The 57671-nt window shown below is 68.8% G+C and carries 44 protein-coding genes and 1 tRNA gene (2 of these 45 only partly in view); 29 read left to right on the forward strand and 16 right to left on the reverse strand.

The features are described 5' to 3' along the window. The 9 genes in view from WA670_RS15935 to WA670_RS15975 are tightly spaced (at most 25 nt apart) and all read left to right on the forward strand, a layout consistent with a single transcriptional unit that may run on beyond the window. A protein-coding gene (locus WA670_RS15935; protein ID WP_336158136.1) for a phytoene desaturase family protein crosses the window boundary here: on the forward strand, positions 1 to 113 show its 3' portion. The gene continues 1564 nt to the left of window position 1, outside the view; the window shows 113 of its 1677 coding nt (coding positions 1565–1677); its start codon lies beyond the left edge, outside the window; the stop codon is at positions 111 to 113. 25 nt (positions 114 to 138) lie between these two features. Beyond that, positions 139 to 417, forward strand: coding sequence for an acyl carrier protein (locus tag WA670_RS15940; protein ID WP_134663258.1), 279 nt, complete (start codon positions 139 to 141; stop codon positions 415 to 417). After that, a complete protein-coding gene (locus WA670_RS15945) occupies positions 410 to 979 on the forward strand; it encodes a DUF2786 domain-containing protein (protein ID WP_336158137.1) in 570 nt (189 codons plus the stop codon). Before WA670_RS15940 ends, WA670_RS15945 begins: the two co-directional genes overlap by 8 nt. Further along, complete coding sequence (locus WA670_RS15950; RefSeq protein WP_336158138.1) at positions 976 to 2184, forward strand: acyl-CoA dehydrogenase family protein; 1209 nt, start codon at positions 976 to 978, stop codon at positions 2182 to 2184. Before WA670_RS15945 ends, WA670_RS15950 begins: the two co-directional genes overlap by 4 nt. Continuing rightward, a complete protein-coding gene (gene sbnA, locus WA670_RS15955) occupies positions 2175 to 3155 on the forward strand; it encodes a 2,3-diaminopropionate biosynthesis protein SbnA (protein WP_051728886.1) in 981 nt (326 codons plus the stop codon). Before WA670_RS15950 ends, sbnA (WA670_RS15955) begins: the two co-directional genes overlap by 10 nt. Then, a complete protein-coding gene (locus WA670_RS15960; protein ID WP_336158139.1) occupies positions 3152 to 12832 on the forward strand; it encodes an amino acid adenylation domain-containing protein in 9681 nt (3226 codons plus the stop codon). Before sbnA (WA670_RS15955) ends, WA670_RS15960 begins: the two co-directional genes overlap by 4 nt. A gap of 5 nt (positions 12833 to 12837) precedes the next feature. Next, positions 12838 to 13641 (forward strand): ABC transporter permease, encoded by an 804-nt coding sequence (locus WA670_RS15965; protein WP_043839323.1) that lies wholly within the window; start codon positions 12838 to 12840, stop codon positions 13639 to 13641. Positions 13642 to 13658: 17 nt separating this feature from the next. Next, positions 13659 to 13862, forward strand: coding sequence for an MbtH family protein (locus WA670_RS15970; RefSeq protein WP_037812019.1), 204 nt, complete (start codon positions 13659 to 13661; stop codon positions 13860 to 13862). 1 nt (position 13863) lies between these two features. Beyond that, positions 13864 to 14820, forward strand: a complete 957-nt coding sequence (locus WA670_RS15975) for a daunorubicin resistance protein DrrA family ABC transporter ATP-binding protein (RefSeq protein ID WP_037812017.1) — start codon at positions 13864 to 13866, stop codon at positions 14818 to 14820. A 9-nt stretch (positions 14821 to 14829) separates the two neighbouring features. On the opposite strand, the gene WA670_RS15980 is transcribed toward WA670_RS15975, so the two are convergent. The 10 genes from WA670_RS15980 to WA670_RS16025 all read right to left on the reverse strand — a co-directional run bounded on the left by WA670_RS15980 (position 14830) and on the right by WA670_RS16025 (position 25718). Further along, positions 14830 to 16116, reverse strand: a complete 1287-nt coding sequence (locus WA670_RS15980) for an MMPL family transporter (protein ID WP_336158140.1) — start codon at positions 16114 to 16116, stop codon at positions 14830 to 14832. A 119-nt stretch (positions 16117 to 16235) separates the two neighbouring features. After that, positions 16236 to 17213, reverse strand: coding sequence for a 2,3-diaminopropionate biosynthesis protein SbnA (gene sbnA, locus WA670_RS15985; RefSeq protein ID WP_336158141.1), 978 nt, complete (start codon positions 17211 to 17213; stop codon positions 16236 to 16238). Continuing rightward, complete coding sequence (sbnB, locus tag WA670_RS15990) at positions 17213 to 18250, reverse strand: 2,3-diaminopropionate biosynthesis protein SbnB (RefSeq protein ID WP_336158142.1); 1038 nt, start codon at positions 18248 to 18250, stop codon at positions 17213 to 17215. The genes sbnA (WA670_RS15985) and sbnB overlap by 1 nt, the downstream gene beginning before the upstream one ends. A gap of 106 nt (positions 18251 to 18356) precedes the next feature. Beyond that, positions 18357 to 19727, reverse strand: coding sequence for an ATP-grasp domain-containing protein (locus tag WA670_RS15995; protein WP_238608016.1), 1371 nt, complete (start codon positions 19725 to 19727; stop codon positions 18357 to 18359). Positions 19728 to 19796: 69 nt separating this feature from the next. Continuing rightward, complete coding sequence (gene fabG, locus WA670_RS16000; RefSeq protein WP_134732696.1) at positions 19797 to 20531, reverse strand: 3-oxoacyl-[acyl-carrier-protein] reductase; 735 nt, start codon at positions 20529 to 20531, stop codon at positions 19797 to 19799. Continuing rightward, positions 20528 to 21604 (reverse strand): beta-ketoacyl synthase N-terminal-like domain-containing protein, encoded by a 1077-nt coding sequence (locus WA670_RS16005; protein ID WP_336158143.1) that lies wholly within the window; start codon positions 21602 to 21604, stop codon positions 20528 to 20530. Before WA670_RS16005 ends, fabG begins: the two co-directional genes overlap by 4 nt. Next, on the reverse strand, positions 21601 to 22854 hold the full coding sequence (locus WA670_RS16010) for a beta-ketoacyl-[acyl-carrier-protein] synthase family protein (RefSeq protein WP_037812008.1): 1254 nt from the start codon (positions 22852 to 22854) through the stop codon (positions 21601 to 21603). Before WA670_RS16010 ends, WA670_RS16005 begins: the two co-directional genes overlap by 4 nt. A gap of 5 nt (positions 22855 to 22859) precedes the next feature. After that, positions 22860 to 23111 (reverse strand): acyl carrier protein, encoded by a 252-nt coding sequence (locus WA670_RS16015; RefSeq protein ID WP_037812007.1) that lies wholly within the window; start codon positions 23109 to 23111, stop codon positions 22860 to 22862. A gap of 173 nt (positions 23112 to 23284) precedes the next feature. Then, on the reverse strand, positions 23285 to 23965 hold the full coding sequence (locus WA670_RS16020; RefSeq protein WP_235147136.1) for an AfsR/SARP family transcriptional regulator: 681 nt from the start codon (positions 23963 to 23965) through the stop codon (positions 23285 to 23287). A 1680-nt stretch (positions 23966 to 25645) separates the two neighbouring features. Next, positions 25646 to 25718: transfer RNA gene (locus WA670_RS16025), tRNA-Ala, on the reverse strand. A gap of 910 nt (positions 25719 to 26628) precedes the next feature. On the opposite strand from WA670_RS16025, the gene WA670_RS16030 reads away from it, so the two are divergent. From WA670_RS16030 to WA670_RS16040, 3 genes are all read left to right on the forward strand, one after another. After that, positions 26629 to 28236 carry a coagulation factor 5/8 type domain-containing protein gene (locus tag WA670_RS16030; protein WP_205669943.1) on the forward strand — a complete coding sequence of 536 codons (1608 nt, stop codon included), beginning with the start codon at positions 26629 to 26631 and terminating at the stop codon, positions 28234 to 28236. A 108-nt stretch (positions 28237 to 28344) separates the two neighbouring features. Continuing rightward, positions 28345 to 29997: an FAD-dependent oxidoreductase gene (locus tag WA670_RS16035; protein ID WP_037812004.1), complete on the forward strand. Its 1653-nt coding sequence runs from the start codon at positions 28345 to 28347 to the stop codon at positions 29995 to 29997. Next, a complete protein-coding gene (locus WA670_RS16040) occupies positions 29994 to 31421 on the forward strand; it encodes an ATP-binding protein (RefSeq protein ID WP_037812003.1) in 1428 nt (475 codons plus the stop codon). The genes WA670_RS16035 and WA670_RS16040 overlap by 4 nt, the downstream gene beginning before the upstream one ends. A 300-nt stretch (positions 31422 to 31721) precedes the next feature. Here WA670_RS16040 and WA670_RS16045 read toward each other — a convergent pair whose 3' ends face one another. Continuing rightward, positions 31722 to 33035 carry a hypothetical protein gene (locus WA670_RS16045; protein WP_336158144.1) on the reverse strand — a complete coding sequence of 438 codons (1314 nt, stop codon included), beginning with the start codon at positions 33033 to 33035 and terminating at the stop codon, positions 31722 to 31724. 224 nt (positions 33036 to 33259) lie between these two features. Here WA670_RS16045 and WA670_RS16050 point away from each other — a divergent pair, with 224 nt between their 5' ends. From WA670_RS16050 to WA670_RS16060, 3 genes are read left to right on the forward strand one after another with little or no spacing between them, the layout of a single operon-like run. After that, positions 33260 to 33883 carry a pentapeptide repeat-containing protein gene (locus WA670_RS16050; RefSeq protein ID WP_134663246.1) on the forward strand — a complete coding sequence of 208 codons (624 nt, stop codon included), beginning with the start codon at positions 33260 to 33262 and terminating at the stop codon, positions 33881 to 33883. A 48-nt stretch (positions 33884 to 33931) separates the two neighbouring features. Beyond that, positions 33932 to 34531, forward strand: coding sequence for a sulfite oxidase-like oxidoreductase (locus tag WA670_RS16055; RefSeq protein ID WP_043839302.1), 600 nt, complete (start codon positions 33932 to 33934; stop codon positions 34529 to 34531). Then, positions 34501 to 35244, forward strand: a complete 744-nt coding sequence (locus tag WA670_RS16060) for a ferredoxin reductase (RefSeq protein WP_037811995.1) — start codon at positions 34501 to 34503, stop codon at positions 35242 to 35244. Before WA670_RS16055 ends, WA670_RS16060 begins: the two co-directional genes overlap by 31 nt. A 13-nt stretch (positions 35245 to 35257) precedes the next feature. Here WA670_RS16060 and WA670_RS16065 read toward each other — a convergent pair whose 3' ends face one another. Then, positions 35258 to 37915 (reverse strand): helix-turn-helix transcriptional regulator, encoded by a 2658-nt coding sequence (locus WA670_RS16065; protein ID WP_336158145.1) that lies wholly within the window; start codon positions 37913 to 37915, stop codon positions 35258 to 35260. Beyond that, positions 37912 to 39054 (reverse strand): molecular chaperone DnaK, encoded by a 1143-nt coding sequence (locus WA670_RS16070; RefSeq protein ID WP_336158146.1) that lies wholly within the window; start codon positions 39052 to 39054, stop codon positions 37912 to 37914. The genes WA670_RS16065 and WA670_RS16070 overlap by 4 nt, the downstream gene beginning before the upstream one ends. Positions 39055 to 39358: 304 nt before the next feature. Here WA670_RS16070 and WA670_RS16075 point away from each other — a divergent pair, with 304 nt between their 5' ends. From WA670_RS16075 to WA670_RS16085, 3 genes are all read left to right on the forward strand, one after another. Then, positions 39359 to 40732, forward strand: coding sequence for an IniB N-terminal domain-containing protein (locus tag WA670_RS16075; RefSeq protein ID WP_336158147.1), 1374 nt, complete (start codon positions 39359 to 39361; stop codon positions 40730 to 40732). 97 nt (positions 40733 to 40829) lie between these two features. Beyond that, complete coding sequence (locus WA670_RS16080; protein WP_336158148.1) at positions 40830 to 42602, forward strand: dynamin family protein; 1773 nt, start codon at positions 40830 to 40832, stop codon at positions 42600 to 42602. Between the two features lie 714 nt (positions 42603 to 43316). Further along, complete coding sequence (locus WA670_RS16085; RefSeq protein WP_336158149.1) at positions 43317 to 44516, forward strand: GTPase; 1200 nt, start codon at positions 43317 to 43319, stop codon at positions 44514 to 44516. Between the two features lie 422 nt (positions 44517 to 44938). Here the strand turns inward: WA670_RS16085 and WA670_RS16090 are convergent, their stop codons facing one another. After that, positions 44939 to 45325, reverse strand: coding sequence for a pyridoxamine 5'-phosphate oxidase family protein (locus tag WA670_RS16090; RefSeq protein WP_336158150.1), 387 nt, complete (start codon positions 45323 to 45325; stop codon positions 44939 to 44941). Positions 45326 to 45424: 99 nt separating this feature from the next. Between WA670_RS16090 and WA670_RS16095 the strand changes: the two genes are divergently transcribed. The 5 genes from WA670_RS16095 to WA670_RS16115 all read left to right on the forward strand — a co-directional run bounded on the left by WA670_RS16095 (position 45425) and on the right by WA670_RS16115 (position 50619). Further along, positions 45425 to 46372, forward strand: coding sequence for an ABC transporter substrate-binding protein (locus WA670_RS16095; protein ID WP_336158151.1), 948 nt, complete (start codon positions 45425 to 45427; stop codon positions 46370 to 46372). Further along, positions 46359 to 47252: an amino acid ABC transporter permease gene (locus WA670_RS16100; RefSeq protein WP_336158152.1), complete on the forward strand. Its 894-nt coding sequence runs from the start codon at positions 46359 to 46361 to the stop codon at positions 47250 to 47252. Before WA670_RS16095 ends, WA670_RS16100 begins: the two co-directional genes overlap by 14 nt. After that, a complete protein-coding gene (locus tag WA670_RS16105; RefSeq protein ID WP_134663238.1) occupies positions 47245 to 48012 on the forward strand; it encodes an amino acid ABC transporter ATP-binding protein in 768 nt (255 codons plus the stop codon). Before WA670_RS16100 ends, WA670_RS16105 begins: the two co-directional genes overlap by 8 nt. Next, positions 48009 to 49733 carry an aminotransferase class V-fold PLP-dependent enzyme gene (locus tag WA670_RS16110; protein ID WP_275292115.1) on the forward strand — a complete coding sequence of 575 codons (1725 nt, stop codon included), beginning with the start codon at positions 48009 to 48011 and terminating at the stop codon, positions 49731 to 49733. Before WA670_RS16105 ends, WA670_RS16110 begins: the two co-directional genes overlap by 4 nt. A gap of 118 nt (positions 49734 to 49851) precedes the next feature. Continuing rightward, positions 49852 to 50619 (forward strand): aminoglycoside phosphotransferase family protein, encoded by a 768-nt coding sequence (locus tag WA670_RS16115; RefSeq protein WP_336158153.1) that lies wholly within the window; start codon positions 49852 to 49854, stop codon positions 50617 to 50619. On the opposite strand, the gene WA670_RS16120 is transcribed toward WA670_RS16115, so the two are convergent. After that, positions 50579 to 51745, reverse strand: a complete 1167-nt coding sequence (locus WA670_RS16120) for a macrolide family glycosyltransferase (protein ID WP_336158154.1) — start codon at positions 51743 to 51745, stop codon at positions 50579 to 50581. The genes WA670_RS16115 and WA670_RS16120 overlap by 41 nt on opposite strands. Positions 51746 to 51921: 176 nt before the next feature. Continuing rightward, entirely contained in the window at positions 51922 to 52815 is an 894-nt protein-coding gene (locus WA670_RS16125; RefSeq protein WP_336158155.1) for a hypothetical protein, read from the reverse strand. A 479-nt stretch (positions 52816 to 53294) separates the two neighbouring features. On the opposite strand from WA670_RS16125, the gene WA670_RS16130 reads away from it, so the two are divergent. The 6 genes from WA670_RS16130 to WA670_RS16155 all read left to right on the forward strand — a co-directional run. Then, positions 53295 to 54197: an ABC transporter ATP-binding protein gene (locus WA670_RS16130; protein WP_336158156.1), complete on the forward strand. Its 903-nt coding sequence runs from the start codon at positions 53295 to 53297 to the stop codon at positions 54195 to 54197. After that, positions 54194 to 54928, forward strand: a complete 735-nt coding sequence (locus WA670_RS16135) for an ABC transporter permease (RefSeq protein ID WP_336158157.1) — start codon at positions 54194 to 54196, stop codon at positions 54926 to 54928. The genes WA670_RS16130 and WA670_RS16135 overlap by 4 nt, the downstream gene beginning before the upstream one ends. A gap of 54 nt (positions 54929 to 54982) precedes the next feature. Beyond that, complete coding sequence (locus WA670_RS16140; RefSeq protein ID WP_037811976.1) at positions 54983 to 55630, forward strand: hypothetical protein; 648 nt, start codon at positions 54983 to 54985, stop codon at positions 55628 to 55630. Next, positions 55623 to 55928, forward strand: coding sequence for a transcriptional regulator (locus WA670_RS16145; RefSeq protein WP_037811975.1), 306 nt, complete (start codon positions 55623 to 55625; stop codon positions 55926 to 55928). Before WA670_RS16140 ends, WA670_RS16145 begins: the two co-directional genes overlap by 8 nt. Before the next feature lies 1 nt (position 55929). Then, positions 55930 to 57249 carry a DNA polymerase IV gene (locus tag WA670_RS16150; RefSeq protein WP_336158158.1) on the forward strand — a complete coding sequence of 440 codons (1320 nt, stop codon included), beginning with the start codon at positions 55930 to 55932 and terminating at the stop codon, positions 57247 to 57249. A gap of 79 nt (positions 57250 to 57328) precedes the next feature. Beyond that, positions 57329 to 57671 carry the 5' portion of a CapA family protein gene (locus WA670_RS16155; RefSeq protein ID WP_374204444.1) on the forward strand. It continues 779 nt past the right edge of the window, so only the first 343 of its 1122 coding nucleotides appear in the window; its start codon is at positions 57329 to 57331; the stop codon falls past the right edge of the window.

A 57671-nucleotide genomic window follows, 5' to 3' on the forward strand; every position in this document is an offset into this window, starting at 1 on the left:
TCTTCGCCGACCGCGCCCTGTTGCCCGAACGCGGCCACGACTGGGATCCGCTGCGGATTTCCCGCGGCCAGGCCCGCCGCGACGCCCGCGGATTCGCTCCGACGGCGCGCTGAACCCTGTGTAAGGAGAAGGAGAGCCATGACTGAGACAACCCAGACCACGCAGACCTTGACCGAGGACCGGGTCGTCGAGGGCATCACCGGCGCGCTGGGCGCGGTGCTCGAACGCGACGTCGCCGACCTGTCCGAGGACACCCGGCTGTCCGACGCGGGCCTCGACTCGACCGGCGTGCTGGAGCTGCTGATGCAGCTCGAGGACACGTTCGGCATCGAGTTCGACACCGAGAACCTGGAGATGCAGCACTTCGAATCGGTGCGTTCGCTCGCCGCGTTCGTCATCGCGGAAATCCGTGCCTGACCAGGCGTCGTGGCAGGAGTGCCGGCGCGTCGCCCGGGAGCAGGGCGTCGCGCCCGCGCTCAAGCTGCTGCGGACGGGGCCCCGGAACACCGCGATCGCGGCCGTCCCGGCGGGAGAACTGCCCGCCGGGACGGAGATCCTGCGGGAAGCCGAGCTGCCCGGCGGCGCGGTCGCGTTCGCCCGGGGACTGCCGGGCGCGCCCGCGGGGCCGGACCTGGTGTGGGTGCGGCTGGGGCTTTCCCAGGCCCTGCTCGACGAGTGCGTCCGGTACTTGGGCGAGCGGCGTTCGGGGGAAGAGTCGTTGCTGCGCAAGCAGATGATCCAGGACTGCCTCGCCACGGCGCTCAACGGCCAGCTCGCGGTCGAAGCTGATCTGCTGGCCGCGGGCGGCACGCTGGCTCCCGCGCGGGTGCGGTATCTGCACCACTTGCTGTCCGATGTGGACCGGAAACTGCTCGGCTTGCTGGGGGCGAAGGGTTTCCTGGCCGGTGGACCGGGTGAGGTCGCCGACGTCTCGGAACTGCTCGCGAGCGTCCACGAAATGGCCGAGGGGACGACGTGACGGGCACTGTGCTGACCGAACCCTTGCTGGCGCTGCGAGATCTCGCCGCCGAGTGGGCGACCGGCCTGCGTGCCGCCGGTGCGGTGCTCGACCGCGATCCCGAGGCAGTCGACCAGTTCGCTGACCTGCCCGCGGTGCGGTGCATGGCGCAGCTGCTGGTCCCGGGGGAGTACGGCTCGGAGGGCATCAACGTCGCCGGGCACCGGTTCCACGGGATGAGCGCGCTGGAACGGACGGTGCTGCTGGAGGAGTTCGCCCGGGGCGACGCGGGCGCGACGCTCGCGGCACCGGGCGCGTCCATGTCCGGCGTGCTGCTCGACGTGCTCGGCGACGACGAGCAGAAAGCCTGGTTCTACGGCCGGCTCGTCGACCGTCCAACGTGGACTTTCTTCGCGCTCACCGAACCGGACGCCGGTTCCGACGCGAACGCGCTGACCACGAGCCTGACTCCGGGACCGGACGGCGACTTCGTGCTGAACGGCCGGAAACGGTATGTCGGCAACGCTTCCCGCGCAGGCATGGGCGTCGTCTTCGCCCGCACCGCGCCCGGCCCGCTCGGCGTGCGGGCGGTCCTCGTGGACACCGCTTCCCCCGGCTTCCACGCCGAACCGCTGGGCATGCTCGGATTGCGCGGCGCACGATTCTGCGCCCTCGAGTTCGACAACGTGCGGATTCCCGCGAACCGGGTCCTGGGCCGCCATCTTTCCCCGGCCAGGCGCGGGATGTGGGCCGCCACGCTGACGTTCAACCGCCTCCGTCCCGGCGTCGCGGCGATCGCGATCGGCATCGCGCGAGCGGCGCACGAGTACGTCCGGGCCGAAGGCGGCCTGCTCACCGGCGGCGCGGCAGCCGAATGGGACCAGCTGGGCTACCGGATCGAGAGCGTCCGGAACCTGGTGCACCTCGCGGCGATGGAGGTGGACGCGGGCGGCAGCCGCGGCGGGCACCTCGCCTCGTCCGCCAAAGCCGAAGCGAGCAGGCTCGCCGAGGACGCGACCAGGGCGGCCTGCCGGTTCTTCGGGCCGGGCGCGCGCTGGACGCATCCGTTGCTGGACAAGCTGATTCGCGACGCACGCGGCGTCGAATTCATGGAAGGCGCCGCGAACATCCAGAAACTCATCGTCTTCACCGGGCTGCTCGCCGGCAAAGTCGGCCAGGGCGAGTCGTTCCCGGCGCTGAACCGCGGAGGTTTGCCGTGCGGGTGATATCCGCCCCTCAGGAGTTCACCGTCCCGGATCTGTACGTCGACCTGCGCCGGTTCGTCGGCCGCGACCTGTTCGTCAAGTGCGAGGGGTTCAACTTCGCCGGGTCGATCAAGCTCAAGGCGGCGCTGGAGATCGTCGAGCGCGCCGAACGCGACGGCAGGCTGCGCCCCGGGCAGACGATCGTCGAGAGCTCGTCCGGGAACATCGGCGTCGCGCTCGCGATGGTCGCGGCCAGCCGCGGCTACCGGTTCATCTGCGTCACCGACGACCACTGCACGCTGTCCGCGCGGCAGCTGATGCAGAACTACGGCGCCGAGGTCCGCGTGCTGACCGAACCGCATCCGGTCGACGGGCTGGTCGGCGCGCGGCAGCGGCTGGTGGAGAGCCTCTGCGCGGAGCACGAGGACTACGTCTGGCTCGACCAGCACACCAACCCGGGCAACTGGACCGCGCACTACCGGACCACCGGCCCGGAGATCCTGCGCATGTTCCCCGGCCTCGACGTGCTGTTCGTCGGCACCGGCACGGCCGGGACGCTGATGGGCTGCGCCCGGTACCTGCGCGAGGCGCGCCGGTCGATCCGGGTGGTCGCGGTGGACAGCGTCGGCTCGGTGAGCTTCGGCGGCCCGCCCGGGCCGCGGCAGATTCCCGGGCTCGGCTCCGCGATCCGCCCGGCGCTGCTCGACGAGTCCTTGGTGGACGACGTGGTGCACGTCGAGGAAACCGAAACCGTGGAGATGTGCCGGACGCTGGTGGGGCACGGGTTCCTGTTCGGCGGCTCGACCGGCACCGTCGTCGCCGGAGCGCTGTCCTGGCTCGCCCGCGAGGACCGCGACCTGACCGCCGTGGCCATTTCCCCGGATCTGGGCGACCACTACCTGGACACGGTCTACCGGGACCACTGGGCCGCCGACGCGCTCGGCCGCGTGCCCGGGCAGACCACCGACCGACTTTCCGAGGTGCCGCGATGACCGCTGTCGAGACCAGCCTGCCCCTGTCCACGGCCCAGACCGACGTCTGGTTCGACGAGCAGCTGTCCGGAGGCGGTCTCGCCTACGCGATGGCCGACTACCTGGACATCTCCGGCGACCTGGACGTGCCGGTGTTCGTCGAGGCGTTCCGCCTGCTCACCGACGAGGCCGAATGCTTCCGCGCGCGCTTCTTCGAGGTCGACGGCGAACCGCGCCAGGTGGTCGAGCCGCTGACCGAGTTGCCGGTCAGCTTCCTGGACCTGTCCGGCGAACCGGACCCCGAGGCGGCCGCGCTCGCGTGGATGCACGAGGACCTGGCCCGGCCGTTCTCGGTCAGCGATTTCCCGCTGTTCCGCGCCGCGCTGCTCACGCTCGGCCCGCGCCGGCGGTTCTGGTATCTCACCACCCACCACCTGGTGGGCGACGGGTTCAGCGCCGCGATCTGCCACCGCCGGATGGGCGAGCTGTACACGGCGGTGCTGACCGGCAAGGAGCCCGAGGGCCGTCCGCTGCCGCCGTTCCGGGACCTGCTGGAATCCGAACTCGCCTACCAGAACTCGACGCACCTCGGCCGTGACCGCGAGTTCTGGAGCAGCCACTTCAGCACGGTCCCGGACCTGATCAGCCTGTCCGGCAAGGAACCCGCGCCGGCCCGCGGATTCCTTCGCCGCACGCTCGCCCTGCCCGCCGACGCGGCCGCCGCGGCGCGCAAGGCGGTGGCACAGGCCGGGGTGACCCTGCCGACCTTCCTGCTCGCCGCGATGGCCGCCTACACCGAGCGTCTTTCCGGGATCCAGGACCTGATGCTGACCGTCCCGGTCGCTGCCCGCGCGGGGGTCCGGACGCGGACGATTCCGGGGATGATGGCGAACTACCTGCCGTTGAAAATGCAGGTCACGCCGGCGATGACGCCGCAACTGCTGCTGAAGCAAGCCTCGCGGGAGCTCGCCCGCACGCTGAAGCACCAGCGGTATCACGTCAACCAGATCCGCCGCGACATCGGCGTGCGCAGCGACGAGCGGCGGCCGTTCGGCGGACCCTTCGTCAACGTGCTGCCCGCGGACCCCGGGTTGCGGCTGGGCGACTGCGTGACCCGGGTGCGGAATCTGTCGACCGGGATCACGAACGACCTGTCGATCACCGTCCTCGACGAGCCCGGCGGCGGGATCGAACTCCACCTCAACGGAAACCCGGACCTCTACGACGAGTCCGGAGTGGACACTCACCTGCACCGGTTCGCCGGATTCCTGGACCGCTTCGCACGCGCCGATCCGGACGCGCCGCTCGCCCGTATCGATGTCGCCGACGCGCAGGAGCGCGAGGAGCTGCTCGTCGCCGGGCTGGGTGCTAGCGGCCCGGTGGGGGCGGGCGTGGTGGAGCGGGTGCGCGCGCAGGCTCCGGACGCGGTGGCGGTGGTCGATGCTGCCGGTGCGGTGAGTTATGCGGACTTGGTCGGGATGGCCTCGGCGTTGTCGCGGCGGTTGCCTGCCGGACGCGTGGTCGGCGTGCTCGCTGGACCGGGGAGTGGCTTCATCTCGGCGGTTCTCGGCGTGCTCGGTGCCGGTGGTGCTTACGTGCCGCTGGATCCGACGCTTCCGTTGGCGCGGTTGCGCGACCTGGTGGCGGACAGCGGCGCGGCCTGCGTGCTCGCGGCCCCGGAGTTCCAGGAGCTTGCGGCAGAGCTGCCGGTGGACGTTGTGGAGCTCGACGGGACGGTCGACCCCGAGTTGGCGGCGGTGGTCGGCGCGGACGACGACGTCGCGTACGTGATCTTCACGTCGGGTTCGACCGGTCGTCCGAAGGGCGCGATGGTTTCGCGGCTCGGGATGATGAACCACCTGCTGGCGAAGGTCGAAGACCTCAGGCTGGGCGCGTCGGACGTGGTCGTGCAGAACGCGCCGCTGACGTTCGACGTGTCGGTGTGGCAGATGCTCGCGCCGCTGGTGGTCGGCGGTCAGGTCCGCGTGGTGGACCGGCAGATCGCGGCGGATCCGGAGACGCTGTTCGGCTTGGGCATGTCGGTGCTGGAAGTCGTGCCGTCGTTGCTGCGGGCGGCGTTGGACTTCTGGGACGCCGGTGGTCCGCCGGAGCTGGATGGTTTGCGGTGGCTGGTGGTGACGGGCGAGGCGTTGCCGCCGGACCTGTGCGTGCGGTGGTTCGGGTACTTCCCGGAGATTCCGCTGGTGAACGCCTACGGTCCGACGGAGTGTTCGGACGACGTGACGCACGCAGTTCTGTCCAGTGTGGACGATGTACGCGGGCTGCGGACGCCGATCGGTCTTCCGGTGCGGAACACCCGGCTGTACGTGCTGAGCGACGAGCTGCGTCCGGTTCCGACCGGTGCGGCTGGCGAACTGTACGTCGGCGGCCTGGTAGTAGGCCGCGGTTACGTGGGCGATCCGGGCAAGACAGGTTCGGTGTTCGTCGCGGATCCGTTCGGCGAGCCGGGCACGCGGATGTACCGGACCGGCGACCGCGTGGTGCGCCGCGCGGACGGGGCGCTGGAGTTTATCGAGCGCCGCGACTTCCAGGTCAAGATCCGCGGTCACCGCATCGAACTCGGCGAGATCGAGGCGACCCTGCGCGAGCTGCCCGAGATCGCGGACGCGGTCGTGGTGGTGCGCGACGACGCCGGGACCAAACGGCTCGCCGCGTACCTGGTCGGCACGGAGCCGGTCGACGTCCCGTCCGTGCGCAGCGAACTGCAGCAGCGGCTGCCGGACTACCTGGTGCCGCCCGCGATGGTCGTGCTCGACGCGATGCCGCTGACCGTCCACGGCAAGGTCGACCGGGACGCGCTGCCCGAGCCGGATTTCGCCGCCGAAGCGGTCGGCCGGTCGCCGCGCAACGCCGTCGAGGCCATCCTGTGCGACGTGCTGGCCGAGGTGCTGACGGTGCCGAAGGTCTACATCGACGACAACTTCTTCGCGCTCGGCGGCGACAGCGTCAGCTCGATCCAGGTGGTCAGCCGCGCGCGCAAGGCTGGGCTGGTCATCACCCCGCGCGACCTGCTGGAAGCCCGCACGCCGGCGGCGATCGCGGAGAACGCGGTCCCGATCGGGGACGACGTCGCTCCGGAGCCCGCCGCCGCGCTGGTCGAACTCGAGCCGGGCGAACTTGACGAGCTGCGAGCCGGTCCGGTCGAGGAAGTGCTTCCGCTCGCGCCGTTGCAGCAGGGCATGCTTTTCCACACCGAACTCGATGCCGAGGGCGTCGATTTCTATGCCGTGCAAGCGATCGCCGACCTCGAAGGGCCCTTGGACACCGCCGCCGTCCGAGACGCCTGCGCCACGCTGCTGACCCGACACACCGCCCTGCGCGGATATTTCCGGCGACGCCGCAACGGGGAACCGGTGCAGCTGGTCGCCGAATCGGTCGAGCTGCCGTGGACCGAAATCGACCTCACCGTCCTGCCGGAGGAGGACCGCGAGGCGGAACTGCAGCGACTGGTCGACCAGGACCGGTTGCAGCGCTTCGATTTGGCGCACCCGCCGCTGGTCCGCTTCACGCTGATCCGGGTCGCCGCCGAGCGCTACCGGTTCCTGTGGAGCGCACACCACATCGCCACCGACGGCTGGTCGGTCCCCATCCTCATCGACGAACTGGCCCAGCTCTACGCGGGCGGCGCGACGACCGCGCTGCCCGAGGTGCCGCAGATGCGCGACTATCTCGCCTGGCTGTCCCGCCAGGACGAGGAGGCCGGGCGGAAAGCCTGGCAGGACCTGCTCGACGGCCTGCCCGGACCGACTCGCGTCGCACCAGACCTGCCCGCCGCCGCGAACCTGCCCGCGACTGTCGAGTTAGCACTGTCCGAAAGCGACACTGCACACCTTTACGCCTGGGCACGGGAGCATGAGCTGACCGTCAGCACGATCGTGCAAGCCTGCTGGGCGATTCTGGTCGGCCGCTTGGCCGGGCAGCAGGACGTGGTCTTCGGCGCGGTGGCCTCCGGACGTCCCGCGGAACTGCCGGGCGTCGAAACGATGGTCGGCATGTTCGTGAACACCGTGCCGGTCCGGGCCCGTCTCGACCCGGCCCGCCCGGTCCGCGACCTGCTCGCCGAACTGGGCCGGCAACAAGCCGCCATGGTGTCCTACCAGCACATCGGGCAAGCGCAGTTGAGCGGAGCCATCCCGGACAGCGGCGAACTCTTCGACACCGCAGTGGTGTTCGAGAACGTCCCCGCCGGCGACGGCGGCCCGCTGGTGATGCTCGGCGAGGACGTCCGCGTAGTCGACGCGGTCACGCTCGACTCCCGGCACTACCCGCTCAGCCTCGTCGTGGAACCGCACGCCTCGCTCGTCTTCCGCTTCGACTACCTCCGCGAGGCCTTCGGCGACGACCGCGTCCGCGATTTGGCGCAGCAGTTCCGGGCGCTGCTCGACACGGTGCTCGGCGATCCCGACCGCCTGCTCGGCCGGATCGACGTGGTGGCCGAACCGGCGCAGACCTTCCTGCTCGGCGCGACCGGCCCGGTCGGTGCGGGCGTGGTCGAACGGGTGCGTGCGCAGAAGCCAGACGCGGTCGCGGTGGTCGACGACTCCGGTTCGGTGACCTACGCGGACCTGGTCGGCCTGGCGTCGGCTCTTTCTCGCCGGGTGCCGCCGGGACGGGTAGCGGGCGTGCTCGCCGGTCCCGGGATCGGCTTCATCTCGGCGGTTCTCGGCGTCCTGGGCGCGGGCGGTGCTTACGTGCCGCTGGATCCGACCGTGCCGCTCGCCCGGCTGCAAGGCCTGGTGGAGGACAGCGGCGCGGCGTGCGTGATCGCAGCCCCGGAATTCCGGGAGCTCGCAGCGAACCTGCCGGTGGAGGTCATCGAGCTGGACGGCGTCATCGACACCGAGCCGACCCCGGTCGTCGGTGCGGACGACGACGTCGCGTACCTAATCTTCACCTCCGGCTCCACCGGCCGCCCCAAGGGCGCGATGGTGTCTCGCCGCGGAATGGTCAACCACCTGCTGGCCAAGGTCGAAGACCTGGCGTTGAAGCCCTCGGACGTGCTGGTGCAGAACGCGCCGCTGACGTTCGACGTCTCGGTGTGGCAGATGCTCGCCCCGCTGATGGTCGGCGCTCAAGTCCGAGCCGTCAGCCGCGAGACCGCGGCGGATCCGGACGCATTGTTCGGCTTGGGCATGTCGGTGCTGGAAGTCGTGCCGTCGCTGTTGCGAGCCGCGTTGGACTTCTGGGACGCGGGCAGCCCGCCGGACCTGACCGGTCTGCGGTGGCTGGTCGTGACCGGTGAAGCGTTGCCGCCGGATCTGTGCGTGCGGTGGTTCGGGTACTTCCCGAATATCCCGATGGTGAACGCCTACGGCCCGACCGAGTGCTCGGACGACGTCACGCACGCAGTTCTGTCCAGTGTGGACGATGCGCAGGGCCTGCGGGTGCCGATCGGTCTTCCGGTGCGGAACACCCGGCTGTACGTGCTGGGCGACGAGCTGCGTCCGGTCCCGCCCGGCGCCGCAGGCGAGCTGTACGTCGGCGGCCTGGTCGTCGGCCGCGGTTACGTGGGCGATCCGGTCAAGACGGGCTCCGTGTTCGTCGCCGACCCCTTCGGCGAACCCGGCACCCGGATGTACCGGACCGGCGACCGCGTGGTCTGCCGGGCCGATGGCGCGCTGGAGTTCGTGGAACGCCGCGACTTCCAGGTCAAGATCCGCGGACACCGCATCGAACTGGGCGAGATCGAAGCCGGTCTGCTGGCGCAAGAATCCGTCACCGACGCGGTAGTCGTCGTGCAGGGCTCCGACGCGGCCAACCGGCACCTGGTCGGCTACGTCGCGGGAACCGCCCGTCCCGAGGACCTGCAAGCTCAGCTGGCTGAGCTGCTGCCCGCGTACATGGTGCCCAGCGCGATCGTCGTACTCGACCGGCTCCCGCTCACCGCGCACGGCAAGGTCGACCGCAAAGCGCTGCCCGCCCCGGAAAACCTCACCGGCCAAGAGAAACGCGGCCCGCGCACGCCGGTCGAGGAACAGCTGACCCGGCTCTACGCCGAGGTGCTCGGGTTGCCCGAAGCCGGTATCGACGACGACTTCTTCGAACTCGGCGGCCATTCCCTCCTCGCCACTGCGCTGGTCAGCCGGATCCGGTCGGAACTGAACGTCGAACTGCCGCTGCGGGATCTGTTCGAAGCGCGCACCGTCGCCGCACTGGCCGGACGGCTCGCGTCGGCAGGCCAGGCACGTGCGGCGTTCCGCAAGCTGGACCGTCCCGATCCGCTGCCGTTGTCGTACGCGCAACAGCGCATGTGGTTCCTGAACCGGCTCGAAGGCGACCACGGCGGATACACCATCCCTCTCGCCGTCCGGCTTTCCGGCGAGCTGGACCGCTCGGCGCTCGCCGCAGCCCTCGACGATCTGACCGCACGGCACGAAATCCTGCGCACCGTCTTCCCCGACACCGACGGCGTCCCGTTCCAGCGCGTCCTGGACGCGGGGGAGTCGCTGCGCACCGCACCGATGCCCGAGGACCTCGCCGCCGCGTTGGCCGAGGAGGTCGCCCGCGGCTTCGACCTGGCCGTCGACCTTCCATTGCGCAGCAAACTGTTCGGCCCCGACCAGAACGGCGACCACGTCCTCCTGCTGGTGCTGCACCACATCGCCGGAGACGCCTGGTCCGTCGACGTGCTCGCCCGCGACCTCGCCACCGCCTACGAAGCACGGCTGTCCGGAACCAGTCCACAGTGGACCGTGCTGCCCGCCCAGTACGCGGACTACTCGGTCTGGCAGCACTCCCTGCTGGACGACACCAAGGACGGCGAATCCGCCCGCCTGCTGAAGCACTGGCGGGAAGCACTCGCCGGACTTCCCGGAGAACTGGCGTTGCCGGTCGACCTGCCGCGCCGCGCCTCCGCCGGCTATCACGGCGGAACCATCGAGTTCGAGCTGTCCTCGACCGTGCACCGCAGCCTTGCGCGGCTCGCGCACGATCAAGGGGCGAGCCTGTTCATGGTCGTCCAGGCCGCACTGGCCACGCTGCTCACCCGCCTGGGCGCGGGAACCGACATTCCGCTCGGCAGTCTGGTCGCCGGACGTCCGGACGAAGCCGTGCACGACCTCGTCGGCTTCTTCGTCAACACGCTCGTCCTGCGCACCGACACCAGCGGCGACCCGCGCTTCACTGAACTGGTCGCGCGAGTCCGCGACGCCGACCTCGCCGCCTACGCTCACCAGGACCTGCCGTTCGAACGGTTGCTGGAGGCGACGCAACCGGCAAGGTCGATGTCGCGACAGCCGTTGTTCGGGGTGCTGCTGTCCTTCTACGACGTCCCGCCGTCCGAAGTCAGCCTCGGCAGCCTGACCGCGCGACCCGAAATGCTCGCCCCGACGCACAAGAAGTTCAAGTTCGACCTGACCTTCCAGCTGGGCCAGCACAAGGGCGAGCGCGGTCTGGAAGGCACGCTCGAATACAACGCCGACGCGTTCACTGCGGAAACCGCACAGCTGCTCGTCGACCGTCTGACGCTCCTCCTGACGGCCGCCGCCGAAGACCCCGGGCAGCCGCTGAGCCGGATCGACCTGCGCACTCCAGCCGAGCGAGTCACCCCAGCCGTGCCGGCTCTCGAGGTGCCTGACGGCTTGCTGGTGCCGGGGGACATCGGTCTGCGCGAGCAAACCAACCGCTTGGCCCGGGCTTTGCAGGCACAGGGCGTGGGTCCGGGGGAGACGGTGACCGTCGACCTGCCGCCAGGCCGCGACCGCTGGGCAGCGATCTTCGCCGTCCTCGCCATTGGCGCAGCCTGGACGACGAGCGGGCCGTCTCGGTACACCATCCCCGCGGACGTGTCCGGATTCGCCGACACCGACCTGGAGGTGTCGCTGTCCGGAGCGGAGCTGGCGTATCGCGGCGACGCGGTCTTCAGCCGAGATGCCCTGGCCGCGACCATCGCCGCTCTGCTGAAGGAATTGCCGCTCACCGCCGGCGACCGTCTCCTGGCACCGGACACCGAGTTCGCGCTGCCGGTCGTGCTCGCCGCGTTGCACGTCGGCGCGGTGGTGACCGTCGCTCCCGCCGCGGAGATCGCGGAACTCGCCTCGTCGGTGGACCCGAGCGTCGTGGTCCTGACCCCGAGCATCGCGAAAATGCTGGCGCTGCGACCGGGTACCCGGGTGGTGAACTTCGGCGAGAGCTTCCTTGATGGAGCGCTCAACTGCGAAGGCACCGCGGCCTCCGGTTGGCTCTCGCTGGTCAACGGACGCCCGTTCGCGCACCGTCACGCCAACGTCCTCGACCAGAGTCGGCAGCCAGTGCCTCGCGGTGGCCGAGGAGAGCTGTACTTGGCTGACGCACCCACCGGTCTCCCCGCCCGCATCCGCTTGGACGGAACCGTCGAAGTGATTCGCGAGGCCCAAGTGCGTGGCTTCGCGGTCCCGCTCGGGCAGATCGAAGCGGCCCTGCATCGCCAAACCTCGGTCGCCGCAGCCGTCGTAATCGCCGAGAACGACGCGCTGATCGCCTACGTCGTCCCGCAATGGGAACGCGGCGTCGACCCGCTAACCCTGCGGGAAGCGCTGGCCGCCGAACTCCCCGACTACCTGATCCCGACCGCCTTCGCGGAGCTGGACACCCTCCCAGTCGCGCCGGACGGCTCGCTGGACCGCTCCGCCCTGCCCGTTCCCACTGTGCAAACCAGCCAGGACACCAGCGAAACCGTCGAACTGCTGCGCACCGCTTTCACCGAAACCCTCGGTATCGCGGACCCCGACATCCAGGCCGGGTTCTTCGAGTTGGGCGGCAACAGCCTGCAATCCGTCCGTCTGGTCGCACTGGCCCGACGAGCCGGACTCCGGCTGACGGTCGCCGACGTCCTGACCCACGGCAGCATCGAACACCTGGCCGCGCTCGCCGAACGAGCCGAACCGGATCTGGCGGACCTGCCGGACCCGTTCGCGCCGGTGCTGCCGATCCGGCCGACCGGGACGAAGCCGCCGCTGTTCTGCCTGCACGCCGGACTCGGCCTGAGCCTGCCTTACCTCGGGCTGGCCGCGCACCTGCCGGACCGGCCGATCTACGGGCTGCAATCGCCGGGAATCAGCGGTGCCGAACAGTTCCCGGAATCGGTCGAGCAGGTCGCCGAGGACTATCTGAAGCACATCCGCCGCCTCCAGCCGCACGGTCCGTACCACTTGCTCGGCTGGTCCTACGGCGGTCTGCTGGCCTTCGAGCTCGCGGTACGCCTGGAAGCCGAAGGCGAAACCGTCGGCTCACTGTCCATCTTGGACAGTTACCCGCAGGACGGGACCGAAGCCGCACTGTCCCGGCACGAACTGCTCGTCGATTTCCTGGAACACGTCGGCTTCCACGACACCGAAGCCGGTATCGAGCTGACCCCGGCCGACGTCATCGCCGTGCTGCGGCAGGGCGACAGCCGACTGGCCGACATCGGCGAGGAACGCATGACGCGCGTCCTAGCCGTGATGGACAACAACGCCGCGCTAGCCCACCGGTACCGCCCGACGCGGTTCACCGGCGCAGTGGAACTGTTCGTCGCCGCCGACGGCATGACCGACGCCGAGGTAGCCGAACGAGCAGGCCGCTGGGTGCCGCACGTGTCCGGTCCAGTGCGGGCGCACCGGATCGAATGCGGGCACGAATACCTGATGGATCCCGGGCCGCAAGCGGAGATCGGCGCCGCGACGGCCGGAACGCTGGCGAGCAACGAGGAGTCGCAGTGACCACAATGACCACCCCGGCGAACACTCCGCGGGCAGCGGCGCTCGTCGAGACATTCGCGCTGGCGGGTCGCCGGTTGACCCACCTGCGCAAGGTGCCGGGCAGGCTCCTCGCGATCACGCTGAATTCGCTGATCACCATGCTGGCCATCGGCTACGTCTTCAAAGGCGCGGTGAGCGTCGAAGGCGGCGGCAGCTATCCGGAGTTCCTGTTCCCGGCCGCGCTCATGCAGGTGGGCCTCGCCGGCGTCGCACCGACCGCGATCGCGGTGGCGATGGACCTCAAGGGCGGCCTGACCGACCGGTTCCGCTCGCTGCCGATCTCGCGTCCCGCTGTGCTGTTCGGCCACACCATCGGCGACGCGCTGGTCGGCTTCGTCGCGCTGGCGATCGTCGCCGGGATCGGACTGGCGGTCGGCGGCCGCGTGCACGCCGGGTTCCCCGCGCTGCTCGCCGGATTGGCCGTGCTCGCGCTCTTCCTCTACGTGATGATCTGGGTCGGCGTGCTGCTCGGGCTGACCATGGGCAATCCCGAATCCATCGACGGCGTCGGCGCGGTGCTGACGCTCGGGCTTTCCTTCCTCTCCAACGCGTTCATGGCGGTCAGCCAGCTGCCGTCGTGGGTCCGGCCGATCGCCGAATGGAATCCGGTCAGCTCCGTCACCACGCTGTGCCGCCAGCTGTGGGGCGTGCCGGTGCCCGCGGACAGTTCGTTTCCCGCCCAGCATCCCGGCGTCGTCGTCGCGGTGACGCTGGTCGTCCTCTTCGCCGCGGCGACCTTGCTGAGCTTCCGCCGTTACCGCCTCGCCTAACCGATCCGGAGTACGCAATGACAAACCCGTTCGACGACCAGAACGGCGCTTTCCTCGTTCTGGTCAACGACGCCCGGCAGTACAGTCTTTGGCCCTCCTTCGCGGAAGTCCCGCCCGGCTGGCGGGTTTCGCTCGGGGAGAGCAGCCGCGAAGAAGCCCTCGCGCACATTTCGGGCCACTGGACCGATCTGTCGCCCGAGAACATCCGGGAAGCAGGCTGACATGACACCGCACGGAGAACTCGCGATCGAAGCCGAAGGGCTCCGCAAACGCTACGGCGACCACGAAGCGCTCGCCGGCGTCGACCTCGCCGTCCCGCCCGGCACGGTGCTGGGCTTGCTCGGTCCCAACGGCGCGGGCAAAACCACCACGGTCCGGATGCTCGCGACCCTGCTTCCGCCGGACGGCGGCCGCGCGCTGGTCGCCGGGCACGACATCGTGCGGGAACGCAAACAGGTCCAGCGGCACATCGCGCTCGCGGGCCAGTACGCGGCCGTGGACGAACTGTTGACCGGCCGGCAGAACCTGGTGCTGCTGGGCCGTCTTCTGCACCTCGGCCGCCGCGGAGCACGCGCCCGCGCGGGAGAACTGCTGGAGCGGTTCAACCTCGCCGAGGCGGCCGACCGCGCGGTCGGGACGTACTCCGGCGGGATGCGCCGCCGCCTGGACCTCGCGACCTGTCTCGTGGCGCGTCCGTCGGTGCTCTTCCTGGACGAACCGACCACGGGACTCGACCCGGCGAGCCGGATGGGCTTGTGGACGATGGTCCGCGAGCTGGTCAGCGAAGGCGTCACGGTCCTGCTCACCACGCAGTACCTCGAGGAAGCCGACTACCTCGCCGACCGGATCGTGGTCATCGACAAGGGCCGGAGCGTCGCGGAAGGAACCGCGGACGAGCTCAAGCGCAAGGTCGGCCGGGAACGGCTGGAAGTCGCTGTCGCCCACCCAGAAGGTCTCGCGGACGCGGTCGCGGCGCTGACACCGGTCGCGGTGGGCGTCCCGGTCGTGGACGAACGCCGGTGCAGCATCTCGCTAGAACTGCTTGACGAGAGCGGCGGGATCGCGGCGGCGGCGAACGCGTTGCACGAACGCGGCGTCGCGCTGGCGGACTTCGCGCTCCGCAGACCGACTCTCGACGAAGCTTTCCTCGACCTCACCGGACACCCGACCACGGGGTGATTCCCCGGTTCACTTTCGCGCAGCCCCCGGCCCGGTCCGCCGCCACCAGCGGACCGGGCCGGCTAGCGAGAGCAGCAAGGGCAGCAGTACCAGCCGGATCACCAGCACGTCGATCGCCAGCGCCGCCGCGGCCGCCCAGCCGAACTCGCTCAGCTCGCCGCTGCCGGCGATCCCGAGCGCGCTGAAGACCCCGATCGACACCACGCTGGCGCTGGAGATCGCCACGGTGCCGCGGCGCAGCCCCTCCGCGAGCACGTGCTGCGGCGACATCCCGGTCAGCGCCTCGACGCGGAAGTGGTGCAGCAGACAGACATGCATGTCGGTCGTGGGCGCGGCGAGCACCGCTACCAGCGCCACCGGCAGCCAGGTCGGGGTCGGCGGGTTCATGCAGGTGAGCATGGTCAGCGCGAAAAGCGCGGAGAGTACTGAAAGCACCGCGGTCGTCAGCGCGACCACGAACGGCCGGAAAGCCGTGATCACCGCCAACGACGTCAGCCCGATCAACAACGCCAACGGCAACGGCGGCAACGTCGGCGATTCGAGGTAGCGGTAGACGACGTAACCGAGCGCCGCGGCAGTGCAGGCCAGCGCGCCGATGAGTCCCGCTGCGGTGCGGTAACGCCAGCTCGCGGGCAGGCGGGCGACGAACCGGGGCAGCCAATGCCACTGGAACGACCTCTTCACCGGAAGCGCGATCCGGGTCAGCAGCACCGGAAGCAAGGTCAGCGCCGCGGCGGCTTCCACCAGGATGACCAGGACCACGGCCGCCGCCAACCGCATGACCTGCGGCTCGCCGGTCAGATACAGCCCGGTCATCGCGGAAAGCATCGCGAGCCCGGTGACGAGCGCGGTCCGTCCGGCGGTCGAGGCGACGATCTGCGCGGTGTCGGACGCGTCGTGCTTGCCCGGCGGCATCTCCTGCTGCCTGCGGACCGCGAACAGCAGATGGTTGGCGGCGCTCGTGATGCCGGGCAGGAGAACGAGGTTCCAGCTGCCGAACGAACCCGTTCCTTCGGCGACCGCCGTCAGCACGCCGAGCGCGCCTGCCCCGACGGTCGCGAGGTAGCCGAACGCGATCGCGGCCAGCCGCGGCGAACCCAGCACCAGCACCAGCAGCAGAGCGGTGAGCAGGCAGCCGACCCCGAGGACGGAACCGGCGGGCGCCGCCGAGCTGCCGGCCGGGGCGGCGAGATCTTCGCTCGCCGCCACGACCAGGAACAGCAGCCACGCGCACAGCACCGGGCCGGGGTGTCCGGCACACCAGCGCGCGAGACGGAGCAGAGGTAGCGTTCGCAATGCCGAACTCCTTGGGCCGCTTCAGGCCTCCCGCCGCGCAGGCGGCAAGCCGGACGGTCTAAGGATGGCTCCTCGTGATCGTGCGCACACTGGGCGTGGCACCTCGATTTCGAGTGGTACTAGCTCCCGAGCGCGGCGGCCGGGGCGAGCGCCGCGTCTCCGTAGAGGTCGGCCACCCACTGGTCGTGGTAGACCGTGTCCAGGTAGCGGTCGCCGAGATCGGGGGAGACCGCCACCGCGGTGAGGCTTTCGCCGTGCTCGTGCCGGTCGAGCCAGTGCAGCGCCCCGGCGACGACGGTGCCGGTCGAGCCGCCGAACAGGAACCCGGCCCGGACGAGCCTGCGGCACATCCGCACGGTGGCGAGTTCCGGCACGTGCACCACATCGTCCACATAGGACTCGTCGAGCAGCGCGGGCCGGACGCCGGTGCCGAGGCCGGGGATCATCCGCGGGGCGGCCGGGGTTCCGAAGGTCACCGAACCCACGGTGTCGATGGCCACCACGCGCATTCCGGGACAGTGTTCGCGCAGGTAGCGCGCGCACCCCATCAGCGTGCCGGTCGTGCCCGCTCCGATGAACGCCACGTCGGCGCCGGGGAACGAGTTCGCGATCTGCGGTCCGGTGGTGCGGTAGTGCGCCTGCCAGTTTCCCGCGTTCGCGTACTGGTTGAGCCACACCCGGTCGTCGCCCTCGGCGCACAGCCGCCGCACGTGCGCGATCCGCGCGCCGAGCAACCCGTCTTTCGGATGCGGTTCGGTGATCACGTGCACCTCGGCGCCAAGCGTTTGCATCAGCTGCCGGGCGCCGAGGGTGCAGCGGGAATCGGTGACACAGACGAACCGGTAACCCCGGCTGGTGGCGACGAGGCTCAGCGCCACCCCGAGGTTGCCCGACGAACTCTCCACGAGGGTCGCGCCGGGCCTCAGCGTGCCGTCCAGTTCGGCGGCGTCGATCATCTCTTTCGCTGCTTTGATCTTGATCGAACCAGCGAAGTTGAAGCCCTCGCACTTGAGGTAGAGCGATCGCCCTGTACACCCGCTCAGGTCGACGAACAGGTCGTCGACGTTGAACTCGTGCGGACTGGTGATGATCGGCATCAGCGCCGGCCGTAGCGGTCGAGTTCGAAGAAGAAGTCGCCGACCTCGTGCAGTTCGCCGCGGCGGCGCAGTTCGTCGAGGACGTGCTTGCCGACCGCGAGGTCCAGCACGCCGAGACCGAACGGCGAGAACACCAGCGGCCGGTCGGCGTCCAGGGCGAGTGCCCCGGTCATCACGTCGAACAGGGTGCCGTCGAGGAAGTCGCGGCCGCCGGTGGCCTGTTCGGCCAGGTGCACCGAGGTGTTGGCCTTGAGGCAGTGCTCGACGTCGTCGACCACGTTGGCCGAAGCCAAGATGACCTCGGTGGACAGGTCGCGCAGGGAAACGTTCAGCACGAGCGGGTTGTGGCCGAACCAGGCCGGATCGTGCACGTGCGGTTCCGCGGCCACGGTGGCGAACACGATTAGGTCGCTGCCGCGGATCAGCTCCTCGGCGCTCTCGCGCACCGAGATCCCGCTCGCGCCGGTGCCCTCCAGGTAGCCCCGGAAGCCGGCGGCGTGCTCGGCGGAGAGGTCGTACACCGCGGTCTCGTCGAAGTCCCAGCCGGTGCCGAGCAGGAACCGGTGCACGTAACGCGCGATGAGCCCGGTGCCGACGAACCCGAGCCGCCGCGGCCGTTCGCCCCGGCGGCTGAGCCAGTCGGCCGCCAGCGCCGCCGACGCCGCGGTCCGGCTCGCGCTGATGATCGAGCTTTCCATGCAGGCCAGCGGGTACCCGGTCGCTTGGTCGTTGAGGATCAGCACGGCCGAGGCGCGCGGCAGCCCGGTGCGGACGTTCTCCGGGAAGCTGGAGATCCACTTGACCCCGTCCACCGCGACCTCCCCGCCGACCGAGGCGGGCAGCGCGATGATGCGCGCGGACGGCCGGTCCGGGAACCGGAGGAAGTAGGAGGGCGGGTTGACGGTCGCCTGCTGCCCGTGCAGCCGGTAGGCCGCCTCGATCAGTTCGGCCAGCTGCTTCTCGGCGCCGTCGAGCACCTGGTGCACCTGTGCTCCGGACACGACGGCGAACTCCGGAACGGTAGCGGTTTCGGTCACAGAACTTCCTTATTCTTCGGCTGGGCGGAAACTGGGGCTGGTCCGGGCAGTCGCCGGGGTTCCCCGCGCGGACCTGCGGCCACGCCCCGGGTTCCCGGCATGGGGATCAGTCCTGCTGCAGGACGGCCAGCGCGCGTTCGACCCGCGCGTCGATCCGGTCGACCTCAGCGACCGAATCCCCGATGAGCACGCCGTAGAGGCGGCCGGCGAACGGCGCCCCGCCGGCGGTCTGCGCGCCGGCGTTGACGGTGGCGAAGTTGTTCACCAGCAGGCCGCTGCCCGCACCGTCGAAAAGCAGCTCGCCGAGCACGTCGCGGACCCGGTCGAAGCCGACGCTGGCGCCGAGCCGCAGCGAGTAGTGCCGGGCCATCGCGGTCTCGCCCGCGGTGACGAAGCGTTCCTGGATCGGCACCTGGTAGGTGGACATGTTGTTGCGGGCGTTGATTTCCAGCACCGGGAAGATGCCGCCGTCGGGTTCGACGATCGCGTCCACTCCCACGACGCCGTAGTAGCCGTCGGCGGCGAGCTGCCCGCCGAGCGCCTGCGCCGCGGACCGGATGGTCTCCAGCTGCGCCTCGTCCAGCCGCGGCGGGATCCGGTGTCCTTTGTGGACGCCGTTCTCGGTGATCAGCTCCTTGACGAAGTCGAAGTGCACCGACCCATCGCGGCTCACGGTGAACTGGTAGTTGAGGTCGGCGCGCTTGTCGACCCACTCCTCGATGACGAACGCGATCCGGTCCCGGCCGTTGCGGCGAGCGGTCGCGGAAATCATCCGGCGCAACCGGTCGAGCCGGCGTTCGTCGGAGACCACCGAGATTCCCTTGCCGGAAACCCCGAACGCCTCCTTGACGACGACCTTCCGTCCGGTGACGAGCACGGCCCCCGCCGCGGTGACGGCCTCGTCGAGCAGCTCGAGCGTGTCGCAGGCCCAGCCGTTCGGCTGCCGCAATCCGAGCTTCGTCGCGATCCGGCGGCTGTAGATCTTGCTGTTCACCGCCTTGCACCGAGCCGCGTCCGGAGCGGCCAGCGGCAACCCCGTCGCAGTGGACAGTTCTTCCTCCACCGCGGAGACACCGTGCGCGAGCAGATGCGCTTCGTCGGTGCGCAACGCGGAAAGCGCGGCGATCAGCCACGGATCGTGCAGCGCGTCCTGGCTGACCGTGCGCGCCGGATCCGGGTCCGCGATCACGTGGATCTGCGGCAGGTCGAGACCGAGGCCTTCCAGGTAGCTGTGGTAACCGGGGTCCGGCGCGTGCTTGAGCACCACGTGATCCCGCTTCCCGCCCAGCAGCAACGCGAACTCGTCCATGCTGTTGACGACCGCCATGCCGCCCGGGGCGGACACCCGGGGCAGCCCCTGCTCGTCGACCGCCCACTGCTCTTCGACCTCGAAGTTGCCGACGAACACTAGCGGGCGGTCGGCTGTGCCCAGAACCGCGGTCTTGAGCCGCGGGATGAAACCGTTGTCGGCGCTCATGACGTCCTTTCGCCAGCGCACGGATAGGACGCGGCACGCGCTGCCAGCGCTGCCGCGGGGAGAGAACAGCTAGACGACGAAGCCGCCGTCGACCTCGAAGACGCTGCCGGTGATGTAGGAAGCGCGGTCGGAAACCAGGAACGACACCAGGTCCGCGACTTCTTCCGGCGTGCCGAACCGGCGCAGCGGCACGGCCCGCAGCATCTTCTCGCGGGTCGCTTCGCTGAGCTTGCCGAGCATGTCGGTCTCGATCAGGCCCGGCGCGACGGAATTGACCCGCACCCCGTACCGGCCGACTTCCTTGGCCAGCGCCTTGGTGAAGCCGAGCACGCCGCTCTTGGCCGCCGAGTAGTTGGTCTGCGTCGGGTTGCCGTGCACGCCGGACACCGAGGACAGCGTCACGACGCTTCCGGCGCGGCGTTTGATCATCCGGAACACGGCGGGACGGCACGCGTGGAAAACACCGTCGAGGTTCGTGCGCAGGACACTCGACCAGTCCGGTTCGGACATCAGCGCGAGCGAACCGTCCCGGGTGATCCCGGCCGAGGTGACCAGCGCGTCCGGCGCGCCGAACTCGTCGGCCGTCCGCTCCACCCACGCCGTGACCGCCTCGCCGTCAGCGACGTCGACCTGGCTCGCTTCGACGCGCACGCCCAGGTCGAGGACTTCCTTGACGAGAATGTCCGCCGCAGTTTGGTTGCTGTGATAGCAGAACGCGACGTCGAACCCGTCCTGCGCCAGGCGGAGTACGACCGCCCGGCCGATCCCGCGGGAACCGCCGGTCACGAGCGCGGTTCTGCTCATCGCGCACCCCCGAGCTGCAGCAGCGCGCAGGCCACCGAACCGTCGTCATCGCAAGCGGTGACGACGATGTGGTCCTGTGCGCCGTGGTCTGCTCCGTCGGCGATGCTGAGCACCGACGCGAGGCCGAACAACGCGGTCGCCGCGGAGGTGTCGCCGATGAGATCCACCGGTGGCACACGATCGGTCACTTCGTCGCCGAACAACTGCCGCAACGTCGCGTCCTCGGGACGGTCCGCCCCCGCGGGGAAGCCGCTCCCGACTGCCGCCCACACGCGGTCCGCGTTGACGCCAGACCGGTTCAACAGCGAGGTCACGGTGGCGTGCAAGGTTCCGGCGAGGTCCCCGTCGAGGCAGATCCGCGAGTCGATGCCGGTCAGCGTCGCCAGCACGGTGCGCGGATCGGCCGAGTCCGCCGGTTCGAGCAGGAACATCGCACAGCCTTCGCCGAGCGTCGCCGCCCCGCCGCGCCGGTGGTGTTCAAGCCAGGACCGCGCGTCGGAATGCTCCTCGGCCGCACCGCACAACACCTGAGCCGCACGTTCGGTCATCAGCAGCCGGCGAGCGTAGTTCAACGCCTGCAACCCGGTGGTGCGCCCGGCGGCGATCGTCGCGTTGGGTCCCTTGAGCCCGTGCCAGATCGCGGCCTGCCCGGCCGCGCAGTTCATCACGGTGCCGGGAACCGCGGCGGGTTCGACGTGGTCGGGCTGCTCGCCGGTGATCGACGCGCGGGTCAGGTCCATCATGCTCTGCGCACTGCCGGTCGTGGTGCCGAGCACGAAACCGATGTGCTCGCGGTCGCCGTCGGGGGCCAGTTCCATGTCGGCGAGCAGCTGCTGCGCGGCCGCGACGGTCAACCCGCTGACCCGGTTCATCGCCCGGGTCTTCTTGCGCCCGAACATCTCGCGCACGTCGAAGCTGGGCACGACCGCCGCGGGATCACCCGGTCCGCCGGCTTCGAGGGCGGGCTCGCGCCGGGAGCGAACGCCGTCGGCGAACGCTTCCCGGCCGTAGCCGAAGGGGGAAATGGCGGTCCAGGCCGAGATGACCGGACGGCGCCGAGCCGGTGCGGTCACCGTACGGCCTCCTCTCGGGGTTGCCGCTCGTACCGGCCGAGCAGGACCACGGCGTTGTTGCCGCCGAAGGCCCAGCCGTTGTTCTGCACGATGTCGAGGTCGGCGTCGACGGATTCGTTGGGCACGCAGTCCACCGGGCAGTCCGGGTCGGTGTCGCGGTGGTTGATGGTGGGCGGGATGAACTGCTCGGTGAGCGCGATCGAACAGCCGATCGCGGCCAGCGCGCTCGCCGCGCCCATCGAGTGCCCCAGCATCGATTTCATCGACACGGTGCGCGGCGGCTTCGGCCCGAACAGGTCGCGGATTGCCGCGGATTCGGTCATGTCGTTGGCTTTGGTCCCGGTCCCGTGCGCGGAGATCAGGTCGATCTCGGCGGGTTTGACCCCGGCGTCGGCCAGCGCGAGCTCCATGCAGCGGGCGATCCCGGCCTGATGCGGCGCCACCGGATGGTGCGCGTCGCAGGACATGCCGTACCCCAGCACTTCCGCGTAGATCCGCGCCCCGCGGGCGAGCGCGGAGTCGAGGCTCTCCAGCAGAAGAATGCCCGCGCCCTCGCCGGTGAGGATGCCCATCCGGTTGCGGTCGAACGGACGGCAGCAGTCCGGCGCGATGCTGCGCAACCGGTAGAACGAGGTGAACGTCTTGCGGCACAGCGCATCCGCGCCGCCACAGAGAGCGAACTCGGCGTCCCCGCACCGGATCGCGTCGAGCGAGTTGCCGATGGCGTAGTTCCCCGCCGAGCACGCCGTCGCGATGGTCCCGGTCTCGACGTCGGTCAGTTCCAGCTCACGCGCGATCGACGTGGCCAGCCGACCCGCGGAAGTCCGGCGCACCAGCTTCGGGTCAAGCCCGGCCAGCCCGGCGGAGAGTTCCTGCGCCACCAGACCGTCGAGTTCGTGCGCCTCGCCGTCGGTGCTGCCCACCGAGACGAGCGTGCGCGCGGCGCGCAGGGTTTCCAGCGGCAGCCCCGAATCCTCGACGGCGAGGCGGGCGGCCGCGGTGGAAAACCGGCTCGCCCGGCCGAGATCGGCGGGGTCGAGCGTGCGGATCCACCGGGCAGGCTCGAAGTCGGCGACCTCGCAGCCGTTGTCGTGGGCGAACCCGGTGGTGTCGAACACCGAGATCGGCCGGACGTTGCTGCGCCCGGCGCGCAGGGCGGAGGTGAACTCCCGGACCCCGATCCCGATGCTCGACACGACACCGCATCCGGTGATGACCACCCGGCGTCCGATACTGGTCGGCTGCGACATGTCGGCTACCAGCTCGCGGATTCCGAGACGACCTCGTACACCGCGCGCAGGTTGGTCATCCGGGCGAACTGCGCCTGGTCGATCGTGACGCCGAACTTCTTCTCCAGCGCGGCCAGCACGTCCATCAGCGACAGCGAATCCGCCTCGTGGTCGTCGGCGAAATCGCTGGTTTCGGTGAGCTCCGCGTCGTCGAGCTCGAGATGCGTGCAGACGATCTCGCGGATCTGCTGCATGCGTTCGGAGACGGCTGTCGTCATGGGGGTCACTCCCGATCGTCAGGGACCGTTACAAGGGATTCGGCCCCGAAAACTAGCGGCGAGCGGTGACACCCTTCTGACAGCGCCCTGACGCGAAGTCCCCCGTAGGCGCGGTGTCAGCAGGCGGTCATCGGGGACTGCCATGCTGACCCGGTGGAAGCGAAAACGACGGTTCAGTCGAGAACCTGGTCCTGCATCAGGATGGACTGGTACAGCCGGCGCAGCCCCGGCCCGGGCTCCAGTCCGAGTTCGGCGCCCAGCCACTTCCGGGTGCTGTGGAAGACCGAGACCGCCTCGCCCTGCCTGCCGTCGCGGTAAAGCGAGATCATCAGGTACTCGCTGAGCCGCTCGCGCGCCGGGTTCTCCGCGACGAGTTGTTTCAGGTCGTGGGAAAGCCCATGATGCTCGCCGACCTGAAGCCGCGCGGAGATCAGGTCCTCCTGCACGGTGAGCCGCCGCTCGTTCAGTTGCTCGGCAGCCAACCGGCAGCGAGTGCAATCGGCCACGTCGAGCAACGCCGGCCCCCGCCAGAGCCGCAACGCTTGCTCGAAGACCGTGATGGCTCCCCGCGGATCCTGCCCGAGCAACGCGGCCCCACGCTGTGCCAAGGCAGAAAACCGATGCGCGTCGACGGCCTCGGCAGGCACGGTCATCAGGTACCCGCTGCTGACCGTCCGGACCACCTCCCGCTCGCCGGTCACGGTGAACACGAGCTTCCGCAACCGCGCGATATTGGCCTGCAACGCATTGCGCACGTTGGAGACCGGTTTGTCGGCCCACAGTTCGTCCGCGAGCGTGTCCAGGGACAACGGAACCCCCGGCGACAAGGCCAGCAACGCCAGCACAGTCCGCACCTTTCGCGACGCGACTCCGTGTCTGCGGCCGGCTTGCCTGAGCGTGACCGATCCCAATAGCTCAATTTCCATATCTACCCCTGAGAAAAATAGCCCGCCTCAAGTGACCCCACGCACCGAGCTGTCGGCCGAGCCGAGCATGTCAGACATTGAAAAGTCGGTCTACCTCCGATTGGGGTAATGAGTTGGCGTCATGCGCGACAGTTTCCCGTCGGTAATACGAAGCCCGTTCCCATTTGTCGCCCCCGACCTCCCGATGGTGGTGCTGGCACCAGGTGCGACAGTGGTGTTACCTCCACCAGGGGACCCTTCTCCGGCGAATACCTTGTCGTACTCGCCGGTACGGTGTTGAATCAATTATCGTGGCCGGGGCGGAGCCGCATTTTCCGACATGGGGTGAGTTCTATTTGCAGTTCCGGGCAACATTTCTGCCCGTTGCCGCAGCGACGGCGAATGGTTATTTATTAGCGGGCCGGCGACGCAGAGTGTTTCTGTTGTTCCCCAGAGTCGCACCAAGGCATTCGACACCATGAACGCCGCGGCTCGCTTCTCGACTGCTGGGACAATTTGCGCCAGTGTGCAATCGACGCCATCGGCTGGTCGAGTTCGCAACAGAGAATTTTGCGAACTTCCACACTTTCGACGGCTTCCCGCCCGCCTCAGCGCGCGGCCACCCTCACCGTCCTTGTCCGCGCTCCCGGCCTCGCCGCTAACCGGGCCCTGGCTCCGACGAGCTCGCGAACCACCGCCCCGATCTCGTCGCTCCCCGCGCCGTTGGAGCGACCCAGCCCGTGCGAGCCAAACCGGGCTCCCAAGACGATCACCGTTTCCCCGCCCCGTCGCCCTCAGTACTGACTTCCACGCGGCCTACCGCCGCCTACCGGAGACGACCTCTCCACGCGAAAACGCGACCCCGCAACGGACTCCGCCGACCACCCCCCACGCCGCCGCGGCCGGATGACGCCCACCCGTCGACGCTCCGCATCGCGCCCCAGCACCGCCAGCCAACTCTCGGCGTTAGACCCCAAACGGCACAAATCGGAGCCCCGAGCATGCGTTCCCTCACCCCGGCTTCCTCGACGACCGCGGTCGAGCCCAAGAACCCAACGCCGCCCGCGTACCACCACCTAGCCCAAGACGATCCCCGTGAGTCCCGTACTCCCGCCCGACGCTCCCGCTGCGCCATGCGAGCTGACGCCTTCGGTCAAGGCCGCAACCGGCTCCCGCCCGAATGCGCCAGTCACGCTTGGAGCTCTTGACCGAGCCTCCGCCCTGCCAGAAGAACCGGGCATCTGCCCGAGACGCGGCAGCCCGCGTCCAAGCCGCAGCGAGCCCGCTAGCCGCCGCAGCAATCAGTACGAGCTACCCGCCCGCAACTGCCGCCAGAGGGCCACCCCCGTGCACTGCGGTCACCTGCTTCAGAACAATGCGGTTGGACGAGATCGCTGTGTCGCCGCATGAACCGCTCCGACACCGGGCACCCGCCCGCGCCCGCCCATTCGCAACAGCTGCCAGCGAACCTTCCCAGCCCGACCACCGAGCTTCCGACGCCAAGCCGCAGGCCGGTAGCGCTAACCCATAGCCATCGACCAGGCTGGCCGCATCGAATCATGCCCCGGGCATGCAAAAAACCCTCCAGCCAACCTGAACTGCGTGGCCGAAGGGTTCCTGTGCAACTTGTGGAGCTAAGGGGACTCGAACCCCTGACCCCCTCACTGCCAGTGAGGTGCGCTACCAGCTGCGCCATAGCCCCGAAGCAGAGGTGAACTCCGCATCTCGTATGGACATACAGTACACCCCGCCTTCGGTCCCTTCGTCAGGGGGTCGGTTACGCGCCGCGGCCGCGCCGGAATGGCGTGCCAAGCTGGCCCAACCTGCCTCTCTGCGACCTGTTCCGAGCGCATTAGTGCAGGTCGACTGCCCTATCTGACTTTTCTTCAGGTTTGCGTTGAAGGTCAGTGTGCCCGCGATTACATTCCTCCGCAGTCGCGACGTCGAGCCGACCCTCGCCACGAGGCGAACCCCACCTCCGGCCGAGGTCGCCCAGCGGTCCCGTCTCGGCAAGGGAGGTGACGATGAACCCCGAATCACGGAGAGTGGCCGCGCTAGCGCCGACCCCTCCGAGTCCGGCGGACTACCCCTGCGGCCGGAACAGCGGAACACTGTCCCGCCAGTCCCTCGAGACCAACGCTGATGCCTGGCGCGCCCAGCCAGGGGCGGCGAACGCCCGGCGAACTGCTGCTCGTCCGCCCGTCCCGCTGGCCCGCCCGTACACCGTCACCGGAACAAACGCGCACGATTGGCACTTCCACCTCACCCACAAGGGCGATGCAGAGACGTCCACCCACCCCTCCTGGCACCCCGCGTTGGAACACGAGAGCACCTCGGGAACCCACGACACCGCAGCCCCGCCGCGGCTGCCGTCCACCGAGCCTGACCCGCAATGGCCAGCGCATCCGACTGCTGCAGTTGTCGATCTTGCCTCCGGCCGAGACCGCGACCCGCACCCGGCCGGACTGGCTGCTGGTCACGAGAAGCCGTGGCAGCACGGCCGTCATGACGCCGCCAACCGGTCGTTCACACTGATCTCCGTGGGTGGCACTACTTCTCCGCCGCCGGGACAAGTGGACCTGGGGCCGAACGTCGTCGTTTTCGATCCGTCGATGCCGAGCGCGAGCATCCAGCGCAAGCTCGACGCGATCTTCGCGGAGCAGGAGAAGAACCAGTTCGGCAGTCAGCGCTACGCCGTGCTGTTCAAACCTGGCACGTACTCCAACGACGTGAACGTCGGCTTCTACACGCAAATCCTCGGACTAGGCAGCACGCCCGACGCCGTGACGATCAACGGTGCGGTGCACGTGGACGCGGACTGGTTTCCCCCGAACAACGCGACCCAGAACTTCTGGCGCGGCGCGGAAAACCTGTCCGTGAACCCCGTCGGGGGCGCGGACCAATGGGCCGTATCGCAAGCGAGCCCGTACCGGCGCATGCACGTCCGCGGCGACCTCCGCCTCGACGACGGCGGGGGCTGGTCCAGCGGGGGCTGGATCTCGGACACGAAGATCGACGGGCAGATCCGTTCCGGGTCACAGCAGCAATGGATCTCGCGCGATTCGCACTTCGGCGGCTGGACCGGCTCTACTTGGAACATGGTGTTCGTCGGCGTGGACGGCGCTCCCGCCGGCACCTTCCCGGACCCGCCGTACACGACGATCGACCAGGCCCCGATCGTCCGCGAGAAGCCGTGCCTCCAGGTTGACGAGTCCGGTCACTACCGGGTGTTCGTGCCCGCCCTGCGAAACAACACCTCCGGCGTCACCTGGGAACACGACAGCGCACCAGGCGTTTCGCTGCCGATCGACCAGTTCTTCATCACGAAGCCGGGCGCTACCGCGTCCGAGATGAACGAGGCTCTGACGGCGGGCAAGAACCTGCTGATCACCCCAGGCGTGTACCGCCTTGATCAGCCTCTTCACGTGACTCGTCCGGACACCGTCGTCCTCGGCCTTGGCATCGCGACCTTGATCCCGGACGGCGGGATCACTGCGATCAACGTCGACGACGTGGACGGAGTGAAGATCGCCGGCTTGCTGATCGACGCCGGAACGACCTCGTCGGCCACGCTCATGCAGGTCGGCGATCCCGAGTCGAACGCGGACCACTCGGCGAACCCGACCTCGCTGCACGACGTGTTCTTCCGCGTCGGCGGCGCTGCCGCGGGCAAAGCGCATACCAGCCTCGTAATCAACAGCAACGACGTGATCGGCGACCACCTGTGGCTCTGGCGAGCCGACCACGGCGCCGACGACAGTCACGTCGGCTGGAACTCCAACACCGCCGATACCGGCCTGGTGGTGAACGGCAACGACGTGACCGTCTACGGGCTGTTCGTCGAGCACTTTCAGAAGACGCAGGTGACCTGGAACGGAAACGGCGGGCGCACCTACTTCTTCCAGAACGAGATGCCCTACGACGTCCCCGACCAGGCAGCCTGGATGAACGGCGGGAGCGCGGGCTACGCCGCGTACCAGGTCGCCCCGGATGTGACCAGCCACGAAGCCTGGGGTCTCGGCAGCTACTGCTTCTTCGACACGAACCCGTCGGTGTCCTGCTCGCACGCCTTCGCCGCTCCGGTCGCGCCTGACGTGCGGTTCCACGGCATGGTGACGGTTTCGCTCAACCACCAGGGAACGATCACCCACGTGATCAACGACCTCGGTGCGAGCACCCCGTCGGGGACGAAGCCGGTGAACTTGGTGCGCTATCCATAGCCGCCACCTGAACAACCGGTGCCCGCCGCGGTGGCGGCCGCGACGGGCACCGGTCCCTGGTTCTGTCGTTTGCCACGGCAGCCGACGGGACACCGTAGGCTGTGCCGTGTGAGCCAGCCGATCCTGATGACCGTCGACGACGACCCCGCCGTTTCGCGGTCGGTGGCGCGCGACCTGCGTCGCCGCTACGGCAAGGACTACCGCGTCATCCGTGCCGATTCGGGCGCCGACGCCCTCGACGCACTTCGCGAGATCAAGCTGCGCGGCGACGCCGTCGCGGCGATCCTCGCCGACTACCGCATGCCGCACATGGACGGCATCGTCTTCCTGGAGAAGGCGATGGACCTCTTCCCGAACGCCCGGCGCGCGCTGCTGACGGCCTACGCCGACACTGACGCCGCGATCCAGGCGATCAACGTGGTCGACGTCGACCACTACCTGCTCAAGCCCTGGGACCCGCCCGAGGAGAAGCTGTACCCGGTCATCGACTCGCTGGTCGAGACCTGGCTCGCGGTCGGGGATCGTCCGGTGGAAGAGACGAAGCTGATCGGGCACCGGTACTCGGCGCCGTCGTTCCGGATGCGCGACTTCCTGGCTCGCAACGCCGTCCCGTACCGCTGGTACTCGGTCGACGACGAAGAAGCCGGCCGCATCCTCCAAGCCGCCGGCGCGTGCGAGACCGACATCCCGGTCGTGGTGACGCCGGACGGCACGGTGCTGAAACAGCCATCGGGAAGCGAGATCGCCGATGCGGTGGGCCTTTCTACGCAGCCCGCGCAGGACTTCTACGACCTGGTGGTGATCGGCGGCGGTCCGGCCGGACTCGGTGCCGCCGTTTACGGCGCTTCCGAAGGACTGCGGACCGTGCTGGTCGAGCGCAAGGCCACCGGCGGCCAGGCCGGAACCAGCTCCAGGATCGAGAACTACCTTGGCTTCCCGGACGGAGTGTCGGGCGCGCAGCTCACGGATCGAGCCCGCCGCCAGGCGCAGAAGTTCGGCGCTGAAGTGCTTACGGCTCGCGATGTCGTGGGTCTGGAGGCGCGCGGCTCGAGCCGGGTCGTGACCTTCGGCGACGGATCCGAGATCGCCGCGCACTCCGTGATCCTTTCCAGCGGCGTCAACTACCGAGCGCTGGAAGCCGAGGGAATCGCGGAGCTGACCGGCCGGGGCGTCTACTACGGCTCCGCTGCGACGGAAGCACCTGAGTGCTCGAACGATCACGTGTACATCGTCGGCGGCGCGAACTCCGCCGGTCAGGCGGCTGTGTTCTTCGCCCAGCACGCCACCGACGTGACGCTGCTGGTGCGCGGCGCGTCGCTTGAGTCGTCGATGTCGCACTACCTCATCGAGCAGATCGCTGCCATCGAGAACGTCCACGTTCGCACGCACACCACGGTGGTCAAAGCGCATGGGGACGATCACCTCGAGTCCATCACGGTCTGCAAAGACGGCGTGACCGAGAAACTGGACACGGAACACCTCTTCATCTTCATCGGAGCCGCTCCGCGCACGGAGTGGCTGGGAAAGAGCGTCCTCCGGGACGCCCACGGATTCGTCCGGACCGGCCCAGACCTCGTGGAGGACGGACGCAGGCCGCCGGGATGGAGCCTGGACCGCGATCCGCATTACCTGGAGTCGTCAGTGCCCGGCGTGTTCGTGGCCGGAGACGTGCGCTCGCAGTCGGTGAAACGCGTGGCGTCCGCCGTCGGCGAGGGCGCCATGGCCGTGACCCTGGTCCACCGTTACTTGGAGGAACAGTGACTCAGCCCGCCTTGTCGCGCGAGGAACTGCGCGGACTGTTCTTGTTCGAACATCTCTCCGACGCGCAACTCGACTGGATCGAGCAGAACGCGGTGCGCGAGGAGTTCAAGGCCGACTCCGTGGTGATCCGCGAAGGCGACCCGGCCACGTGCTTCTACGTCCTGCTCAACGGCGCGCTGCGGATGACCCGCGTGGTGGCCGGCGCCGAGGTCGAGATGAAGCGGTCCGATCAACGCGGTTCCTACTGCGGCGCAACGCAATTCTTGGCCTACCAGGACAGCGAAGCCACCTACGGCGCGACGATCTACGCCGTCAGCGATCTGACCTTCCTCACGCTTCCCGCCGCGGAGTTCGCCGTCGAATTCCGGCAATGGTTCCCGATGGCGGCGCACTTGCTGGAGGGTATGTACCTCGGCTGGCGCAATACCGACGCGCTGGTGTCGTCGCGCCGCAGGCTCGTCGCCCTCGGCGAGTTGTCCGCGGGGCTCATGCACGAACTCAACAACCCGGCCGCAGCTGCGGTGCGGGCCACGGCCGCGCTGCGCGAGCGAGTCGCCGGCATGCGGCACAAACTCGCGATCCTGGCGAAGAAAGACATCGACCCGAACCTGCTCGAGTTGCTCCTCGACGTGCAGGAACGCTTGGTGAAACAGGTCGGCGACGCACCCAAGCTCTCCGCGATGCAGCAAGCCGACCGCGAGGACGAGATCGGCGACTGGTTCGACGACCACGGCATCGACCAGGGCTGGGACCTCGCCAGCATCTTCGTCGCTGCCGGACTCACGCCGACGAACCTCGACCACGTGCTGGAATCGGTAGGCGAAGGACTGCTCGACGGCGCGATCCGCTGGCTCGCGTACGCGCTCGAAACCGAGATGCTGATGGGCGAGATCGAGGACTCGACCAGCCGGGTGTCCACGCTCGTGGGCGCGGCGAAGCAGTACTCGCAAATGGATCGCGCCCCGCACCAATTCATCGACGTCCACGAAGGACTCAACTCCACGCTGGTGATGATGTCGGGCAAGCTCGGCGAGGGCATCCGCGTGGTCAAGGAATACGACTGCTCGATCGACCGGGTTCCTGCCTACGCCGCCGAACTGAACCAGGTGTGGACCAACATCATCGACAACGCCGTCGGCGCCATGGGCGGCGAGGGAACGCTGACCCTGCGCACGTGGCAGGTCGGCAAACAGGTGCGCGTCGAGATCGGCGACACCGGCCCGGGGATCCCGGAAGAGGTGCGCCAGCGCATCTTCGAGCCGTTCTTCACGACCAAAGGCGTGGGCGAAGGCACCGGTCTCGGGCTGGACATCTCGTGGCGGATCGTCGTGGAACGGCACTCGGGCGACATCAAAGTGACGTCGGAACCGGGTGACACGCGGTTCGAGGTCTGCCTTCCCGTGGAGGAGCAAGCGTCGCTCTGAACGCGCGGTTGCCCGCGGATGCCCGTCATGAGGCTGGGATCTTCGGGTTCTTCGGAGCAGTTCTGCGGTGGTTGTCATCGGCGGTATCCCCTCGGAGCGAACTGACGGCTCGATTCCGAGGTTAGCCGACCGCACCGACAGGATTTCGGGCTGTTTTCGAGTTTCCCTTGTGCGCCAACGGTTTTCGATCTTTCCCTGATCGGGTGATGATTGGGAACGCATGTTCGAGCACTCTGGAACACGGCAGCGCCGCGCCCATTGCTCGGACCCGCAGGGGGTCCGGTGGGCGCCGCCGCCGGTTCAGGGGAGGGACCGTGATCCGAATCCGGGAAGTGTCAGTGTCATTGCCGCTGTCGTCAGCCAGGTCAGCAGGTCCGGCAACGGAATCCGGGCGAGCCGTCCAGGCCATTCGTCGGCTGCGATCGTCAGTGCGAGCTCGTCTTCGCCAGGCCGGATTCCGGTCAGGCGCAAGCCTTTCGGCAGATCCGGCAGGGGAAGCACGATCGGCTGGATCCGCTTCGGCGGCCGCCTCGTCCACCGTCCGAGGCAGAGCGAGATCGGGGTCAGCGCTATTGCTTCGTCTTCGATGTCTGCGGCGAGAGTCAAATATCCCCAGCGCGGACGTTTCCGCCAGCGCACTCGGAACCCTTCCGGATGCGGTGTCGCGATCAGGTCCGGACGTGCCGCGGCGACCCGATCCCGCACCACGGTTCCGCTCACTTCTATCTCGAGTTCGACAGATCCGGGAATCGCCGCTGGCGAAGGCAATCCTCGAAGCCGCACGTCCTTGGCGAGCACGGTCACGCGCCGCAACGGAATGCGTTCGACGTCTGGCTGCGCAGGCGGTCCGACAGTTGGCCGCGTTTCAGGACCGGCTTCGCGAGCGGCGGGCGCCCGTCCGGAGCTGCGTCGAGAAGTCGGTCGCTCGGATTCGTGCGGTCCCACGTTTGCTGCGTCAGGTCCCCAGATGGGTTTCCATGCTGCGGCACCTGGTGTGGCTTCCGCGATTCGGCGATCGCCTTGCGCCTGAACAGAATCCGACGATGCCGTGTTCTCTCGTGGACCGGATGAGCGTGCGTCAGTTCGGCCGTCGGCGGGCCGCGCGAGGTGAGCAGGCGCAAGCCCAGCCGCATCTGGCGGGCCGTCCGTCTTGTGCGTTTCGCCGACGGGGGTGCCCGTCGCAGCAGGCATGCCGGACGCGTCCGCGGTGGTCGGGTCCTTCGTTTCACCACGCGCGTTCGACGCTGCTGAGGCCGCTGCAGTTCGAGACGAGCGGGCAGTGCCGGCAAGGCTGCCAGCGCCGTGCGCAACGGGGGCCGCCGAGCTGTTCGGAACGGGCCAGTCGACATCTTCCGCGACGATGCGGACGTCTCCCACCCGACCGGTGGCCAGACGAAGCGAGTCCGCTGGATAGTCGAGTTCGGTGAGAGTCAGGCCGACCTCGTGGCCTTGCACTGTGGTCGTAAGGCGACGGCCCACCAGTTGCTCGGTGACGGTTCGGGCGAGCGCGGCCGGGGTCGCGGGCACTGTGGGCAGCAGTGCCCGGCCCGCGGCTGCCAGGCCCGACAGTTCGGGCCAGGGCACCCAGGCATCGAACCATCGGCCTTCGCTCATTCGGCCATCGTATGGCTGTCCCGAGAAGACCGCTCCTCGCTGTGGCATGAGCCGCGTAACGGACGGCAAGGGGCCGATCACTCAAGCCACCGGAGCAGTCAGCAGCCCGGCAGCCGCTCCGGACTCGGCGATCCTGGCCGCCACCAGCCAGAATTCCGTCGCAGCGAGCCGCTTGACGTCGCGTCTGGCACCCGATCAGCAGGGCGGCGAACTAGGCTTGCCGAATGTCCGAACCCGACCACGAGCCGTCCGACATCGAGACAGTCGAAGGCCGCGTTTACCGGCGAGAAGACTGGTACGCGGAGGAGTTCACCGCGCGTCGGTTCGTGCGCTGTGAGTTCCATCAGGTCGACCTGACCGAGGCAGTCACCCGCGGTGTCTCCTTCCTGGACTGTGTGTTCGGAAACGTCCAGTTCAACGCCTCCCGGCACACCGACTCTGCGTTCACCGGCTGCGTGTTCAAAGGATGCAACCTGTTCGATGCCGAGTTCACGGGCTGCAAGCTGGTCGGCAGCCGCTTCCAGGACTGCGACCTGCGGCCGTTGCGCGTGACCGGCGGAGACTGGTCTTTCGTCGGCTTGAACAGTGCCGACCTGCGTGGAGTCACGTTCCAACAGGTGCGCATGCGCGAAGCGGACCTCACCAAGGCGAAGTGTTCGGGAGCAGTGCTCACCGACGTGGATTTGTCCGGCGCGGAGCTGCAGGACGTCGACCTGACGCGCGCCGAACTCCGGGGCAGCGACCTGTCGTCACTCGATCTGACTCGTGCGTCGCTGACCGGCGCGATCGTGTCCCCGGAGCAGGCGGCGGTGCTCGTCACGTCGCTCGGACTGCAGGTCCGCGGGTAGTCTCGCTTCTGGGGAACCGAGCCGTCGGGTATGTCCGGAGGGAGCGCGATGGGAGTCGTCACACCAGGCTTCACCGGACGCGCCCGCGGTGCCAATCCGCGGCTGCCGCCAGGGCAGTATCTCGCCGAAGACTTCCCGGTTCTCTCAGCCGGGCCGACTCCTCGAGTGAGCACAGAGAGGTGGGAGTTCGCGGTAGTGACCGAGAGCGGCGAACGCCGCTCATGGTCGTGGCCGGAACTGATGGCGCTGCCGAGCGAGAAGATCACCGTCGACATCCACTGCGTCACCCAATGGTCCAAACTGGACACTCATTGGCGCGGCGTCCCAGTGGACGCGCTCGTCGGGGATCTCGATACGGCCGCTGATTACGTGATGGCGCATTCCTACGGCGGCTACACCACAAACCTTCCGCTCGCGGATCTCCTGGGCGGACAAGCCTGGATCGCCTACGAGTACGGCGGCAAGCCGCTCACTCCGGAACACGGCGGCCCTGCTCGGCTATTGGTGCCGCACCTCTACCTCTGGAAGTCTGCGAAGTGGGTGCGCGAGCTGCGGCTCGCTACGAAGGACGATCCGGGCTTCTGGGAAGCAGCCGGCTACCACGACTACGGAGATCCATGGCGGGAACAGCGGTATCAGGGCGACTAGCGTGGCGCGTCGCCCGGCTCGCCGAGATCCGGCAGGAGACACCGACCGCGCGCACCTTGGACTTCGATATCCCAGGGTGGCCAGGCCATCTCGCGGGACAGCATGTCGACGTTCGCCTCACCGCAGCTGATGGCTACACGGCACAACGCAGCTACTCGCTTGCTGCACCGGCGAACGGAGACCGGATCGAACTGACCGTGCAACGGGTAGCCGACGGCGAAGTGTCCGAACACCTCACCGGCCCCTACGCGGTCGGTGACCCGGTCGAAATCCGCGGCCCGATCGGCGGCTGGTTCGTGTGGCGTCCCGCCGCCTCGGCTCCAGTGCTGCTCGTGGCGGGTGGCGCAGGCATCGTCCCGCTGATGTCGATGATTCGGGCTCGTCGCGAAGCTGGCAGCAAGGCATTGTTCCGGCTGGTCTATTCGCTGCGTACCCCGGCAGAGCTGTACTACGCCGAGGAGCTCCGCCGACCCTACGCAGGCTTGGACATCACTTACGTCTACACGCGGGAGCTCCCGGAAGGGCGATCCGGCATCCCGCGGCGCATCGACGTCGCCACATTGAACACCGCTGCGTGGCCGGTTGACTTCGGTGCCACCACGTACATTTGCGGGCCGACCGGGTTCGTGGAGACCGCAGCGGACATCATGCTCGCGCTGGGACATTCGCCGCAGTCGATTCGGACTGAGCGTTTCGGCCCCAGCCGGGACTGAGGCCGTCAACGAATCAGTGCACGGTCGGTTTGGCGAGGAGCTCGCGCAGAGTCGCGAGCAGTTCGCGGCGGTCGGCGGCACCGAGTTTGCCGCGGATGCGGGCCATGTGGTGTTCGACGGTCTTGCCGGAAATGAAGAGTTTGCTGCCGGCTTGTTTGTAGGTCAGGCCGTCGACGACCAGGCGGGCGACCTCAAGCTCGCGTTCGCTGAGTGCGCTCAAGCCGGTCGCCGCGCCCGGTGCCGGGGCGGCGGACTCAAGACGTCCAGTTGTGCCTTGGAACTGCCGAGCTGCTTCGAGGAGTTGGACCATCGCCTTGCGATCGGAGGTGCGAATCGCGGCTTGGCCCGCCAGCCGGGCCGCGTCCCAGCACAGGTCCAGTTCATGAAGTTCTGCGGCTGCTGCGGAGATTTCTCCTGGATCGAACGTGCCGCTGAGTACCGCAAGCCAGCATCCAGCGGCGCGGGCGAGCGCTGCCGGATAGCGGCCGCAGTCGGCGAAGTGGTTCAGCGCTGCCAGTTGCTGTTCGGCAGTGGCACGGTCTTCTGTGGTGATCGCGGCGTGCAGTTCATGCCAGCACAGCGAGACCGTCCATAAAGGAGGGTTGCCCAGGCGGTCAAGCATTGCGTGCGCGCGTTCTAGTCGGCGGGACAGCTTGGCGTGCGCACCGGTCCGAGCGGCTGCGATTGCCAGTTCTCCCAACGGCAGCAGCGTAAACAGGTCCACTTGCTGACGCATGGACGCCTGATACGCCCGTTCCCACGACTGTTGCAGCCCGACCAGGTCGCTCGCTCGCCGGGCGAGGCCGAGTTCCAGTGTCGCGAAGAACAGTTCGTCACGGGCCTCAAGTTTGGTGCCAGCGACGGCGTCGCGGTGTTCCGTCGCGGCGGCGAGATGGCCGCCGGTCATCGCGACCCAGCCGAGAAGCAGCCGGTGCCGCGTCGAGAGCAGATCACCGCCGACGCTGCTGGCTAATGCTCGTTCCAGCACCGACTCTGCGAGCGCCAGTTCGCCTGCGTGCAGGCCCGCGAGTGCAGCGAGTGCCGCGGGACTGTCTGGAAGCGGTGCGCCGCCGACAGCTGGTTCGAGCATTGCTGCGGCGCCTACGAGTGTCGGGAGCGCCTCAGTTCCGCAACCGAACACCGATTCCACGATCCCGTTTGCTGTTCGCGCAGCGGCACCGGTGAACAATGTCGGCGCGGCTCCAGGCATCGGGACGTTGGCGACAGTTTGACCGTCGGTGGTCTGGCCGGTTCCGACGAGGGCAATCGTGGCGAACGCGTCCACCGCGCCAGGGCCCACCCAGCGATAGCTTTCACCATTCGGTTGGGGCTGTCCGGAGAACGCGGGATTGCCGTTGGGTGCGGCGGGAGCGAGATCGGTCGGGGTTCCGGCAGCGTCCGCGCGGTGGGGGAGTGCGGAGGCTTGAGAGTCTGTCGAGCTGGCTAGCGTCCGTTGGGTTGCCGCTTGGTGGTTCGTTGCCGCGGCAGTGGGACTTTCGTTGCTGGAGTCATGGCCGCCGGAGTTGGATGACGGAGTGGCCGCATGCTGACGGGACCAGTTGTCCGTGGCTGCGGCCCAGCGGTATAGCTCTGCAGTTCGGGCCAGTTCGCCGCGGTGGGCCAGGACTGTCGCGGCGATCTCGGCCCCGGCGGCTCGTGCTTCCGGATCTTCGCCGGACAGCATGCCGTCGCCTAGGCGGAGGGCGGTGTCCAGGTCTCCGGACAGTGCGGCGGCGCGGGCCCAACCCGTCGTGGTCGCGGCGTCGCGGGCACCGGCTTCGGCTGCGGCTTCGAAGAGTCGTGCGGCGTGCTTGGGGTCGGTGGGGAGTGCTTCGCTCGCGGCGGTTGCGAATGCGGTTGCCGCGGAGGCGCCGGAGCTGCCGGCGTCGAGCAGAGACGTCGCGAGGTCGAGTACAGGCAGGCCCCGAGTCAGTTGTGCTTCCACGAGTTGCTGCAACACAGCTAGGCGTCGAGCGGGTGGTCCGTAAGCGCGCACTGCTTCGGCGGCGGCGGGCAGGAGAATGTCTTCAGCATCGAGGAGGCCCGTCGCGCGGGCACCGTCGACGACTTCGGGCAGTTCGTCTGGTGTGCGCTCCAGCAATGAACACAGCAGGTCGAGGTTGCGGGCTGCACCGGCTTCGGCGGCGATGAGGTAGCGGAGGACGTCGTCGTCTAGTGCTGCCAGTTCGGCGCGGAAGTCGGCAAGGCGGGCGGTTACGACACGTTCGACGAGACGGGGGACACCGCCGGTGCTCGCGTGCAGGGCGGGGGCGTCCGCAGTGCGGCCAGTGAGTTGTTTCGCGAGCTTGCCGACTTCGTCGACCGTAAGCGGTGGCAGCAGCAGCGTTTCGCCGAGGGACCGCAACGCTTGTGCGCGAGGGTTCGGACGGTGTGCCACCACGAGCGGTCCCTCTTTGGCGGCCGCGAGCATGGTGAGCCTGGTCAGGTCTTCGTCGTCGAGCTGGTCTGCGTCGTCGACGACCGTGGCCTCGACACCTGCTTCGCGGTAGCTGCGATCGAGAGCGCCCAACAAGGCAGTCTTGCCGTAGCCGCCCGGCGCGACGACCACGAGCCGGACTGGGGCCGCGGGGGTGTCGGCGAGTTGTTCAAGGAGGCGGCGGGCTGCGGGGTGGACGGCGTCGTTGCCGGTTTTCGCCAGCAGTGCGTTCAACAGTGACCTTCACCGGAGGGAGCTGTGGCTGGGTGGGCGCACGAACTCAGGACAGGGGGACGGGGAGAAACGGGTTCCTTGTCGGCGGTCGCTTCGTGTGACGTGAGGACCGCGATCAGGATCGAGGAGCTGATCGCCAGTACTGCCGCCGCGGCGGCGAGCGGTCGCCATCGACGCAACAGTTTGGCAGCGCCCTCGGGCTCCGGCAGCGTGAATGGAGTGATCTCCACCGGCGGCCGCTCGGGTCTTTCCGGAAGTTCGGGTTCGCGGTCGACTCGCGGCAGCAACGTGGTTTCGGGGGCGGGGGCTTCCCTTCGCGCGAGAGGCCTCGTCCGTTGGCTGGCGAGGATCCCGGCCCCGATGGCCGCCGTATCGGCGGGTTGGGGGCCGGTAAAGAACGGGCAGGGCAGACGTCCAGGGCGAGTGCCCGGGCCGGGTTCGCCGCAGAACACGATGCCAGCCAGTGACTCCGGGGCGACGTTGGCCGCCTGCGCGAGGCCGAACGCCGTCTTGACCGCGGAACCCGGCGCGACGCCTTCCGTGCTGTTCCGGGCGATCCAGCCGCTGGCTCCCGAAGCGGTCGCCAAGGTGACGGTGACGCCGTCCGGGCCGAACTCGCACACCGCGGCTGTTCGGTCGCCCGCACCGGGTTCCGGGAGGTGGGCGTAGAGCGCGGCGACCGCGCTGGGAACGAGTGTGACCGCGGAGAAACCTGACTCCGCCAGCGACTGGCGCAGGAGTTCGCGTCGGTAACCGCCCCAGTCACCGGGGTGGGTGACGACCAGTTGGCGCGGCGGTTCGCCGGTCTGGCTGGCTGCGACGTCGGCGATGCCTTCGATGAAGACGGTGGTCAGGGACTCCGGGGTGAACGGTTCGCTGCCGATGAAGACCGGCACGTCGTCGCCGATGCGGCGATGGAAACCGGTGATCAGGCGGGAGGGCACGGCGGCACCGGCTTGAGTTGCCGCGTCGCCGGTGAGCAGGTATCCCTCGTCGTCGAGGAAGAGTGCGGTCGCGGTCGCCGGGGACGTCTCGCCCAGCCACAACGGCTCGGGATCGTCCCACCGGTCACCTTGCCTGCGACGGAGCGCGGCGTGGGTCCGGGCAGCGCCGAGGTCGATGCCGAGCACGTAGGGCACCGCCGCTTCCTCCCTTCGTCGCAGTCAGGGTTCGGCCAAGGGGCGTAACTCACTGAACGGATACGCATCCTCACCCGTTCGGGTCAGACGGGCAAGAGTGGGGTGGGATTTAACCCAACCGGGTTCCGCGTGTCCGATCCCCTAACTCCCTAACGATCTCATATCGACCCCCTAACGGCTGAGCGAGGCGCGACTGGGTGTAAACCCCGATGTGAGCGGGGGTGCCCCGTCCCTACTTTGGGCGCCACGCCCGGCCGGGGAGGGCCGGGCATTCCCCGTAATCACTACAAGTGGAGATCCCCCCATGGATTCGGTGCAGACTCTGCACGACTTCACGCTCACCTTGCTCCAAGACCCGTCCGCGCTCGCCGCTTTCGGCCAGGACCCGCAGGCCGCGCTGGCCGCTGCTGGGCTGGGCGACATCAGCGCCGCCGACGTGAACGAGGTCGCGCCGCTGGTGCTCGACTACGTGCCGGTGGACCACCTGGCCTCGCTCGGCCAGCTGCCCCAGGCGGGCGACCTGACCACTGCGCTCGGCGACGGCCCGCAGGGCGCGATCGAGCAGCTGCAGGCACTGACCGCTTCGCTCGGGGTCTCGGCCGGCGGCGCGGAAGCGTCCGCGGCTACGCCTGGGCTGCCGGGCCTTGGCGAGCTGCCGGCGGTGCCGGGCGTGGGCGAACTGCCCGGTCTCGGTGAACTGCCGGGCGCGGGTGCTCTGCCTGCTGTCGGCGACGTTCCGGGTCTCGGTGACCTGGCGGGCGCGGTGCCCGCCGGAGACCTTCCGGGTCTCGGCGAACTGCCCGTCGTGAGCGACGTGGCTGGTGCTTCGGCGCTGCCCGCCGCCGGTGAGCTGCCGGGCCTTGGCGAGCTTCCGGCGGTGCCGGGTCTCGGCGAGCTGCCGGGTGTCGGTCAGCTGCCCGGCCTCGGTGAACTGCCGGGTGCCGGTGCTCTTCCGGGCGTCGGTGCGCTGCCTGGTGTCGGTGACGTCGCCAGCGCGGTTCCGGCGCTGCCGACGGCCGGCGAGCTGCCGTCGGTTCCGGCTGTGCCGGGTGTCCCGGCCGTTCCGGGGCTGCCCTCGGCACCGGGTCTCGGCGACGTGCAGAACGCTGCCGCATCCGTCACCGCGCTGGTGCAGAACCCGACCAGTGCACTCGCCCTGGGCAACGACCTGGCCAGCGGCCTGGACTCCAGCGCGGTCGCGCAGGCGAGCGGGCAGGCGGCCACCGCGGCCGACGGCGCCATCTCGCAGGTGCAGCACGTCGGCGGCGAGCTCGCGGCGGCTTCCCCGGTGAACGTCAGCGACCTGCCGGTCGCGAACTCCGCGTCGCAGGTCGCCGACCACGCGACCGAGGCCGGCGGCGGGATTGCCGGGCACGTCAGCGACGCGGTCGGGACCGTCACCGAGAACGTCGGCAGCCTGAGCAACACGCTCAGCGCCAACGGGCTGAACCACGCGGTGAACGGCGTGACCCAGCAGGCGCACTCGCTCATCTCGCACGGCGAGTCCGAGCGTTCCGACGCCGCGACCGAGACGCACACCGGGACCGACGCCGGCGTCGGCATGGTGCACGACACCGTCTCGACGGTCTCCGACCTCGGGCACCAGGGCCTCGGCCTTGACCTGCACGCCGGTGCGGAGACCTCGCACGGCGGCGGTGAGCTGCACATTTCCCTCTGAGCAAGGGTAATTCGGGGGTGGCTCCGCGGTCTGGGTGCGACCGCGGAGCCACCACCCGGTTCGGATACTCCCCGTACACGGGGGACACTGGTTCGCCGTGACGGCTCCAGCTTGGCTCGAAGTGCTCGCCGAGACCTCGGATGCCTGCCGGACGCACGGCCGCGAAGACCTGGCGCAACGCCTTCGCCGGCGTCAGGACCGGCCGCCGGGGGGCACGCGGGTCGCTGTGCTCGGCTTTCCCAAGCAAGGCAAGGGCTACCTGGTCAACGCGGTGCTCAACGCGCCGGTCTGCCCGGTCGGCGACGCGGCGACTCCCGCGGTGCCGATCGAAGTCGGGTACGCGGCCGAACCCGGCGCGACGCTCGTCGGACGCGCCGACGAACGCATCGCGGTCGAGATCGAGAAGCTGACCGGCGAGGTCGGTGCCCGGCCCGCCGGGTCGCTGCGACGAGTCGAGGTCGGCGTCCCGCGCGATCTGCTGTCCGCGGGCCTGGTGCTCATCGACACTCCCGCGATCGGCGACCCGAGGTCCCCGCGCACAGCTGCCGCTCTCGACGTTCTCGCGGACGCCGACGCGGTCATTCTTGTTTCCGACGCAGCCGCTCCGCTGGACCAGGCCGAGCTGGCGCTGGCGCATCACATCCGGACTTGGTGTCCGCACGTGGTCATCGCGCTGACCAAGATCGATGTCAGCGCAGGATGGCGCACGGTCGCCGAACAGAACCGGACCGCGCTCTCCGCGGCCGGGATCGACTCGCCGGTGCTGCCGGTATCGGCGACGGTTCGGTTCGCCGCGGCCAAGGGCGGTGACCAAGACCTCAACGCGCGGTCCGGCTTCCCGGAGTTGCTTTCCTGGATCGCGACGCAGGTTTCGCGACCGGCCGAGAGTACGGCCGCGTTGCTCGCAGCCGTGAGTGTGCGCGCGGCGGCGGCCGAACTGGTCGAGACTTTGCGGGCACGCGCCGAGGCGGCCGGGCAGGAAGCAGGTGTCGACCAGACGACGTTGCTGCAGCGTTCGCAACGTCGCGCCGATGAGCTGCGCCGACGCAACAGTCGCTGGCAGAACCTGCTGGCGGACGAGATCGCCGACCTGCAGTCCGACGCGGAATACGACCTGCGTGAACGCACCCGGAAGATCGTCGAGACCATCGACGAGACCTTCGACCGCGGGGACCCGGTGAAGGTGTGGGACGAGTTCGGGCCGTGGCTGGACAGCACGCTCGCGGAAGCCGTCGAAACGACTTACACGTTCGCGGCCGAACGCGCGGAGTGGATCGCGCAGGCGGTCGCGGTGAGCTTCGGTGCGCAGTACGACCTGCCGGAATTGGCTTTGACCGACTCCGGCGCGGACCGGATCGCCGAGGTGCGGCAGCCGCGGATCGAGCGGTTCAAGATCGGGCAGAAGGCGTTCACCGGTTTGCGCGGTTCGTACGGCGGCGTGCTGATGTTCGGTCTGGTGACCGGGCTGGCGGGGCTGCCGCTGATCAACCCGGTGTCGATCGGCGCTGGCGTCGCGTTCGCCGCGAAGACGATCAGTGACGAGGGCGGCATGCGGCTGCAACGCCGGCAGGCGGTGGCCAAGATGACCGCGCAACGGCACGTCGACGACGTGTTCCTGCGGTTCAGCAAGGAATGCCGCGACGCGATCCGCCACGTGCAGCGACGGTTGCGGGACCACTTCACCGTGCTCGCGGACAGTCTCGCCGACGAGCTGACACGGGAACGCGAGATGATCATCGCCGGGTCGGCCGAGCGGGAACGGCGCAGCGCGGCGCTGCGGCGGGAGATCGACCGGCTGGCGGGGTTGCATAAGCGGGCTGGGGAGCTGGGGATGCTGGCTAATCGGGTGCCCAAGGAGTTGCCTGCGTGACCTTGCCTGGCGGCGTGGGTTGTGGCGGCGTTCGCGGCTGGACGGATCGGTGATGCTGGGCCGATCAGAGGCGGTGGAGTTGCCTGCGTGGCTTCGACGACGGGCTGGGTGCGGTGTGCTTTTGGCGGTGCTGGCGGCTTTTTGGTGGGCTGGTGATGCTGGCCGGTCGTCTCGTACGCGGAGGGTGCGGCGGTTAGTTGTTGTCTGCGTGACGTCGGATGGGGAGTCGGGCGTCGCGCGCGGCGGTTCTCTGGGGCGGGCTGAGTTCTTCAGGGGGGACAGATGAGGGGTGGCTGGCCAACCGGTCGTTATGGAGATGGTTGCGACTTCGGGTGGGTGCGGCGTTTGGTGCTGGCCGGAGGAGGCGCGGTTTCTGAGCGCTGGCGGCTGTGGTCGTGAGCGGGGTTCCGCATTGTGAGAGTGAGTTGGTCTTTGGCGCGTTGAGGCGTTTTGCTGCGGTGAAGGCGGTTTGGTGGGCGGGATCGTTAGTGACGGCATGCTTCGGCGGGGTCGAATCGCGGGAGCGGAGCCGGGAGACGTGGCCGCGTGGTGGAAGATTCGGAAAGTGCCCTTCTTGGGCGGTTGAGGGCGTTTCGGGAGACATCTGCGGGGTTGATGGCGGCGGGCTTTGGGATTCGGTGAGCGGTGCGTTGCCGGGTAGTCGAGGATGTTCGGGGCTGTGCCGGGTGAGTCGAGTGAGGAGTGGTGTCGCGCGTGGGTGAGGACGTTCGGGCTCTTCTGGCGGATGCTTGTGCGTACTACCGCGACAGTCCGAGGGCTTCGGCTTTGCTGGGGGAAGCGCTTGACCATCTCGACGAGCCGCTTCGGGTGAGCATCGGAGGGCCAGCGGGGACGGGGAAGTCCACGTTGGCTGCGGCGTTGGGCGATTGGCCGACGCGGGCGTTGCGCGATCTGGAGTTTCTCGATGCGCCGCCGCCGTCGACGCTCACTGACGCATCCGTACGGCTGCTTCGCCACCTTGAGCCTGACCAATTGGCGACGTTGCGTCCGACAACGCCTTCAGCGTTCGCGCGGCAGACGGCCGTTGACACGATCCTTGTGCTTGCGCGCGCGGACGAGACCGGTGCGGGGCGGATTGACGCACTGCTTACCGCGAAGCAGATTGCGCGGCGCGCGTGGCGCGAAGATCCACTGTGCAGCGGGTTCCAAGGCGTGATCGCAGTGGCGGCGCAGCTTGCGTACGGGGCGCGCGCGTTCACTGATGACGAGTTCGAGCTTCTCGCGGCCTTCGCGGCGGTGCCTCGTGAGGAGTTGGAGCGGTATCTGCTTTCGGTGGATTCGTTTACTGATCCGGCGTTTCCGGGGCCGGTGTCCGTCGAGACGCGACGGTCGTTGGTGGTTCGTTTCGGGCTGTTCGGGGTGAAGCTTGCGCTGACGCTGATCCGTACGGGCTGTGATGACCGGGTGAAGCTGTCGACGGAACTGGTGCGGCGCAGCGGTCTTGGCGAGCTTCGCGACACTATTGCGGGTTGTTTCGCTGCGCGTGCGGACGCGTTGCGTGCGCGGACTGCGTTGATTCGGTTGGAGACTGTGTTGAACGCGGAGCCCCGACCGCACAGTGATCGGCTTGCGGCGCGGGTGGAGCGGTTTTCGGCTGGTGCGCATGACTTTCGCGAGTTGCGGCTGATCGCGGACATTCGTGGCGGGCGTACGGCTTTGGCGGGGGAGTCGGCGGAAGAGGCTGTGCGGTTGCTGGGCGCGGAGGGGACGGCGTCGGAGGAACGGCTGGGTCTTGCGGCGGGTACGGATCCGCGCGAGATGTATGAGGCCGGTCTTGACGCGATGATGCGGTGGCGGCATGAGGCGGAGCGGCCGGACCGGGCGTTGGCGGAGCGCGCGGCGGCGCAGGTTGTGGTGCGCAGCGCGGAAGGGTTGCTGGCGCAGTTCGTTTGACCGGGGCAGCCGTCCGGGGCGATCGCCCAGGACGGTCGGCCGGGACGACTGACCGAGGCGACTGACCGGAGAGGGCGGCCAGGGCGGTCGCCCGGGATGACTGACCCGGGCGGACGACTGGGATGGTCGCCCGGGGCGACTGACCGGGGTGGACGCCTAGGACCGTTTGGTCAAGGCGACCGACCTACGGGACTTGACTGGGCAGTCGATCAGGGCGGGCGCCCGGGACGACCGACCGACTGAAGCAACGGGCTGGTGCGGCCGATGGTGTGGCTGACCAGGGCGATCGACCAGGGCAACCGGTCAGGGTGACCGGCCGGGACAACTGACCAGGGCGATCGACCGGGGCAACCGGCCAGGGCGACCGGCCGGGACAGTAGACCGGGGCGGCTGACCGGGGCGGTCGGCCGGATCTCGGAACCTCAGGCGTTGCCCAGCACCCGTCCGATGGTGAGTTCCAGGACTACTCGCTGCGGGTTTTCCCGCGGCTTGCGGTACCGCTGGGCGTAGCGCTCTTCGGCGTCGCGGACGGAAGTGGCGTCGTCGAGGAGGCGGATTCGGCCTTCAAGCGTGGACCAGGTTCGGCCTTCGAACTGGCATACCGCGGCGGCCAATCCGGTGTCGCCGGCGGCGCGGATGAGGCGGGCCTTGTACGAGGTCCCGGAGGCGATCACGCGGGCGATGCCTTGGTCGAAGTCGACCGTCACGCCGACCGCTACGACGTGTGGCGTTCCGTTGGGGCGGACCGTCGTGAGCGACGCGAGCCGTCGTTCGGTCCAGAACTGGCGGAAGCTCTCGTCGAGGGGCATGTCCGCACGCTAGACGAGACAGAAATTCAACTGCCTGTTGACCTCTTTAACAACCAGTTGTAGCGTACCGCGGAACCAACGACGTCCTGGAGGATCCGCATGTCGTCGCTTCGTTCCCGTGCCTGGCAAGCCGCTTTGCTGGGCGGTCTGCTCGTGTTCGCCACCGCCTGCGGAGGAGGTCCTGACGGGGCCGGCGGCGGGCAGCAGCAGAAGCCGAGCGCTGTTCCGGACAACACCGCGTTGCTCGGGGCGATCAAGGCCGACCCGCAGCTCGCCGCGGGGTTGCCGTCGGCTGTTGTGCAGGCCAAGACGTTGCGGCTGGCGTCCAATATCCAGTCGGCGCCGAACAACTTCTACGCCGCGGACGGCAAGACTCCGATTGGCTACGAGGTCGATCTGGCCAAGGCGGTCGGGGCGAAGCTCGGGGTGACCGTCGCGTACCAGGACCTGGCGTTCGGTTCGCTGATCACGAGCCTGCAGTCCGGCCGCGTCGATCTGACCATGGCCGCGATGAACGACACCAAGGAACGCCAGCAGCAGATCGACTTCGTCGACTACTTCTCGTCCGGCATCACGATCATGATCCGCAAGGGCAACCCGGACGGCATCACCGGGCCGGACGCGTTGTGCGGCAAGAACGTGGCTGTCGTGCAGGGCACCAGTCACCAGAAGTTCGCCACGGCGCAGAGCGCGAAATGCACTCAGGCGGGCAAGCCCGCCATCACGGTCACCGCGACTGACAGCGACAACCAGAACCAGAATCAGCTGCGCACCGGTCGCGTCGCGGCGATCCTGAACGACCTGCCGAGCGCGGTCTACATCTCGCGCACCGCGGGGGACGGCAAGTTCTTCGAGGTCGTGCCTGGCCAGCCGATCGAAGGCGGGCCGTACGGGATGGGCTTCGCGAAGAACAACTCGAAGCTGCGCGACGCCGTCAAGCAGGCGTTGCAGTCGCTCGTCGCCGACGGCACGTACGGCAAGATCCTGCAGTCCTGGGGCGTCGAGCAGGGCGCGATCAAGGAGGCGGCCGTCAATGGCGGAAGCTGAACCGCTGCCGATCGTCCGGCTGCGGCATTGGGGTCGCTGGGTCAGCGCGGTAGTGATCGTCGCGCTCCTGGTACTGCTGGGTTTCGCGCTCGCGCAGGCCCAGATCGACTGGGGTTCGGTACCCGACTTCGTGTTCTACCGCGTGATGGCGCTCGGCCTGCTCAACACCGTCGTGCTGGCGGTGATCGCGCAGGCGGTCGCGATCGTGCTCGGCATCCTGATCGCGTTGCTGCGGCTCAGCGCCAACCCGGTCGCGAAGTGGTTCGCGGCGGCCTACATCTGGCTGTTCCGCGGGCTTCCGGTGCTGTTGCAGATCCTGATTTGGTACAACCTGGCGCTGATCTTCCCGACCGTCTCGATCCCGCTGCCCTTCGGCGGCTACCTCGTGCACGAGCCGACGAACGTGCTGATCAGCGCGTTCACCGCGGCGCTGCTCGGGCTGGCACTGAACGAGAGCGCGTACATGGCGGAGATCGTCCGCGCCGGGCTGACGAGCGTCGACGCCGGGCAGACCGAGGCCGCGAAATCCATCGGCATGACGCCTGGCGCGACGCTGCGCCGGGTCGTGCTGCCGCAGGCGATGCGCGTGATCATCCCGCCGACCGGCAATGACTTCATCAACATGCTCAAGGGCACGTCGATGGCGTCGGTGATCGGCGTGACCGAGCTGATCCACGCGGCCAACAACATCTCGTCCAACAACCTGCTGGTGATGGAGACGCTGATCGCGGCGGCGATCTGGTACATGGTCGTGGTGACCGTCGCCGGGGTCGGCCAGCATTACCTCGAACGGTCGTTCGGGGCAGCTGACCGGAGTCCCGCCGCGCGGGTCGGGAAGGCGTTCAAGGGGATGCCGCTGGTGAGGGGTGCGCGTGTCTGAACCGCTGCTGAAAGCTGTCGGGGTCCGCAAGAACTACGGGCACACCGAGGTTCTCAAGGGCATCGACCTGGAGGTCCGCAAGGGACAGGTGGTGTGCCTGCTGGGGCCGTCGGGAGCGGGGAAGAGCACGTTTCTCCGCTGCCTCAACCATCTCGAGACGATCGACGGCGGCCAGGTCTGGGTGGACGGCGAGCCGATCGGGTTCAAACTGCGCGGCGGCAAGCTGTACGAGCTGCGGGAGAAGGACGTCGCCCGGCAGCGCCGGGACATCGGCATGGTTTTCCAGCGGTTCAACCTGTTCGGGCACCGCACAGCGCTGGAGAACGTGGTCGAGGGACCGGTGCGGGTGCTCGGCGTCGACCCGGCGAAGGCCCGGAAAGAGGCGCTGGACCTGCTCGACCGGGTCGGGCTCGCGGACCGAGCGGGCGCTTACCCAGGGCAACTGTCCGGCGGGCAGCAGCAGCGGGTCGCGATCGCCCGGTCGCTGGCGATGAAGCCGAAGCTCATGCTGTTCGACGAGCCGACGTCCGCGCTGGACCCGGAGCTGGTCGGGGAGGTGCTCGCGGTGATGGGTACGTTGGCTCGGGAGGGGATGACGATGGTGGTCGTGACGCACGAAATGGCTTTCGCCGCGGAGGCCGCCGACGAGGTGGTATTCCTCGCCGACGGCGCGGTGGTCGAAACCGGGCCGCCGGAGCGGGTGCTGAAGTCCCCGGAACACGAGCGGACGCGGCAGTTCCTCGCGCGGGTCCTGTCGTGACCCGGATTCCGCCCCGGTACCTGCTCCAGTTCGACGAGCCCGCGGGCTACCTGGACTTCGCGCGATTCGGGCCGCCGTCGCACGCCGTGCTCGACACCACCGCGCGGCTGCTGGAGGCGACGACCAAGGCCGGTCCGTCCACTGTGGACGAAGTGATGCGGCAGGAGATCCGCGCGAAGGCAGCGGCCGCGCGGCTCTGCGGCAGCGACACCGACCACACCGTCCTGCTCCCGCACACCAGCCTCGGCCTGTTCCAGGCGGCGTTCAACAGCCACGGCGAAGTGCTCGTTTCGGCCGCGGAGTTCCCGGCCAACACGTACCCGTGGGCACGCGCCGAGCAGGCCGGACGGGTGCGGATGCGGCGGCTGGAAGGCGGTTACGTCACTCCCGATCGGCTCGCGGAAGCGCTCACGCCGGAAACCACTGTCGTTTCGGTGAGCGCGGTCGATTTCCGCACTGGTTACCGGGCTGATCTCGCCGCGTTGCGCGAGGTGGTGGGCGATCGGCTGCTGGTGGTCGACGGGATCCAGGGCTTCGGGGTCGTCGACGCGCCGTGGGAGGTCGCCGACGTGCTCGTGGTCGGCGGGCAGAAGTGGCTGCGGGCGGGCTGGGGCACCGGGTTCGCGGTGCTGTCCGACCGGGCGCTGGCGCGGATGGACCCGATCCTGTCCGGCTGGACCGGCGCGCGCGACCCTGGTTTGTTCGACAACGAGATCCACCCGGCCGACCCGACCGCGGCGAGCTGGTCGATCTCGAACCTCAGCCCGGTCACGTCCGGTGCGTTCGCGGCGGCGCTCGAACTGGTCGAGGAAACCGGCGTCGCGGCGATCGCGGGACGGATTGGCGAACGCGTCGGCGAGCTTGAGGACGTGCTGCGCTCACTCGGCGCGGAGATCGTGTCGGCGACTGAACGGCGCGCCGGGATTCTCGCGTTTTCGTTGCCGGACAAGCCGGCGGAGCAGGTTGGGGCGGCGTTGACGGCGGCGGGGATCGCGGCAACGGTGCGTCCGGAACATGTCCGATTGTCGCCGCACGCGTCGACCCCCGCCGCGGCTGCCGAGCTGGTACGGGACGCGCTGGAAACACTGCTGCGCCCGCGCCGGGTCGTGCCGGTCGCGTCGGCTGCGGGCACGGCGACGCATGAGCTGCTCACCGCGCTGATCCCGGCGGTGGACGGGCTGGCGGCGATGCTCGGGCCGGGCAACGAGGTGTTGCTCCACGACCTGTCGCGGCTGCCGGATTCGATCGTCGCGATCGCGGGGAAGCTCACCGGCCGTTCGGTCGGCGGGCCGATGACGGATCTGCTGCTCGGACTCGTCCGGCGCGGCACGACGCAGGACCTGACCAACTACCGCACGCACAGCCCGGACGGGCGCGAGATCCGTTCGTCCACGTTGTTTCTGCGCGACGCCGACGGGACGGCGATCGGGTGCCTGTGCGTGAACAGCGAACTGCCCGCGGCGGCGCAGACGTCGGAGGAACGGCGGGACGAGACGTTCCTGCCGGACGTCGACAGCCTGCAGCGGTTCCTCGTCGGACGCGCGATCGGGAAGTCCGGGATCCCGGTGGAGCTGATGAAGAAGCGGCACAAGTCGGCGGTGGTCCGGGAGCTGGACGAGGCCGGGTATTTCCTGATCAAGGACGCGGTGGACCACCTGGCCGGGCAGCTCGAGGTGACGCGGTACACGATTTACAACTATCTCAACGAGATCCGGGGATGACGAGGTTCGCCGTGCCGCCCGGATTGGCTGCGGCGGTGCGGCAACGAGAGGGCAGCGCGGGCGAGGCTTGGCTGCGGGAGTTGCCGGAGCTGGCCGCGGAGGCTTGCGCGCGGTGGGGGTGCCGGATCGCGGGGGCTCCGCTGCATGGGGAGACCGCGCTGGTGCTGCCCGTCGAACGCGGCGGGCAGGCCGCCGCGCTCAAGATTTCGTTTCCCATCCGCGTTGTGCTGAGGAAGCGGCGGCGTTGGAGCACTTCGACGGTGCCGGAGTCGTGCGGCTGCTGGCGGCTTCCGCGGATCGTGCCGCCCTTTTGCTCGAACGCGTCGGCCCCGCGACGCTGGAAACGGTGCGCGCCGAGGAAGCGACCGAGATCGCTGGCGAGCTGGCCCGCCGGCTCGCGGTGCCCGCGCCGGCCGGGACGCGGTCGCTCGCCTCGACGGCCGGGCCGTGGCTCGCGCAGCTGGAACAACTGGCAGCGCCAGGGTTGTTGCCGACGCGCGAGGTGGACCGGGCACGCGAACTGATCGCCCAGCTCGCCGACGACCGGACTGCCACGATGCTGCATGCCGATCTGCATTTCGGGAATGTGCTGCGGGCGGAACGGGAACCGTGGCTGGCGATCGATCCGATCGGGTGGCGTGGGACAGCGGCTTTCGACGCGTTCACCGTCGTCGCCAAAACAACGCCGACGCGCGACCTGGCCGGGTTGATCACGCGGTTTTCCCATGCCGCACACGTGGATCCGGGCTTGGCGGAGCGATGTTGCCAGGCCCGGGCGGTCACTGCTTATCTGCACCAGGAGCACGTCGGCGGTGAATGGTTCGACCGCGACGTGCTCCTCGCGCTTATTTCAGGAACCTCTCCACCGCGTCCGTGGCCGCGGTAATCCCGCCGTTGGCTCGGATTTCCGCGCGCAGCTCAGCCAGCCTCGCGGCGACGTCCGGCGAACTCCTGACCTCATCGACCGCTTCGCGCAGGGACTTGGCGGTCACCTGATCCGCGGGCAGATGCTTGCCAACTCCTAGAGCTTCCAGCTGCGCGGCGTTGCCGAACTGGTCGACGGCTTGCGGGATGGCGACCGTCGGGACGCCGTACCACAGGGATTCCGTGCAGCCGCCCATGCCGGCGTGCGTGATGAAGGCGGACGCGACGTCGAGAATTGCCAGCTGTGGCACCGTTTCGTGCACCTCGACCGACTCCGGCAGCGGGCCTAGATCCTCCTTCGAGACGTGTTTGCCGATGCTGAGCACAACGTGCCAGTCCTCGAATTCGGTGATGCAGTGCCGGTAGATGTCCAGTTGGTCGTTGTATGCGGTGCCGAACGACACGAGTAGCACAGGTTTGCCGTCGGACGGCGGCGTCCAGTGCTCCGAGGCGCGCGCCGGGTCGAGGCACGGGCCGACGAACTGGACCCGGTCTTCCGGCACACGGTCGGCGTTCGGCTGCATCGCGCGCGGGATCAGCGACAGGATCGGCACCGGTCGGGCGAGCCACGTCCAGGCGTCTTCGGTGACTCCGTTTTCCGCCAGCCACTCGGTAAAGGCGCGGTGGTAGTCCACTCCGGACGGTGAGGTGCGGATCGGTTTGAGGACGTCGGCGAGTTCTTCCTCGTAGCCGTCCCAGGCGACGTAGGTGGGGGAGAGCTGCACCGCGGGCACGTCGTAGCGGAGGCCGAGCAGCGGTGCCCCGAGGCCGCCGATGTCGTAGAGCAGCAGGTCCGGGCGGTCGTGGTCGAAGGTTTCGATCAGCCGCGGGTGGATCGCGACGGCCTCGTCGAGGAAGACGCGCATCGCTTCGGCCGGGTCTTCCGGCCATTCCGCGTCCGGGCCGAGCGGGAAGATCGTGGGATGCGCGACGACGTCCGCGCCGGTCGCTTCGACGAGTTCGGCGAGCGGTTCGCCGACGACGTAGCGGACCCGGTGCCCGCGCCGCACCAGCTCGCGGATGATCCCCAGCGACGGGTAGACGTGGCTCGGCGCGGAGCAGCCGACCATGACGATGTGCTTGCCCATAAGGCGAAAGTGTCCTTTCCGGACGAGAGGCGGTCCGGCACGCAGAGCGGGGGCCGCCCGGTGGCGGGCGGCCCGGAAAGTCGTGCCGGGATCAGGACAGGCGGCAGCGGGCGAAGATCGTCATGAATCCGGACGGTAGTGCGGCTCATCGCGGGGAGCAACCGGATTAACCGGTTTCAGGCTGCCTCGTCGTCGGGCGCTTCCAAGCCCGGCAGCCAGTCGTCGAGCACCTTGCGCAGACGCCGTTTGGTCTCATCGCGCAGCTGGCCGGTGAGCGGGTCCACGCAGTAGCGCACCACCGCTTCGTGCCGTTCCGGAGACTTGCACATCAGCACCGCCAGAATCCGGATGATCGGCACCATCCGCTTGACCAGCACCAGCCAGCCGAACGGCATCAGCACCTTCAGGTGCTTCCAGATGCTGTTCACCGCAGTCCGCACCACGAATTCCTCGAGCGGAAGCCGATCGCTCTCCCTCCGGGACTCCAGGACGAGCCGAGTCACGAGCTCCGGAACTTTGCCGGTCAGTTTCTCGACCGTGGTGAGGCCCTCGGAGAGCACATGCGCCAGTTGCGCGAGCAAGTCGCACCAGAAGTGGTCGGCCAGGGCAACTCTCGTCGTATCCGGGATCGGACCGTGGTGAGCTCGTTCGATGTCACAGAGGACCACATTGGTGAGTGCTTCGCCGAGTCGCTCGACCTGGTCGACCATGCTGAGTATCGGCGGCTCATCCGGGCCTGCTGCGACATCGCCGCTCTCCGCGGCTGCTGGCGGTCGGTCCGCTGCGTCGCCCGGTTCTGAAGCTTGCGACGGAGACTGACCACTCGGTTCTGGCTGACCTGCTGAGGAGTCGGGTACCGCGGTTTCGACGTACTCGACGGCCTTCCTTCCTGATGTACTTCGAGAATCAGCCGAGTGCTGGTGATTTTCGTAGTCGGCGGCAAGCCAGTCGACGATATCAGCGACTGTGGAGCTTATGGCGGCGCTTTTCTTGGGGTAGCTGATCCGACGGTTCTTCGGCCGGTGTCCGACCCAAGCGGCCCGCCATCTCTCGTCGGCACTGTCGCGCAAGTCGTCGCGTCTGCTTGGGGTTTTGTCCCGTGCCAGCGCGACAGCGCCGGTCCAACCGTGTTTGGCACCCGCACACGCCTTGCATGCACAGCGCTGGCTTCCCGCGCGCTCGCAGCTAGCCCAGTGTTTCACCGGTCCCCCTCGGATTCGCGGTAATCCTCGATTGTTCCGGGATGACGGGAAATTTCCCTACCGCTGGTTCGGCGAATTGCACACAGTGCTGCGAAATGGGACGCAATCCGGAATGCTCCTGCATTTCAGTGATCCCGTAGTTCATGTGAGTGAGCGCGGTCGGGCGTTGTGTCCGCACTGGGGGAGGCCCTCGTTCGCCCGTCCGTGGCCCACGACTGGCTGAGCGGGAGGGTTGCTCGGGCGTGGTGTGTGCTTGCCGTCGTGAACGACTCGGCATCGCCTACCACTTTTCAACACAGTCGACTTTGTGTTACAAAGTTCAGGACAGCGAAGCACTGGGGGACGAGATGACGGAAGCGTTCAGGCTGACCGGCCTGGTGAAGCAGTTCAAGCAGGTCCGTGCGGTCGACGGCGTGTCGGTGGCCGTGCGGCGGGGTGAGGTTGTCGCGTTGCTCGGGCCGAACGGCGCGGGCAAGTCGACCACGATTGACATGTTGTTGGGGCTTGCCTCGCCGGACGAGGGGAGTGTGCGGGTGTTCGGCGGTTCGCCCCGGGCGGCGCTCGATTCCGGGCGGCTCGCGGCGATGGTGCAGAACGGGTTCTTGCTGCGGGATGTCACACCGGCCGAGCTGGTGGAGTTGCATCGGTCGATGTTCGAGAATCCGTTGCCGGCCAAGGAGGTTTACGCGCGGGCTGGGATCGGGGAGTTCGCCAAGCGGCGGTGCGGGAAGCTGTCCGGCGGGCAGCTTCAGCGGGTCCGGTATGCGCTCGCGCTCACCGGTGACCCGGAGCTGCTGGTGCTCGACGAGCCGACGGCGGCGCTGGACGTCGATGCTCGGCGTGAATTCTGGGCGTCGATGCACGAGTTCACCGCGGCGGGGCGGACTGTTCTGTTCGCGACGCATTACCTCGCCGAGGCGGAGGACTACGCGGACCGGGTCGTGTTGATGCGGCACGGGAAGGTCGTCGCGGACGGGGCGGTCGACGAGGTGCGCGCGAATGTGTCCGGGCGAGTGATCAGGGCAGTCGTACAGGGCGCTCGCCCGGAAGCCTTGGCCGCGCTCGACGGGGTCGCCAGGGCACGCGTACAGGGCGATCGTACGGAACTGGCCTGCACGGATTCCGACCTGGCGATCCGGGCGCTGATCACGGCGTTTCCCCAGGCCAGCTCGATCGAGATCACCTCCGCGGGGCTGGAGGAAGCGTTCCTCGCCCTCACCTCCGACGAGCCGCAGGGAGCGCTCCGATGAACCTCGTCTACCTCCGCCTGGAGATCCTGCGCATCGTCCGCAGCCCGCAGTTCGCGTTGTTCACCATCGTGGTCCCGCTCGGCATGTTTCTCCTGTTCGGCGGGTTGTTCGGCGACCAGGTCGGGCCGGACGGCATCAAGGCGAGCGTCACGACGATGATCAACATGGGCGCGTACGGCGCGATGAGCGGCGCGTTGTTCACCGGTACCCGCGTCGCGACCGAGCGGACGGACGGCTGGCAGCGGCAATTGCGGCTCACGCCGATGCGCGGGCCCGGCTATCTCGCGGTGAAGATCGCGTCCTCGATGGCGATGGCGTTGCCGGTGGTTCTGGTGATCTTCGTTGCCGGTGCATTGCGCGGGGTGCAGCTCACCGCGGCGCAGTGGCTGCTCAGCGGGGTCTCGTTGTGGCTGGGCGCGCTGCCGTTCGCGGTGCTCGGGCTGCTGCTGGGGTTGTTCGGCAAGGGCGACACGGTCGGCGCGATGACTGGCGCGTTGATGCTCCCGCTCGGTGTGTTCGGCGGGTTGTGGATGCCGCTGTCGATCTTGCCGGAATGGATGTCCGCGCTCGCGCACTTCTTCCCCACGTACTGGCTCGGCCGCGTCGGCACGCTCCCGGTGGACCACGCCGGCGGGCTCGGTCTAGCGGTCGGCGTGCTGGCGGCGTGGCTGGTCGTGCCCGCGCTCGTGGTGGTGCGGCGGTTCCGGCTGGGCCCGGTGAAGGTCGCGTGACGTGTTAGCTTCCGTGCTGCATGCGGGGTCAGTACGGGGGAAGGGCGGTCCGGGGTGAACAACGACGCGGGGGACCCCGTCGAGGACGAAGGCGAGCCGCTGTCCGTGGCGGAATCTCTGGAGCTCATCGCCCGGCAGAACGAACGGACGCGCCGGGAGCTGCGAGTCAGCCCGGCGCGTCTGTTCGCCGTCTGGGCCTTCGCCTGGCTGGTCGGCTGGGGGCTCGTCTACCTCTCCGACGAGCGGTCGGCGGCGCTGCTGCCCGGCTGGGTCGCGGGCATCGTCGTCGCGGTGCTCATGGTGGGCGCGATCGTCTACTCCGCTTGGCACGGCAGCAAAGGCGGCCGCGGGATCCGCGGGCCGTCCCGGCGGATCGGCGCGATGTACGGCTGGGCGTGGATGATCTCGTTCGCCGGGATGAGCCTGATCGACATCCGGATCACCAAACTCCTCCCCGAGGGCTCGGACCTCGTGCCGCTGCTGTGGTCCGGCACGTCGCTGCTGCTGACCGGCGCGCTCTACCTCGCCGGCGGCACGCTGTGGCAGGACCTGCGGCAGTACTTCCTCGGCGGCTGGATCATCGTGTGCAGCGGGGCGAGCGTCCTGGTCGGCGTGCCGGGCAACTTCCTCGTCCTCTCGCTCGCGGGCGGCGGCGGATTCGCGGTCGCGGCGCTGGTCTACGTGGTGCGGCCCCGTGACTGAGCTGCCGGAGCTCGACCCCGTCATCCACGCGCAGGCGCGGCTGCGCGTCACGGTCGCGCTCGCCGGGCTCCGTCCGGCCGACCAGATCACCTTCCCGCGGCTGCAGCAGTTGCTGGAGATGACCGCGGGCAATCTCTCGACGCATCTGCGCAAGCTCGAGGACGCCGAGTACGTCGAGATCACCAAGGCTTACGAGCACCGCACGCCGGTCACTCTGGTGCGGCTCACGAGCACGGGCCGCGCCGCGTTCGAGACCTACACCAAGGCGTTGCAACGGCTTCTGGACGCTGGAACCTGACATGTCTCGCTGGGTCGTGCACTTGGACCTCGACGCGTTCTACGCCTCCGCCGAGCAACTCACCCGGCCGACGCTGCGCGGACGCGCGGTGGTGGTCGGCGGCACTGGGCACCGCGGCGTCGTCGCTGGCGCGAGTTACGAATCCCGCGAGTACGGCGTGCGGTCGGCGATGCCGATGTCCCAGGCTCGACGGCTGCTGCCGGCTGGCGGCGTGGTGCTGCCGCCGCGGTTCCGGTTGTACGAGGTCTTGAGCAAGCAGGTTTTCGACGTCGTCGGCGAGGTCGCGCCGGTGCTGGAACGGATTTCCCTCGACGAGGCGTTCGCCGAACCGCCCGCGCTCGCGGGTGCGTCGGTCGAGCAGGTGACGGAATGGGCCGAGGAGTTGCGGGTGCGGATCCGGGAACGGACCGGGCTGACTGCGTCGATCGGCGCGGGGACTGGCAAGCAGGTCGCGAAAATCGGCTCGGATCGCGCGAAGCCGGACGGTCTGCTCGTCGTGCCGCCGGGTACCGAACGCGAGTTCCTGGCTCCGCTGCCGGTGCGCGCGTTGTGGGGGATCGGGCCGGTCGCGGAAGCGAAACTGCGCACGATCGGTGTTCTCACCTTGGGCGAACTGGCGGCGTTGCCGGAGCCGGACGCGGTGTCGACGCTCGGTGGCGTGGTCGGCCGCGACCTGCGGCGGCTGGCGAGCGGGTTCGACGACCGTCCGGTCGCGGAACGGGGCGAAGCCAAGCAGGTGAGTGCGGAGACGACCTTCGACGTGGACGTGGTCGATCTCGTCCGATTGCGTGCTGAGGTAAGGAAAATCGCGGCTGGCGCGCACGCTCGGCTGGTGAAAGCGGGTCGAGTCGCGCGCACGGTGGTGATCAAGCTGCGGCATACCGACATGAGCACGGTGACCCGCTCCGAGACCACCGCGTCGCCCACCGATGACCTCGAACAGCTCGCGGCTACCGCGGAACGGCTACTGCTCGACCCGCAGGAGTTCGGCGGAGTGCGGCTGGCGGGCGTCGCGTTCAGCGGGCTTTCGGTGCCGCATCAGGACGCGTTGTTCAGCTTGACCGTGCCCGCCGCGACCGAGGAGCCGGTGGTCACTTCGGCGCCGTCGCCGGGCGGGAGCGCGCCGGTGTCGTCGTCGGGATGGCGTCCGGGCGACGACGTGGTGCACGCCGAGTACGGCACGGGCTGGGTGCAAGGCGCGGGGCACGGCCGGGTGACGGTGCGGTTCGAGACGCGCACGTCCGGTCCGGGCGTCGCGCGGACGTTCGACCAGACCGACCCAGCGCTGACTCGCGGCGAGCCCGCCGACTGCCTAGCCTGAGCGTTTCGCCTGGTCACGACCGGGGTGCTAACCCACAAGAGTGATACGGAAGGATGTGCCGGGCAGTCGGGCAAAGGGGATGATCATGACGAACATGCGCCGCGCCGCCGCCCTCGCCGGGGTCGCGCTGATGCTGACGGCGTGTGGGAGCGAAGCCGCCCCGCAACGGCCCTCGGCCGGACCGTCGTCGTCGGCGCCCGCTTCGCCGGACTCGTTCACCGTCGTGGCGACCGGGGACGTGCTGATCCACCCGCGGCTCACCGAGCAGGCCGAGGCGGACGGCGGCGGGAAGATCGACTACCGGCAGCTGTTCGCCGGGGTCAAACCGCTGGTGTCCGGCGCGGATCTGGGGATCTGCCATCTCGAAACGCCGCTCGCGCCGGAAGGCGGGCCGTACAGCGGGTATCCGTCGTTCAGTGCGC

Source organism: Amycolatopsis sp. VC5-11, assembly GCF_037034185.1.
In the GTDB taxonomy this organism is placed as follows: Bacteria; Actinomycetota; Actinomycetes; order Mycobacteriales; family Pseudonocardiaceae; genus Amycolatopsis; species Amycolatopsis nivea.

Bases quoted from the DNA above. Each gene is read 5' to 3' on its own strand.
- WA670_RS15940 (WP_134663258.1), top strand. From the start codon at position 139: ATGACTGAGACAACCCAGACCACGCAGACCTTGACCGAGGACCGGGTC.
- WA670_RS15960 (WP_336158139.1), top strand. From the start codon at position 3,152: ATGACCGCTGTCGAGACCAGCCTGCCCCTGTCCACGGCCCAGACCGAC.
- WA670_RS15965 (WP_043839323.1), top strand. From the start codon at position 12,838: ATGACCACCCCGGCGAACACTCCGCGGGCAGCGGCGCTCGTCGAGACA.
- WA670_RS15970 (WP_037812019.1), top strand. From the start codon at position 13,659: ATGACAAACCCGTTCGACGACCAGAACGGCGCTTTCCTCGTTCTGGTC.
- WA670_RS15975 (WP_037812017.1), top strand. From the start codon at position 13,864: ATGACACCGCACGGAGAACTCGCGATCGAAGCCGAAGGGCTCCGCAAA.
- sbnA (WP_336158141.1), bottom strand. From the start codon at position 17,213: ATGCCGATCATCACCAGTCCGCACGAGTTCAACGTCGACGACCTGTTC.
- WA670_RS15995 (WP_238608016.1), bottom strand. From the start codon at position 19,727: ATGAGCGCCGACAACGGTTTCATCCCGCGGCTCAAGACCGCGGTTCTG.
- fabG (WP_134732696.1), bottom strand. From the start codon at position 20,531: ATGAGCAGAACCGCGCTCGTGACCGGCGGTTCCCGCGGGATCGGCCGG.
- WA670_RS16010 (WP_037812008.1), bottom strand. From the start codon at position 22,854: ATGTCGCAGCCGACCAGTATCGGACGCCGGGTGGTCATCACCGGATGC.
- WA670_RS16015 (WP_037812007.1), bottom strand. From the start codon at position 23,111: ATGACGACAGCCGTCTCCGAACGCATGCAGCAGATCCGCGAGATCGTC.
- WA670_RS16030 (WP_205669943.1), top strand. From the start codon at position 26,629: ATGCCGAGCGCGAGCATCCAGCGCAAGCTCGACGCGATCTTCGCGGAG.
- WA670_RS16045 (WP_336158144.1), bottom strand. From the start codon at position 33,035: ATGAGCGAAGGCCGATGGTTCGATGCCTGGGTGCCCTGGCCCGAACTG.
- WA670_RS16050 (WP_134663246.1), top strand. From the start codon at position 33,260: ATGTCCGAACCCGACCACGAGCCGTCCGACATCGAGACAGTCGAAGGC.
- WA670_RS16055 (WP_043839302.1), top strand. From the start codon at position 33,932: ATGGGAGTCGTCACACCAGGCTTCACCGGACGCGCCCGCGGTGCCAAT.
- WA670_RS16060 (WP_037811995.1), top strand. From the start codon at position 34,501: ATGGCGGGAACAGCGGTATCAGGGCGACTAGCGTGGCGCGTCGCCCGG.
- WA670_RS16075 (WP_336158147.1), top strand. From the start codon at position 39,359: ATGGATTCGGTGCAGACTCTGCACGACTTCACGCTCACCTTGCTCCAA.
- WA670_RS16090 (WP_336158150.1), bottom strand. From the start codon at position 45,325: ATGCCCCTCGACGAGAGCTTCCGCCAGTTCTGGACCGAACGACGGCTC.
- WA670_RS16095 (WP_336158151.1), top strand. From the start codon at position 45,425: ATGTCGTCGCTTCGTTCCCGTGCCTGGCAAGCCGCTTTGCTGGGCGGT.
- WA670_RS16100 (WP_336158152.1), top strand. From the start codon at position 46,359: ATGGCGGAAGCTGAACCGCTGCCGATCGTCCGGCTGCGGCATTGGGGT.
- WA670_RS16120 (WP_336158154.1), bottom strand. From the start codon at position 51,745: ATGGGCAAGCACATCGTCATGGTCGGCTGCTCCGCGCCGAGCCACGTC.
- WA670_RS16130 (WP_336158156.1), top strand. From the start codon at position 53,295: ATGACGGAAGCGTTCAGGCTGACCGGCCTGGTGAAGCAGTTCAAGCAG.
- WA670_RS16135 (WP_336158157.1), top strand. From the start codon at position 54,194: ATGAACCTCGTCTACCTCCGCCTGGAGATCCTGCGCATCGTCCGCAGC.
- WA670_RS16150 (WP_336158158.1), top strand. From the start codon at position 55,930: ATGTCTCGCTGGGTCGTGCACTTGGACCTCGACGCGTTCTACGCCTCC.